This window comes from Amycolatopsis viridis, from assembly GCF_011758765.1.
In the GTDB taxonomy this organism is placed as follows: Bacteria; Actinomycetota; Actinomycetes; order Mycobacteriales; family Pseudonocardiaceae; genus Amycolatopsis_E; species Amycolatopsis_E viridis.
The window spans coordinates 2,301,943-2,355,186 of record NZ_JAANOU010000001.1; the positions used below are offsets into that span (position 1 = coordinate 2,301,943).

Here is a 53,244-nt window from a genome sequence, read left to right on the forward strand (position 1 = left end):
GTCGCGCCGGGGGAGTTCATCGCCGAGCCGAGCGTGCGGTACCGCAAGCACGACGCGCAGACCACGGCGGACGACCGGTACTGGGACAAGGCGGAGAGCGCGGCCCGGCTGGAGAACGTGCTGGCACGCGCGGAGGCACTGCGCCGCGCCGGCTGGCGCTGGACGCCGTCCGTCCACAGCGGACGCTAGACGTCGTAGCTCAGCGCGAACTCGTAGGGGTGCGGGCGCAGCCGCAGCGGCGTGATCTCGGTGTCGCGCTTGAAACCGATCCAGGTGTCGATCACGTCCTCGGTGAACACGCCGCCCTCCAGCAGGAAGTCGTGGTCGGCCTCGAGCCGGTCGATCGCCGTCTCCAGCGACGCCGGAACCTGCGCCACGTCGCGTGCTTCCTCCGGCGGCAGCTCGTAGAGGTCCTTGTCGATCGGTGACGGCGGCTCCAGCTTGTTGCGCACCCCGTCCAGCCCGGCCATCAGCATCGCGGAGAACGCCAGGTACGGGTTGCCCGAGGAGTCCGGGCAGCGGAACTCGATGCGCTTGGCCTTCGGCGAGGAACCGGTGACCGGGATCCGCACGCACGCCGACCGGTTGCGCTGGGAGTACACCAGGTTGATCGGCGCCTCGAACCCCGGGACCAGCCGGTGGTAGGAGTTCGCCGTCGGGTTGGTGAACGCGAGCAGGCTCGGCGCGTGGTGCAGGATGCCGCCGACGTAGTGCCGGGCCAGGTCGGACAGCCCGCCGTAGCCGGACTCGTCGTAGAACAACGGCCCGTTCTCGTCCCACAGCGACTGGTGGCAGTGCATGCCCGAACCGTTGTCGTTGAACAGCGGTTTCGGCATGAACGTCACCGTCCTGCCCTGCTCCCACGCGGTGTTCTTCACGACGTACTTGAACAGCTGCAGGTCGTCGGCGGCGTGCAGCAGGGTGTTGAACCGGTAGTTGATCTCGGCCTGGCCGCCGCTGCCGACCTCGTGGTGCGCCTTCTCCACCTCGATGCCCACGGCGGCGAGGTTGCGCGCCATCCGGTCCCGCAGGTCGGCGAAGTGGTCGCGCGGCGACACCGGGAAGTAACCGGCCTTGAACGGGGTCTTGTAGCCGAGGTTGCCGCCGCCTTCCTCGCGGCCGGTGTTCCACCAGCCCTCGACCGAGTCGACCGCGTAGTACGCGGTGTTCTCCACGTTGCGGAACCGCACCGAGTCGAAGATGTAGAACTCCGCCTCCGGTCCGAAGAAGGCTCGGTCGGCGATCGTGGACTCGCTGATGTACTCCTCGGCCTTGCGGGCGATGTTGCGCGGGTCGCGGCTGTAGGACTCCCGGGTGAACGGGTCGTGCACGAAGAAGTTCATCATCAGCGTCTTCTCGGTGCGGAACGGGTCGATCCGCGCCGTGTACGGGTCGGGCAGCAGCAGCATGTCCGACTCGTGGATGGACTGGAACCCGCGCACCGACGACCCGTCGAACGCCACCCCCTCCTCGAACGCCGCGGCGTCGAAGGCCGCGGCCGGCACCGTGAAGTGCTGCATGATGCCGGGCAGGTCGCAGAACCGGACGTCGACGAACTCCACGTTCTCGTCGGCGATGAACCCCAGGACCTCTTCCGCGTTGCCGAACATGGCGGGCTCCTTTGCGCTTCCGGAGGAGTTCCAGGGTCCTCGCGTCGCGAGGGAGGTTCAATGGGTGGATGACATCCACACGGGTCACCGGGTTCGTGCGCGCGCCGCGCGCGGAGGTCTACCGGGCGCTGGTCGACGCCGCCGCCGTCGCGGTGTGGCGCGTGCCGAACGACATGACGAGCCGGGTGCACTCCTTCGAGGCGCGGGAGGGCGGCCGGTTCCGGATCTCCCTCGTCTACGACGACGCCGGCCGGGCGGGCAAGTCCGGCGCCCGCACCGACACCTATTCCGGTCGGTTCGCGGTGCTGGAACCCGGTCGGCGGGTCGTGGAGGTCATCGAGTTCGACAGTCCGGACCCGGCGTCGCGGGGCACGATGACCATGACGACCACCCTGGCCGACGCCGACGGCGGCACCGAGGTCGTGATCGAGCACGACGGCCTGCCGGCCTCGGTCGCCCCCGCCGACAACGAGACCGGGACCCGCATGGCGCTGGCCAAGCTCGCCGCGTTCGTCGAAAACCGGCCCTGACCGGCACCCGCGGGCGCTGACCGGCACCCGCGGGCGCTGACCGGCACTGCCCTCAGATCACGTACTGGGCGAAGGACTTGCGCACCTTGTTGACCTTCGGCAGCGCGACGGCCAGGCAGTAGCCCTGGCCGGGGTTCTTCGCGAAGAAGTCCTGGTGGTACTCCTCGGCCCGGTGGAACTCGCCCAGCGGCTCCAGCGTGGTGACGATCTCGCCGTCCCACCACTCGCTCGCGCGCTTGATCGCGGCCTCGAACTCGGCGCGCTGGGTGTCGTCGGCGTAGAACATCGCCGAGCGGTACTGGGTGCCGACGTCCGCGCCCTGGCGGTTGAGCTGACGGGGGTCGTGCAGCGTGAAGAACACGTCGAGGATGGCCTCGGCCGGGATCACCTCGGGGTCGAACGTGACCGCGACGGCCTCGGCGTGCCCGGTCCGTCCGGTGCAGACCTGCTCGTAGGTGGGCTGGGCCGTGTCACCGCCGGTGTAGCCGGACACCACGTCCTGCACCCCGCGCAGCGTCCGGTAGACCGCGTCCAGGCACCAGAAGCACCCGCCGGCCAGCACGAACGTCCGCATCTCGCATCACCTCTCACCGCGTGGTCCGGATAGCCCGGCCTGCCCTCGGGCCAACCCCGGGTACCGGTCCAGTATTCCGCCGCCCGCACCGGTCAGCCTGCCGCCGCCCGCGGCGTCAGGTCCAGCCCCGGCAGCAGCTCGGCGAGACGCCGGCCGGCGCCGGGCCGGAGGGTGAGGGTGCGGCCGTCCGCGTCGACGTCGACGATGCCCTCTGCGCGCAGCCCGGTCAGGATCGCGTGGCCGAGCGCGCCGCCCAGGTGCGGGCGGCGCAGGGTGCGGTCCAGGCAGCTGGTCGCCGTCTTGCGGCGGCTCGCGGACAGCGCGGCCGGGTCGATCCGCCAGCGCCCGAGCACCTCGGCGGCCCGCGGGCCGAGCTCCAGCTCGTCGGTGTCGTCGCGGCGGCGCAGCGCGTCCGCGGCGAGCAGGTGGTCGAGCACGGCGACGCCGAGGCGCCCGGCGGCGTGGTCGTAGCAAAGCCGTTCCGGTGGCGCGGCCGGGCTGGGCAGGGGCAGCGCTCCGCCGGCGTAGTCGGCCAGCGCGTCGAGCACGACCGTGATCGCGGGGTCGGCCAGCCGGTAGGTGACGTGCCGCCCGCTCTGCTCGGTGGTGACCAGCCCGGCCTGGCGCAGCTTCGCCAGGTGGTTGCCCAGGCGCGCCGGGGTCACGCCGAGCACGTCGGCGAGCTGGGTCATCCCGTGCGGCCCCTCGTGCGCGAGCAGTTGCAGCACGGTCAGCCGGATCGGGTCGGCCAGCTCACGGGCCAGCCCGGTCACCGTCGCCACCACCGGTTGCTCGGCGCTGGTCCATCCGAGGGAGGTCACGGAACCGACTCTACCATCGACTTTCACATTTCACGGATACGTGATAGATGTCAGTGATGGAGATGCTGCGCCGGTACTGCCGCGACCAGATCCCGCCGCCCGGCCCGTTCCGGGTACTGGCCCTCGGCGGGCTCGTCACCACCGCCGGCGGGGGCGCGTGGTACACGACGTGGGCGGTCTACTTCACGACCGTCGCCGGGCTGTCCGCGCCGCTGGTCGGTGCCGGCCTGACGGTCGCCGGTGCCGCGGGCCTGCTGGCGGCGACGCCGGTCGGCGCGCTGGCCGACCGGCTTGGCCCCCGGGAACTGCTGATCGCCCTGATCGCGGTGGACGGCGTGTCGATGGCGGCGTTCGTGTTCGCGCACCACGCCGTCGTGTTCCTGGCGGTGGCGCTGGTCAACACCACCGCCGACCGGGCCATCGCCGGGGTCCGCACCGCCTACGTCGCCGAGCTGGCCGGTGAGCAGACCCGCGTCGCGCACCTGGCCCGGCAGCGGGTCGCCAGCCACCTCGGCTACACGATCGGCGCCGCGGGCGGAGCGGTCTGCCTGACGCTCGGCAGCCCGGCCGCGTTCCACACGCTGATCGTGGTCGACGCCGCGACCTCGCTGGCCTGCGCGGCGCTGCTCACGCGGGTGCCGGCGGTGCGGCCGGCCGTCCGGGAGCACCGGCCGCGGACCCTGGTCGCCGATCCGGCCTTCCTCGCGGTGGTGGCGTCGACCGGGCTGCTGTCGCTGTGCTGGGGACTGGTCTCGACCGCGCTGCCGCTGTGGCTGGTGCGCGGCACCCACCTGCCACCCGGTCTCGCCGGGGTCGTGGTGATCGTCAACTCGCTCGGCGTGGCCCTCCTGCAGGTCGTCGCGAGCCGTGGCTGCACCGGCGTCCGCGGGGGTGCCGTGCGGGCGGCGTGGTCGGGTGCCGCGCTGGCCGCGGCGTGCCTGCTGTTCGCCGCCACGAGCGGTGGCAGCGGGGTTCTCGCCGCCGGTCTGGTGCTGCTCGCCGCGGCCGCGCACCTGGCCGGTGAGCTGTGGTTCATCGCCGCCAAGTGGGCGCTCACGCTCGGTCTCACCCCGCCCGGCGCGACCGGCCGGTACCAGGGGCTCGCCGCCTCCGCCCAGGCCGGGGCGCAGATGATCAGCCCGGCGCTGATGACCTTGCTCGTCGGTGCCTGGGGGCGGCCCGGCTGGTTCGTCCTCGCCGCCCTGTTCCTGGCCGCCGGCGGGGCGACGTTCCCGGCGGCGCGGTGGGCCGCGCGCACCCGGCCGCGCCTCACCGCACCCAGCTGACCGCCCGACCCGGCAAACACGCCGCCGGGACGGGCAAACACGCCGCCCGAACGGGCAAACACGCCGCCGGGACGGGCAAACACGGGCGTGTTTGCCGCTCCGGGCGGCGTGTTTGCTGCTCGGCGCGCGGTGTTTGCTGCTCGGCGCGGCGTGTTGGCCGCCGGAGGGCGCGGCACCGGGTGCGGTCGGCGGGGGCGGTCACGTCGAGCGCCCCGGTGTCCCGGCTTGCGTCCGCGCCCAGATGTGTTACCTTGGGTAACTGTAAATCGAGGTAACAGGCAGAGGTGTCAGGGAGGGTGCCATGACCAGCGTCGGGACGCACGAGCATGCGGACACCGGGCAGCCTGACCGCGAATCGGTCGCGCAGCGGTTGCTCGACTCGTCCGAGACGTTGTCCTACGACCCCGTCAAGGAGGTCGACTGGGACACCCCGCTGGACACGAGCTACCACGGCGCGAGCCCGGAGTGGAGCACCCTCTACGGGACCGCGTACTGGGCCGAGATGACGCCCGAGCAGCAGCGCGAACTGACCCGGCAGGAAGCCGCGTCGGTCGCGAGCACCGGCATCTGGTTCGAGATGATCCTGCAGCAGATGGTGCTGCGGGACTTCTACGCCAAGGACCCCACCGCCCCGGCGTTCCAGTGGGCGCTCACCGAGATCGCCGACGAGTGCCGCCACTCGATCATGTTCGCGCGCGGCGCGGCGAAGCTGCGCGCCCCGGCCTACCGGCCCCGCCGCCTCGCCGTGGAGCTGGGCCGGGTCTTCAAGTCGACCGCCACCGGCGAGGCCGCCTACGCCGCGATCCTGGTCGCCGAGGAGGTCCTCGACGTCATGCAGCGCGACTGGATGCGTGACGAGCGGGTGGTGCCGTTCGTGCGCACGATCAACAACATCCACGTGGTCGAGGAGTCGCGGCACATGAAGTTCGCCCGCGAGGAGACCCGCGAGCGGCTCAAGGGTGCCGGGCCGCTGCGCCGCCAGTACAACGCGCTGGTCGTGTCCATCGCCGCCTACTTCATCGTGAGCAGCATGGTCAACCCGAAGGTGTACGCCAACGCGGGCCTGGACACCCGGCGTGCCCTGCGCGAGGCGAAGGCCAACGAGCACCACAAGGCGATGCTGCGCTCCAGCTGTGCCGGCCTGATGGAGTTCCTGAACTCCGCCGGGCTGCTGACCAGGGCCGCGGCCGTCTTCTACAAGCGCGCGAACCTCCTCTGAGACGTCATGGCCTTCGCGATCACCCAGACCTGCTGCACCGACGCGTCGTGTGTGGCGGTGTGCCCGGTCAACTGCATTCACCCGGCCCCGGACGAGCCGGACTTCGGGACCACCGAGATGCTCTACATCGACCCGCGCAGCTGCATCGACTGCGGCGCCTGCGCCGATGCGTGCCCGGTCGACGCGATCTTCCCGGTGGAGGGCCTCACCGAGTCGTTGCGGCCCTACGCCGGGATCAACGCCGGGTACTTCGACGCGGAACCGGTGGCCGCCGATCCGGCGCCGAACTTCCACGCGTGGGGTCCGCCGGTGTTCGACCGCGCCATCCCCAGCGACTTCCCGGCGCTGGACGTCGCGGTGGTCGGCACCGGGCCGGCCGGCATGTACGCGGTCGAGGACCTGTTGCTGCACACCAGTTCCCGCGTCACGCTGATCGACCGGCTGCCGGTCGCCGGCGGGCTGGTGCGCTACGGGGTGGCGCCCGACCACCCGTCCACCAAGAAGATCGGGGAGACCTTCGCCCGCTACCACCACCATCCCCGGCTGCGCCTGCGGCTCGGGGTCGAGGTGGGCCGTGACGTCACGGTGGACGAGCTGGCGCGCCGGCACGACGCCGTGATCTACGCGGTGGGCGCGTCCGCGGCGCGGCGCCTCGGGGTCGCGGGGGAGGATCTGCCCGGCAGCGTCGCGGCGACCACCGTGGTGGCCTGGTACAACGGGCACCCGGACGCCCCGCCGGATCCGGTCGACCTGTCGGCCGGCCGCGTCGTCGTGGTCGGTACCGGTAACGTCGCGCTGGACGTGGCGCGCATCCTGACCACGGACCCGCGGAAGCTGGCCGGTACGTCGATCTCGCCCGCCGCACTGGAGCGGCTGAGGTCGAGCCGCGTGCGCGAGGTGGTGCTGCTCGGCCGCCGCGGTCCGGAGTCCGCGGCCTACACCACGCCGGAACTGCTCGCGCTCACCCGGCACGAGGACATCGAGCTCGTGGTCGACGCGCACGACCCGCGGGTCACCGAGGCGATCGACACGGCGGAGCGGGCCGCGCTGCTGCGCGACCTCAAGCAGGAGACCGTCGACTGGGCCGCGCCGCCGCCGGAGTCCGGGAAGCGGCGCATCGTGCTGCGCTTCCACTCCGCGCCGGAGGAGATCCTGGGCCCGGACCGGGTGTCCGGGCTGCGGGTGTCCGGTGACGTCGTGATCCCCGCGGGTGCGGTGGTGCGCGCCGTGGGGTACCGGGGTACGCCCCTGCCCGGGCTGCCCTTCGACGAGGACAGCGGGACCGTTCCGCATGACGGCGGACGCGTGGCGCCCGGGACGTACGTGGTGGGCTGGGTCAAGCGGGGACCGTCCGGCGGGATCGGCGCGAACCGGGCGTGCGCGCACGAGACGGTGAGCAGCCTGCTCGACGACGCGATCGCCGGGCGGCTGCCCTCGAGCGGCCGCAAACCCGGGCTGCTGTCCCGTCTGGCGCGCCGCCCGCCGGCGCGCGCCGGGCACGAGCGGCGCTGACGCGGCGGCTCACCGCCGGGTCAGCCCAGTCGTTCCTCGAGCCGGACGTGCACGGTGTCGCCGGTGTCCTTGCCGATCGCCCGGCGCACACCGGCCCGCACCGGTAGTTTGTGCGTGCCGTCGCCGAGCGCCATGAACGAGCTGCGGAACGGGTGCCCGTCGATGGTGCCGCGGACCTTCACCAGCCCGCGGGTGCCGAAGTAGTCGGCGGAGCCCGGCATCACCACGTAGGTCCAGCCGCCCTTGGCGGGACTCTTCCGCAGGGTCGCGTCGAACTCCTTGTCCAGTGCCGGCATGGCGTCCTCCTCGCCCTCGGTTTCCCATTGTCACCGGAGACGTCGAAACCGGCGCCGGTGTTTCGACACCGGAACCCGGCCGGGGCGGGCGCCGTTGTGACGGCAGGGGTGGTGTGGATGGACCCGTACGCGGTGCTCGGCGTCCCCCGCGATGCGACGCCGGCTGAGATCGCCGCGGCCTACCGGCGGCTGGTGCGCGAACTGCACCCGGACGCGGCCGATCCCGACCCCGACCGGCTCGCCGAGGTGCTGGCCGCCTACCGTGCGCTGCGGGAGCGGCCCGTTCCGCCGGCACCGCCGCATCCACCCCGGCCGGTGCGGCGCCGGCCCTCGCCCGGGGAGCCGGACATCCGCGCCGGCCCGGTCCGCTGGGAGCGGTGGTGAATCGACCCTCCCGGTCGGCGGTTGACCGCATCCGGTTGAATGCGTGTGCAGCCGACATACTGGGGATTTATCGTGAAAAGAATTCGCCATCTGTTGATGGTGGTCCTGCTGGCGTGCGGGCTGCTGGCCGTGACCGCGCCCGTCCACGCCGAGGACCTCGCCGACCAGGCGCCGACCCCGTCGCTGGCGTGGGCCGGCTGCGGCGACGGTTTCCAGTGCGCCACCGCCCAGGTCCCGCTGGATTACCAGCACCCCCGTGGACGCACCATCGACCTGGCCCTGATCAAACTCGCCGCCGCCGATCCGGCGCGGCGGATCGGCACGCTGTTCGTCAACTTCGGCGGGCCCGGACCCTCCGGGGTGGAGCGGTTGCGCCTCCGGGCGAAGTGGCCGTGGCTGTTCTCCGACGAGCTGCGGGCCCGCTTCGACCTGGTGGCGTGGGACTCGCGGGGCGTCGGCGCCAGCACGGCCGTCCACTGCTTCGCCACCAAGCGGGAACAGCAGGACTTCTTCGCGGCGTTCCCCGCCATGCCCGGGGACCCCACCGGCGAGCCGGCCTTCTACAGCGCCTCCCGCGATCTCGCCGACCGGTGCCAGGCGCAGGCGGGCGACCTGCTGCCGCACACCTCGTCCGTGGACACCGCGCGTGACCTGGATCTGCTGCGCCGCGCGGTCGGGGACGCGAAGCTGACCTACCACGGCATCTCCTACGGCACCCACATCGGCGCGATCTACGCCAACCTGTTCCCGAACCGGGTGCGCGCCCTGGCGATGGACGGCTCGATGGACTTCCAGGGCAGCGCCGGCGGCCACGGCGACGCCGGCCGCACCCTGCCCGTCGACACCAGGCAGGACGTCGCCACCGGTATCGCCGAAACCTTCGAGCAGTTCCTGGGCCGGTGCGCGGCCGCCGGGCCGCGGTGCGCGTTCTCCTCGGGCGACGTGCACGCCAAGTGGGCCACCCTCGCCGAGCGCGTCCGGCGCGAGCCGGTCACCATCACCGTCGACGGGCAGCAGGTCACCTACGACTACTCCGCGCTGATCTCCGCCGCCTCGGATCTGTCCAAACCGGAGGATTGGCCGGCGCTGGCGCGGACGCTGCAGCAGCTCTACGACACACCGGGAAGCGCTTTCCGCGCGCGGTCGGACACCTACTCGAACAACAGCACGGAGGCGTTCAACGCGATCCAGTGCGCGGACAGCGTGGTCCCGCGGAACGAGGCGGTCTACAGCCGCCTCGCCGTCAGCGAGGACAAGCGGGTGCCGTATTTCGGCCGGATCGGCGTGTTCGACATGATGTCGTGCGCGTACTGGCCCCAGTCGGCGGTGCGCCCGTACACCGGGCCGTGGAACCGGCCGACCGCGAACCCGATCCTGGTGATCAACAGCCGGTTCGACCCGGCGACCCCGCTCGCCGGGGCGATCGACGGCCTGCACGAACTCGCCGACGCTCGGCTGCTGGTGGTCGAGGGCGCCGGGCACAGCACGATGTACGTGCACAGCACCTGTGCGGAAAAGGTCAAGCGCGAGTACCTGATCGCGGGCACGCTCCCGGCGCCGGGCGCGACCTGCGGGATCGACGGGGGGCCGTTCGGCTAGCGGCTCCCGCCTCGCCGGGATGTCGCTAGTATCGCGACATCGGTGTCGATCTCGCATGGGGGAAGCAGGCAGGAATGGCGAAGTCCCGGTTCGAGCAGTTCCCGATGGAAGGCGTCGACCTGGACCACCCGAACGTGGCCCGGGTGTACGACTACTACCTCGGCGGCAAGGCCAATTACGCGGTCGACCGGGTGTTCGCGGAGAAGGCTCTGGCGGCCTTCCCGTTCGTGCGGCCCGCGGCGAAGGCGAACCGGCTGTTCCTGCACCGCGCGGTGCGGTACCTGGTCAAGCAGGGGGTGCGGCAGTTCATCGACGTCGGGTCGGGCGTGCCCACCATGGGCAGCACCCACCAGGTTGCCGACGAGCTGGACGACACCACGCGCGTGGTCTACATCGACAACGAGCCGGTCGCGGTGGCGCATTCGCAGATGTTGCTGGAGAAGGGCGGCGACCCCGGCCGGCACGGTGTGATCCAGGCCGACCTGCGTGACCCGGACCTGCTGTGGCGCAAGGTCGCCGAGACCGGGGTCATAGACCTCACGCAGCCGGTGGCGCTGTTGCTGATCGCGGTCCTGCACGTCACCCAGCCCGGCCCGGACGGCACGGACGTCGGTCCGGCCGCGGTGGCGCGGTACCGGGAACTGCTCTCGCCCGGTTCGTACCTGGTGCTCTCGCACGGCACGGCGGACGGGGTGCCGGAGAGCCGCGCCCGGGAGATGGCCGAGTTCGGCAAGATGTACGACGCCACCGCGACACCGGTGATCTGGCGGCCGCGGGCGGAGATCGAGGCGCTGTTCGGCGATCTGGAGATGGTGGAGCCCGGCGCGACCTGGACGCCGCTGTGGCACCCGGAGGAGAACGGCGAACACGCTCCCGACGTCCAGTTCGCCGAGCCCAACGACTCGGTGGTGTGGGCCGGGGTGGCGCGCAAGCGCTGAGCCAGCACACGGGCCGGCAGCGGCGGCACCGGCTCGCGCGCTTCACCCGCCGCGGAGGACCCGCAGGGTCGCCGCGCCGAGGCGGAGGGCGCCGTCGTCGAGGGGCACGCACCGGACCCCGCCGTGGCCGCGAAGCCCGCGGAAAGCGCCGGGCGCGAGCGCCACGTCCATCCACGCACAGGGATGCGCCGGCCGGTGCGCCTGGAACCGGACCGGTCCGCCGCCGGAGTCGAGGCTGAACACCGCGCCCGCGGCGGTGCGCGTGTGGGCCAGGGCGTCGACCTCCGCCCCGCGCAGCACGATGTTGCGGCGGGTGCGCGCCGGGTCCGGCGCGGCGTCCAGGCGGAGGTCCCGGACGAGCGCGTCGAGTGCTTCGGCGGCGAACACGGTGACCGCGGCCTGCCGGTGCGCCGGACGGTTGAAGTAGCGATCCCCCACCAGGCCCAGACCGGCGCGCACGGCCACCTCGGCGCGCGCGACCGGGGCCGGGTCGGGGCGGGGCGGGGCCCGTCGGCCGGGCGGCTCTCGAAGGCGTGCACCGGGGAGACGACGAGCGCGACGATCTCGACACGCACCTGCGCTCGTACGCGGGGCTGTTCCTGTCCGCCGTGGGCAACGCGAGCCTGCGCGGCCAGATCACCGACGCCTTCCCGGCCTTCACCGGCACCCACGTCGCCATCGCATCGCCCTTCCCGCGCTGGTGTGGCTCCCGCTTGCTCGGCGAAATCTCGGCGTACTCGATACGCGCGGGCCGGGCGCTGGGTGCGCGCACGCGCCGACGCCACGACGAAGGGTGCAGTCGAACCTTCCCGCGGATCGGCGATGAGCGGTGATGCGCATCACGGCACCTGGACTGCGATCGGCTCAGCTTCTAGCTTAGGTAAGCCTTGCTTAAGTAAAGCGTTTGAAGGAGTCTCCCATGCCCCTCCGCCTTTCGCGCACCGGCAACCTCACGACTTACGCGCTCACCGTGTTCCGGCTTGTGGTCGGCCTGCTCTTCGCTTGTCACGGCGCAGCCTCTCTCTTCGGCATTTTCGGAGGCGCGGTTGGCACCAAGGGTGGCGCAGTCGCCATCGGCGTCTGGCCCTCCTGGTACGCGGCAGTGATCCAGCTCGTCTGCGGGGTGCTGGTGATGACCGGTCTGTTCACCCGCCTTGCGGCACTCATCGCGTCCGGATCCATGGCCTACGCGTACTTCGTCGTCCACCAGTCGAACGGCCTGCTGCCGCTGCAGAACAAGGGCGAAACCGCGGCGCTGTTCTGCTGGGTGTTCTTCCTGCTGGTGTTCACGGGTCCCGGCGCGTTCGCGCTCGACACGCTGCTGCGCCGTCGTGGCGCCCGCATCGAGGCAACTGCCGCCACGGCGTGAAGCCGCGCAACCGGTGCATGCGGTACCACATGGTTACCAGCAGCACGGAAAACCCGCGGGGGCCGGCGGGTTTCTGCTGTGCGGGCCGGGTGTGGCGGGACGGTCGTTGCGGTACCAAGACCGACAACCGGTCGGCCACGACCACGGTCGGCGCCCGCCCGCGGAGGGCGTCGACCGTGGCCCGGTGCTCCGGTGCAGCGGACCACCGGCTGGCCGGCAAGGAATTGGTGCGGGTCGACAACATCGCCGGCGAGCCGCTGCCGCGCGTGCCCGGAGAGCCGGAGTGGGAGCCGTTCTGACGACCGTCCCGCTGGAGGACGTCGAGCCGAGTCACGTCGTGGCCACCCGCGCCGGGGATCGCAGCCGGCTGGTGGCCGCGTTCCGGCGGATCGCCGAAGCGCTGCTCACCGGCTGACTCCGGCTGCTCTGCCCGGCTACGCCGGCTGCCGGCCGAGTTCGGGTCCGAGCTTGGTGGCGATGTTGGTGAGGGCCTGCACGTAGTCGTCGTGCTCGAAGGTGAACGGCAGCGCGAACGCGACCTCGTCGACCTCCAGGTCGGGTGCGAACAGCAGGCGCCGCGGGCCCTGTGGCGCCGCCGTAGGACGATCGCGGCGTCGACCAGGGCGCGTGGCGATGGGGCGTTGCCGAAGGGGACCGGCAGGAACGCCCCCGGCCGGTCCGAGGTGTGTGGCAGTCATGTCATCCCTTGAAGTAGTGGCCGTCTTCGAGGTCCGCGATCAGTCCCGGGTGCACGGGTTCCCAGCCCAGGTCACGCCGCGTGCGCTCGCTCGAGGCCGGCACATCCATCGCGAACACGGCGCCGACGAACCCGATCTGCTCGGACAGTTCGGCGGGCGTCGCGGCGGTCACCGGCACGCCGAGGTGCCGCCCGATCACCTCCGCGACGGCCCGCACCGGCACGGCCTCCTCGCCGATGCCGTGCAGGCGGGCTCCCGCCGCTGCCTTCTCCAGCGCCAGCCGGAACAGCCGGGCCGCGTCGAACCGGTGCACCGCCGGCCACCGCCCGGCCCCCGGGTGCCGGGAGACGCCCGCCCGGCGGGCGGCGGCGATCAGCTGCGGCACGAAACCCCGGTCGCCCTCGCCGTGCACGGACGGCGGCAGCCGCACCACCGACGCCCGCACCCCGCGCCCGGCGAACGCCAGCGCGACCTCCTCGTTCGGGAATCGGGGCGCGAACGTGCCCGGCGCCGGCACGGTCTCCTCGGTGACCAGCTCGCCCGGGGCCAGCCCGGCCGTGCCCGAGGCGATCACGAGCGGACGGCCGCTGCCGGCCAGCGCCTCGCCCAGGGCCCCGATCGCGCGCCGGTCGGTGTCCACCGCCGCGGTGAAGGCGGTGAAATCGTGGACGAAGGCGGTGTGGATCACGCCGTCCGCGCCGTCCGCACCGGCCCGCAAGCTGTCCAGGTCGTCGAGCGAGCCCCGGTGAACCGCGGCGCCGGCGGCGGTGAGCTGCGCCGCACTCCGATCCGAGCGAGCCAGTCCCACCACCTGGTGGCCCGCGCCGAGCAGCTCACGGACGACGGCGCTACCGATGAACCCGGTGGCGCCGGTGACGAACACACGCATGCGCACTCCTCGCGAATCCGGCCGGGATCCTTCCCCGGCCGCCGCTTCCACCGTGCTCGCGCACCGAGGGCGCAGTCCAAAGCTTGTTCCGGATCCGACGATACGATCCGGGCATCACCCCAGGTAGACTGTGTTCCATGGCGGAACACGCGGACCTCGACCTGCGGCTGGTCCGGTACTTCGCCGCGGTCGCCGAGCACCGGCACTTCGGCCGGGCCGCCGCCGCGCTGCACATCACCCAGCCGTCCTTGAGCCGGCAGATCCGCGCTCTCGAGCAGCAGCTGGGCGCCCGCCTGCTGGACCGCACCCCGCAGGGCACCCGGCTCACCGGAGCCGGCGAAGTCTTCCTGCCGCTGGCGAAGGACCTGCTGCGCGCGGCCGCCCGCGCCGCGGGGCGCACCCGGGCCGCCGCCAGGCCGGACCGGATCACCCTCGGCTACAGCGCGAACCTGATCATCACCCCGGCGGTGCGCGAGTTGCGCCACCGGCATCCGGGCGCCGAGGTGCGCACCCAGCACCTGGCGTGGAACGACGTGGCCGCCGCGCTGCTCGAGCACCGGGTGGACGCGGCCGTTGGCCGGATGCCGTTCGCCACCGACGGGCTGCACGTGACCGTCCTCCACGACGAGCCCCGGGTGCTCCTGGTGCCGCGGGACCACCGGCTGGCCGGCAAGGAGTCGGTGCGGGTCGACGACATCGCCGGCGAGCCGCTGCCGCGCGTGCCCGGCGAGCCGGAGTGGGAGGCGTTCTGGCGCATCGACCCGCGTCCGGACGGCAGCCGGGCGCCCGACGGCCCGGTGATCACGTCGATGGAGGACAAGCTCGAGCTGATCGCCGGCGGCGAGGCGATCGCGATCGTCCCTGGCGGTCACCGCCTCGAGAGCCTGCGTCCCGATCTGACGACCGTCCCGCTGGAGGACGTCGAGCCGAGCCACGTCGTGCTGGCGACCCGCGCCGGGGATCGCAGCCGGCTGGTGGCCGCGTTCCGGCGGATCGCCGAAGCGCTGCTCACCGGCTGAGTCCGGCTGCTCTGCCCGGCTACGCCGGCTGCCGGCCGAGTTCGGGTCCGAGCTTGGTGGCGATGTCGGTGAGGATCTGCACGTAGTCGTCGTGCTCGAAGGTGAACGGCAGCGCGAACGCGACCTCGTCGACCTCGCGGAAGGCGGGATCGGCGTGCAGCCGGCCGGCGATCTCGGCGGACGTGCCGACCAGGTCGGGTGCGAACAGCAGGCGCCGCGGGCCCTGTGGCGCCGCCGTGCGGGGCGTGCGTTTCGCCGCGTACTCGGTGTACTTCGCGCGCTGGGCGGGGGTGGCGGAATCGGTGGGGATGACGACCAGGCCCTGCGAGACCCGGGCGCGGTCGCCGTCGGGGTGGTGCGCGCGGAACTCCCGGACGAGGGACAGCTGGATGTCGGCGAAACCGGCCGGCTCCTCGGCCTTGACGACGTTGCTGGTGAGGAAGTTCAGGCCGTTCTCACCCGCCCACCGCGCCGAGCGGAGGCTGCCGCCGCCGTACCAGAGGCGGCCGGCCAGCCCGGGGGAGTGCGGCTGCACGCGGTCGGAGTAGACCTCGAAGCCCTCGGTGCCGCGGAAGGTGGTGACGGGTTCGCCGCGCACCGCGTCGAGCAGGCGGCGCACCCGCCGGTAGCCGAAGTCCTCGGCGTCGGCGGTGTCCGGGTAGAGGGCGTGCTTGACGTCCTCCCAGTGGGTGGGCGGGCCGGCGGACAGACCGGGGTTGAGGCGGCCGCCGGAGAGGATGTCGACGGTCGCCAGGTCCTCGGCCAGGCGCAGCGGGTTCTCCCACCCCATCGGGATGACGGCGGTACCCAGCGCGATGCGGCGCGTGCGCTGCGAGGCGGCGGCGAGTACCGCCACCGGCGAGGAGATGCCGTGCTGCAGGTGCCGGTGCCGTACCCAGGCGCTGTCGAACCCGAGCTGCTCGCCCAGCTCGATGACCTCCAGGGTGGACTCGTGGCCCGCGCGCGGGTCGGTCTCGTCGAACAGGCCGATGGTGAGGAAGCCCAGCTTGCGCAGGGGCTGCGAGGGCAGTGGCACGTCGTCCTCCCGGGGTCCGTGCGCCCGATTCTGGCAGCGCGGCCCGCGTGGACGGCGAGCTTCCCACAAGGTGGTCGCCGTGGGCGGCGGGCTCCGCCCACGGCAGCGGGTTCAGCGGGCGCCGACGACGTCCGGCACCGGTGCCGCCGGCGCGGGTGCCGGCGGCAGCTCGGCATCGAAGCGGGTGAACTCGAACCGGACGTCGCTGCGGTCCGGGCCGCACGGCGTGGCCGTGATGACGCCCGCCGTCTCGACCGCGGACAGCTGCGCCAGCAGGCGCGCCAGCCGGTCGGGAGCCGCGGGGGCCTCCTGGTCGGTCTGCACCACGGTGCGGTGCAGCGGCCCGTTGTCCATCGGGACCGGCAGCGCCACCGTCAGCAGCCAGCGCCCGGGCTTGCCGGACAGCGAGGGGGTGCGGTGGTTGGCGATCCCGACGACCTGATCGGCCCGGACCAGCCCGTCGCCCAGCGTGCGGATCCAGACGTTCTCCAGAGCCATCCCTCAAGCCTCCAGTTCGGTTTCCGTCGGATCGGTCGGCTCGCCCAGCCGGCGCCGGAGTTCCGCGTTCTCGGCGCGCGTCTCGGCCAGCTGGTCCTCCAGCCGGACGATCCGCTCCGCCGCGGCGAGGGTCATCCCGTCGTCGAACAGCTCGCGGAGCCGCGCGGCCAGCCGCAGCTGGCGGCGCGAGTAGCGGCGGTGGCCGCCGGACGAGCGGTGGGGCTGGACGACGTCGGCGGCATCGAGGCTGCGCAGGAACGCCGGCTGCACGTCCAGCGCGTCCGCCGCCTGCCCCATGGTCCAGGCGGGGTAGTCCTCGTCCTCCAGCTTGTCTATAGCCACGTCTCGATTCTATCTGTTGCACCTGCTTGACTCAATCTATAGTCGAAACTATAGATATTTGCGGGAGGTGAATGCAGGTGTTCCCGGTTCTCGACCCGCAGAGCAAACCGGCGCGGGGCCTGCGCCGGTACGTCGGGCTGATCGAGGAACTGCTCGGACTGAGCGGGCAGGGTTCCTGCGTGCAACTGGACGCGCCGCTGAGCGCGTACCTCGCGATCGACGGGCACGTGCCCGCGTTCCCCGAGCGGGACGTGGCCCTGCTGTGGGACGAGCGGTACGGCTGGGCCGTGGCGGTGGAGGCCCGCTGCGGTGAGGACCTGCTGGTGCTCGGCTACCTGGGCGGCCCGGTGTTACCGGCGCCGCGCGTGGTGGCGCGGTACGTGCGGCGCGTGCTGGACGGCGGCCCGGCGGGCAGCCCGGAGCCGGAGGTGGTCCCGGCGCCGGATCTGCACGACGAGCTGGCGGCGTACGCGCCCGCCGCCGACGTGTTGCTGGCGGTGGGCTGACGCGCGACGCGCACGGCCCGGCGCTTTCACGCCGGTGCGCCCGCCGCTGGACGCGCGTCAATCCGCGTCCTTGAGCGCGTCGTCCAGTGACGGATGGACGTCCAGCAACTCCCGCAGATCGGTGAACGCCGGGGCGCGGCGCACGGCCGGCCCGGCCACCACGCGCAGCCGGGCCGGGGCGGCCTCGCGGTGGGTGGTGGCCAGCAGGCCCAGCCCGCTGGAGCTGACGAACCGCAGTTCCGACAGGTCCAGCACGAGCAGCCGCGGCCGGTCCACCAGCGCGAGCCGGATCAGGCGGCGCAGCTTGGGCAGCGTCGCGAGGTCGAGCTCGCCGGTCGCGGTGAGCACGACGTCCGGACCGCGGTGCTCCGCGGACACGGTCATCGTGCGCGCCGGCGCGGCCAGTCCGGGATCGTCGCTGGGTGGTGCCATCCGCCCATCATGCCCACGGAGCCCGGATTCGGCAGCGGAGTCGTGACACCGCCGGACGACCCCTTGTGGGGCGGGTTTGCCGTGGGGTCACCGGGGTATCGGCGCAGCGGGAGTGTCTTCCTTGCGGGACAACAGGAACAGCGCGGTCACCGCGACCAGGCACACTCCGGCGGCGACGGCGAACGTAGCGAACAGCGCACGCGCACCGCCCGTGCCGATCGCGATTCCGCCCAACGTGGGACCGAAGAACGCGCCCACGAACGAGGTTCCGTTGGACCAGCCGAGTGCCGCGGCCCGGGCGGGCGCCGGGAACACCGTGGATGTCGTGGTGTGCACCAGGTTCATCGTCGAGTGACCGCCGATGCCCATCAGCGCGATGCACAGCGCGGCGGTCACCGCACCGGTGGGCAGCGTGAGCATCCCGGCCAGGCCCGCGATCGTGCACGTGCCGGTCACGACGGCGATCCGCGCGCTGCCGCGGCGGTCGGCGGCCCACGCCGTCCCGAACGAGCCGAGCACGGCCGCGCCGGTCAGCGCGAACGTGAACAGCAGTGCGCCGCGCAGCGAGAACCCGAGGTCGATCATCGCCTGCGCCGCCCACACGTTGAGCCCCTGCCAGGCGATCATGTTCGCGATGACCGCCCCGGCGACCGCGAGCGTGATCCACTTGCCGCGCCCGGCGACCAGGACGGCGAGCTTGCGGCGGCCGCTCCACGCCGGTTCCGCCGCCGCCCGCGCCGGGTCGGCCGGGATCCGCAGCGGTGCGAGGACGGCGAAGATCAGCACGCTGAGCGCGGTACCGACGACGAACATCGCGCGCCAGCCGAACGCGGGCAGCACCGGGATCGCCAGCAGCGCGGCGACGACCCCGCCGAGCGGGATCCCGGCCATGGTGATGGTCACGACCAGCGACGCGCGCCGGGCGGGCGCCTGGTCACGGGCGATGGTCATCGCGGTGGTCAGGGCCGCGCCGACGCCGAGGCCGTTGAGCAGCCGGGCGAACCCCAGCAGCGTGCCGTTCGTCGCGACGGCGAAGGCCAGCGCGCCGAGGCCGAAGACCGCGATGCCGGTGGCGAGGGTGCTCTTGGCGCTGGTGCGGTCGGCGAGCACGGGGGCCAGCAGCGCGCCCAGTACCGCGCCGAGGTAGACGACGCCGCCGATCAGCCCGGTCTGGTCGGCGGTGAGGCCCAGGGAGGGGTCGGCCAGCAGCAGCGGCACCACCGAGCCGTAGACGATGAGGTTGTACCCCTCGATGACGGTGACGATCATGCAGACGGCGACGACGACGTGCCGTGGTGCCGCGGGCGCCCCGGTGCGGGGCGGGTTGGCCAGCTCCATTGGTGTCCCTCCGGCGGGTGGTGGCGGTCTCAGGGTGCGGGGGTGGCCGGTCCCGCAGAACCGGTCCGTCCCGGTTCCCGGGACAGCAGGCACGCCCGGCGCAGGTCCAGGGCCGCGGCCACGTCGATCTCCGCGTTCACCCGCTGCAACCCCCGCACCACGGCCGCGAACTTCGCGGCGAACGCGTGGCTCGGCATCACCACCGCGACCGCCTGCCACGTCCCGCCCGGGCCGGGGCGGGTGGTGGCCACCGCGGAAATCCCCTGATCGTGTTCCTCCAGGTCCACTGCCACGCCGGTCCGGCGCACGGCCACCAGTTCGGTGAGCAGGACGTCCCGGTCGGTGATCGTCGCCGGGGTGAACCGGTCCAGGCGCGGCGGCAGCAGCTCCGTCACCCGCGCGTCCGGCAGCCGGGCCAGCAGCGCCTTGCCGATGCAGCTGGCGTGCAGCGAGAAGCTCTTGCCGACCTGGGTGACGCCACGCAGCCGCGCCGGAGCGGCGATCTGGTCGACCACCACGACCTCGCGCCCGCTGAACACGGCGAGCTCGACCCGCTCGTGCAGCTCGCGGGCGAGCGCGACCAGGTCGGGCCGGGTCGCGGCGAGCAGCCGCAGGTGGCTGTTCATGCCGAACTTCAGCAGCGCCGGCCCGAGCACGTACCCGGACTGGTCCGGCTCGTGCGCGCGCACCACGTACAGCTCGCGTTCCAGGCACTGCAGCACCCGGTGCACCGTGGACCGCGGCAGCCCGGTGCGGACCGCCAGCTCGGTGACGGTCAGCCCGTGCCGGCTTTCCGCGAGGGTGTCCAGCACCAGCGTGACCCGCGCGAGATCGGCCATCTCAGCGGGTCCGGGTCGCGGTCAGCGAGCGGATGCGCCACCCACCCTCGGCGTCGGGCAGCGCGTCTTCGCCCAGGGTGGTGAGTCCGGGATCGGGGTGGAGCACCCGGCGAGTGTAGTGAGCCGACCACGGTCCGCGACCGCGCGCCTGCACGATCAGGCTGCCCACGTCGTGCCGGTGCGGCGCCGGGCCGTCGCGCTCACCCGTTCCGGTCCTGCCAGGCACGGACGTACGCGCGCCCGTAGTCGTTGCCGTGCGGGGTGCGCAGCACGGTGTGGATGTGGAACGGTTTGGGCGTGTCGTAGTCGAGGAACACGCCGCAGTGGTGGTCCAGCTCGGCGATCACCACCGGGGACTGGATGCGGTAGTAGAACACGTCCCCCGGCTGGTACCCGCCGATCCAGCAGAACCACATCCGGTCCAGGTGCTCGCGCACCTCGCGCATCCGGGCGGCGCGCGGCCCGGCGGGCAGCAGCGACACGAACGACCCGACGATCGCCAGCGCGGTCTCCCGCGCCGCGGGCGGCATCGCGGCGACCCGGACGCCCTCGGCCGGGATGACCCGGTTGTCCTGGAAGGCGCCGGCGAGGTGCCGCTCGTCGCCCGGGTGCACCCGGCCGGGCGGCATCGCCGGATCCACCATCTGCTCGTACACCACGGCCGCGCGCCGCTGGTCCGCCGGCAGCGCCGCCATCAGCTCGGTGCCCAGGCGGATCCGGTCGGTGCAGGCGGTGGTGCCCGCGTGCGGGCCCTCGTCGATCTCGTTCGGCTCGGCACCGAGGAACACCGGGCTGACCACCATCCGTCCCGCCACGACCAGGCAGTTGACCGCGCAGTGGTGCCCGAACAGCTGCCAGCCCCACGGCCGCACCGGGTGCGGCTCGCCGTAGAGGGCGATGTGGTAGCTGAACTCGTTGAGGATGCTCGCCAGGCCGACGACCTCGCCGAGGAACCCGTTGATCCGCATCACGTCGCGCACCAGCTGGAAGCCTTCGGGTGACAGCGAGGCCCGCACCAGCTCCAGCGCGGCCCGCTGCACCTCCGGCGGCTGGAATTCCAGCCGGACGCCGGTGTCGAACTGCAGGAATTCCGGGTTGGCCCAGGTCTGCCACTCGACCGCGTCCACCGCGTACCGCAGTTTGCCGCGGCCCTCCTCGTCCAGGGCCGACACCAGGGTGCGGGCGGCGGCGATCATCGCCTCGACGGGCGCCTCTTCGCCCGGCGGGGCCGGCTCGAACGCGTGGACCCCGGGGTGCAGGGTGCCGTCCTCGGTGACACCGCGGAACTGCTGTAGTTGCAGCGGCCGCCAGCCGCGGATCAGGCCGCCGGTGAACGGGCCGGTCTTCGCGGCCTCGGCGTAGGCGTAGGCGTCCATGCCCTTGATGCTCGTGATGCGCGGGGAGTCCGGCGGGAACAGGTAGCGGCGGAATTCAGCGGGAGACATCGGCGGCTCCTCAGTCGGTGGTGTGGTGCCGGGCGACGGCGGCGCGCACGGCCGCCTCGTCGCCGGCGGCGATGGCGTCGACCAGGTCGGCGTGGACCTGCAAGCGGCGGGCGCGGTAGGACCCGTCGGCGGGGCCGGACAGGTTCGGTTCGGTGGTGGACAGGTGCCCGAGCGTGCCCAGGTAGACCGCGCGGGCCATCGCGTTCGGGCACAGCGCCGCGATCTCCTCGTGCAGCGCCCAGTTCGCCCGCACGAACTCGCCCCAGGACCCGGCGGCGGCCATCGCGTCCAGCCGGGACCGCAGGCGCGGGACGTCCGCGGCGGTGCGGCAGCGCGCGGCGCCGACGTCGATCAGCTCCTCCAGGTGGTTGCGCAGCTCGATCGCGTCCGCGACCGCGGACGGTTCCTCGCGCACCGCGAGCAGGGTGCGCCGCATCCGCACCACCGGGCCGGCCTCGGCGGCGAACAGACCGCCGCCGCGGCCGGGCTTGATCGCGAGCACACCGCGGTCGCGCAGCAGCCGGATGGCCTCGCTCACGGTCGCCCTGGCCAGCCCGGACTCCCGGCGGATGTCCTCGATGGTGCCGACCGGCTCGCCCGGTGCGAGGGTGCGGATGCGCTCCTCGAGCAGGGCGGCGAGCTGTTCGGCGCGGGTGCGCCCGCCGGTGGACAGGCCCGTCAGCTTCGTCATAGTGCTATTCAAGCATAAAAGTTCTAACCTTTAGGAGCTTTTGGCGCGAAGGAGCAGTGGATGCGGATCGTGGGAGTGGCGGACGGCGGCGGAATCACCGTGGGCAGCCTCGCCGGGGACGGGTCGGTGACCCTGATCGCCGGGCTCGAGGAGTTCTGGGCCGCTCCGGCGGGCTGGCTGGCCCGGCCACCGGCCGGGGAGCGGGTGCCGAAACCGCGGCTGGTGCCGCCGGTGCTGCCCGGGGCGCGGGTGATCTGCATCGGGCTGAACTACCGCGAGCACGCCGAGGAGGGCTCCTACCGCGACGCCGGGCTGCCCGAGCACCCGACGCTGTTCGCGCGCTGGACGCAGTCGCTGACGGTGGGCGGCGCGCCGATCCCGGTGCCGCGCGACGAGGAGGGCCTGGACTGGGAGGGCGAGATCGTGGCGTGGGTGGGCCGCTCGCTGGCCGACGCCGACCCGGAGACCGCGCTCGCCGCCGTGGTCGGGTACTCGACGTTCAACGACGTCACCGCCCGCCGCGCGCAGAAGCTGACCTCGCAGTGGATCCTCGGCAAGAACGCCGACTCCTCCGGTCCGCTCGGCCCGATGGTCCCCGCCGCCGAGGTCGGCGACCTGCGCGACGGCCTGCGGGTCCGCACCCGCGTCAACGGCGAGATCGTGCAGGACGGCAACACCACCGACATGGTCTACCCCGTCGGCGAGACGCTGGCGCACATCTCGCGCACGTTCACCCTCCGGCCCGGCGACCTGCTCGCCACCGGCACGCCCGCCGGGGTCGGGTACGCCCGCACCCCGCAGTGGCTGCTCCAGCCGGGTGACGTGGTCGAGGTCGAGGTGGACCGGCTCGGTGTCCTGCGCAACCCGATCGTGGGGCCCGGGCACCGGCTGCTGTCCCGGGAACCGGGACAGCAGGGGGCCGCCTGACCGCTGCCCGCGCCTATCTTCCCCCGGTCAGGCAAACCAGGACCGGGAGGTCGTCGTGGACTTCGACGTCGCAGTCGTCGGGTACGGGCCGGTGGGCAAGCTCCTGGCGATCCAGCTGGGCCGGCGCGGGCACCGGGTGGTGGTCCTCGACCGCAACGAGGCCGACTACCCGTTGCCCCGCGCCGTGACCCACTGCTCGGACGTCGCCCGCATCCTGCAGTCGGTGGGGCTGCCCCCGTCGGCGATCCCGGACATCACCGAGCCCTACGACGACCTGTACGTGTGGCGCAACGGCGACGGCGAGACGCTGGTCGAGGTGGACTGGAGCGGGCGCGGCGAATCCGGCTGGTACAACACGTACTTCTTCAGCCAGCCCGCGCTGGAGGCGCGGCTCGACGCGATCGCCCGCGGCCTGCCGTCGGTGCGGGTGCTGCGCGGGTGGGAGGCGACCGGCCTCGACGCCGCGGCGGGGACGGTGACGGCCCGGCGGGGCTCCGAGCGGACGACCCTGGCCGCGTCCTGGATCGTCGGCGCCGACGGCGCGAACAGCCGCGTCCGGCAGTGGGCCGGTGCCGGCTGGCACGACGAGGGCTACTTCCACGACTGGCTGGTGGTCGACGTCAAACCCGGGCCGGAACTGGTCTTCCCGCACATCGCCGGCCAGTCCTGCGACGTGCAGCGGCCCGCCACCATGGTGCCGGGCGGTCCGGGACGGCGGCGCTGGGAATTCATGCGGCTGCCGCACGAGTCCACGGCGGACCTCGACCGTACGGCGAAGGCCTGGGAGCTGCTCGCGCCGCACGGCGTCACCCCGGACAACGCCGAACTGGAACGGCATTCCACGTACACGTTCCAGGCGGGCTGGGCGCGGCAGTGGCGCGCAGGCCGGGTGCTGCTCGCGGGCGACGCCGCGCACCTGATGCCGCCGTTCGCCGGGCAGGGGCTCGGCGCGGGCGTGCGGGACGTGATGAACCTGAGCTGGAAACTGGATCTGGTGCTGCGCGGGCTCGCCCGGCCGGAGCTGCTGGACACCTACGGCAGTGAACGGTCGCACCACGTGCAGGCGTTCGTGCGGTTCTCGGTGGAGCTGGGCAAGGTCATCTGCATCACCGACCCGGCCGAGGCCGCGGAACGGGACCGCAGGCTGATCGCCGAGCGGGCCGCGGGCGGGAAGCCGCCGGCGCCGCCGCGACCGGGGCTCGGCCCGGGCGTGCACGCCGGTGCGGCGGGTGGGCGCCTGGCCGTGCAGGGCCGGGTGTCGGCCGGCGGGGTGACCGGCCGGTTCGACGACGTCTTCGGCGGGCCCGGCGCCCTGATCGCCCGCGACTCGCGCGCGCTGGCCGGGCCGGACCTGACGGCGCTGGGCATTTCCCCGGTCGCGCTGGACGAGGTGGCCGATGTGGACGGCACCTACACCCGCTGGCTGTCCGAACTGGACGCTCCCGCGGTCCTGGTGCGGCCCGACTTCCACGTGTTCGGCGCGGGCGATCCGGCGTGGCTGGCGGCGCAGTTCGTGGCGGCGGTCCAGGGGCAGCGCGACGCCGCGCCGCGCGCGGTGCCGGTGGCCCGGCAGTGAAATGCCCCGCCGCGGGCCGCGGCGGGGCCAGGAAGAGATCGCGGATGTGTCAGGGAAATGTCGTGCGCGGTGTCCCTCCTTTCCTCGATCGCCAGGGTCATCGCGCTCCCGGAGGTGAGCGCTGATGCCGCCACAGCTGCACCCGCGCCCGGCCGCGTGGGCGGCCGGCCGGCGGGGGGAGTGGGCACGGTGGGCGGCGCGGGCGCTCGTCCGCGGGCTCGGCGCCGTCGCCGAAACTGGCGTCGATGATCGCGGCGAACTCCTCGTGCAGCAAGTCCGGGTCCGCGCACACCAGGTCGGCGAACTCGAGCTCGTCCAGCACCGTGTCCGGCATCGCGACTCACTCCCGTGGAAGCTCCGCGTCCACACCGCTGATGTCATATGTGTAGCGCGCACTGTAGATTCAGTCAAGCATCTGATGGAGAAATCGTGAGTTGACCGGTTTCGGCGCGACCACCACCGCAGCCGAGGTCCTGCGGGGCATCGACCTGACCGGCAGGCTGGCGGTCGTCACGGGCGGCTACTCCGGCCTCGGCCTGGAAACCACCCGTGCACTGGCGAACGCGGGGGCGCACGTCGTCGTCCCGGGCCGCCGGCCGGACGCGGCCCGAGCGGCGCTCGGCGGCCTCCGCCGAGGTGGACGAGCTGGACCTCGGGGACCTCGGCAGCGTCCGGGCGTTCGCCGAGCGGTTCCTGTCCTCCGGGCGGCGCATCGACATCCTGATCGGCAGCGCCGCGATCATGGCCTGCCCGGAAACCCGCGTCGGCCCCGGCTGGGAGGCGCAGTTCGCCACCAACCACCTCGGGCACTTCGCGCTGGTGAACCGCCTGTGGCCGGCGATCGCCCCCGGCGCGCGGGTGGTCTCGGTGTCCTCGCGCGGGCACCACTTCTCCGGCATCCGCTGGGACGACCTGTGGTTCGGTCGCGGCTACGACAAGTGGCAGGCCTACGGGCAGGCCAAGACCGCCAACGCGTTGTTCGCGGTGCGCCTGGACGAGCTGGCGGAACCGTCCGGGGTGCAGGCGTTCTCCGTGCACCCGGGCAGCATCCTGACCCCGCTGCAGCGGCACATCCCGCTCGCGGAGCAGATCGCCAACGGCTGGGTCGACGAGCACGGCAACCCGGCCGGTGACGGGTTCATGACACCCGGGCAGGGCGCGGCCACGCAGGTCTGGGCCGCGACGGCCCCGCAGCTCGCCGGGATGGGCGGGGTGTACTGCGAAGACTGCGACATCGCCGAGCCGGCCTCCGGCGAGCCCGTGCCGTCCGGGCCCGGGCGGCCCGGCTTGTTCCAGGGCGTGCGCGACTGGGCCACCGACCCGGAGCAGGCGGAGCGGTTGTGGGCGCTGTCGGCGGAGCTGACCGGGGTGAACGCGTTCTGACGCGCGCCGGCCCGGCCACCCCGGACGGCGGCCGGGCCCGCACCCACGGGTCAGGACAGGTGGTGCACCTCCTGCAGCCCGTACACCGGCGTCGGGATCCCCTCGTAGCGCGCCTTCAATTGCAGCGCCAGGTACAGCGAGTAGTGCCGCGACTGGTGCAGGTTCCCGCCGTGGAACCACAACCCCGGCTGCTGGGTCGGTTTCCACATGTTCCGCTGCTCGCCCTCCCACGGCCCGGGGTCCTTCGTGGTCCCCGAGCCCAGCCCCCAGACCTTGCCGACCCGGTCGGCCATTTCCTGGCCGGCGAGATCGGCGACCCACCCGTTCATCGACCCGTACCCCGTCGCGTACACCACCAGGTCCGCCGTCAGCTCGGTGCCGTCCGCCAGCACCACGGCGTCCCGGGTCAGGTGGTCGACCTGGCCCTGCACCAGCTTGATCTTGCCGTCGGCGACGAGTTCGGAGGCGCCGACGTCGATGTAGTAGCCGGAGCCGCGCCGCAGGTACTTCATGAACAGGCCGGACCCGTCGTCACCCCAGTCGTGCCGGAACCCGGCCCGCTCCAGGCGCTCGTAGAAGTCCGCGTCCCGCTGCTTGATCTTCTCGTACACCGGGATCTGGAACTCGTGCATGATCCGGTAGGGCAGCGACGCGAACACCATGTCCGCCTTGTCGGTGCTCATCCCGGCGGCCACCGCGCGCTCGGAGTACAGGTCGCCCAGACCGATCTCCATCAGCGAATCCGACTTCACCACGTGCGTCGAGGACCGCTGCACCATCGTCACGTCCGCGCCGTGCTCCCACAGTGCCGCGCAGATGTCGTGCGCCGAGTTGTTCGAGCCGATCACCACGGCCTTGCGGCCCGCGTAGGCATCGGGCCCGGGGTGCTGCGAGGAGTGGTGCTGATCGCCTTCGAAGACGTCCATGCCGGGGAACGCGGGGATGTTCGGCTTGCCCGACATGCCCGTGGCGAACACGAGCTGTTCCGGTGTCAGGACCACGGTGTCGCCGTCCCGGTCGACGGTGACGGTCCACCGCCCGGTGTGCTCGTCGTGGGACGCCGAGCGGACCTCCGACCGGGTCCAGTACGGCACGTCCATCACCCGGGTGTACATCTCCAGCCAGTCGGCGATCTTGTCCTTCGGCGCGAACACCGGCCAGTTCTCCGGGAACGGCAGGTACGGCAGGTGGTCGTACCAGACCGGGTCGTGCAGGCACAGGCTCTTGTACCGCTTGCGCCACTGGTCGCCGGGACGGTCGTGGCGGTCCAGCACCAGCGCGGGCACCCCCAGCTGCCGCAGCCGCGCACCGAGCGCGATGCCGCCCTGCCCGCCGCCGATCACCACCACGTACGGCTGGCGTTCGTAGCCGAGTTCCTTCTTCTCCAGCTCGCGTTCCTCGGCCCACGACCGGCGTCCCCGGACAATGCCGTGGCGTACCCCTTTCGAGCGACGTTCGCGCTGCGGTTCCTCGAAGCCCTTGAGCTCGCGCAGGCTGGTCAGGAACGTCCAGGCGCCCTCGTCCGTGAGACGCAGGTGGCCCTTGCCGCGCCCGGTCGCGGTCTCGAACTCCAGCCACGCCTCGGTGACCCCGTCGGCCTCGGTGGGCGTCTCGGTGGTGCGGAAACCCGACGGATCGGCGCTGTCCAGGCAGGCCGACAGCAGGCCGGCGACGCCTTCGCGGCCCTCCACCGTCTTGATGTTCCAGGTGAAGGCCACCAGGTCGCGCCAGAAACTGCTCACCGCGAACATCCCGGCCGCCGCTGCGACGTCGCGTGCCGCCAGCGCGGCCTCGAACCGCGCCAGCCAGGCGTCGACGCGCGCCTGCGGCGAACGGGCCGGCGCCTCCCGGCCGATCGTCTGAGTCATCGCCACTCCTCGTCCTCGCCGTTGGGGATGTAACACCGATCACACCCGCCGCCCGCGCGGGTGGCAACGGTTGCAGCGAATTGCACGCCTTGGCGGCGCGTGCCGGGGCACTTATGCTCGATCGTCGACGCACTGGTGCGGAGGTGGCCCGTGAGCGTGCCCGGCGCAGTCCCGCCCGGCTGCAGCCTGCCCGCCTACGCCCGCGATCTGATCCGCATGCACGACGCGGTCATCGCCGGTGGCCGCCCGCCGCTGCGGCCCCGCGACGTGGTGTTCCGGTCCTGGGAGCGGGTGCTCGGGCTCGGGCTGAAGGCGGACGGGCTCAACGCCCGCGACTGGCTGGGCGAGGACGAGCTGGCCCGGCGGCGGGAGAACTCCCCGTTGCGGGACGCGGTCGGCGATCTCAAGCAGGTGCTCGGCGCGATGCCGCACGTGCTGCTGGTCGTCACCGACGCCGACGGCGTGATCCTGTGGCGCGAGGGCACCCCGGCGGTGCGCCGCCGAGCCGACGACCTCGGGTTCTTCGAGGGCGCCGAATGGACGGAGGAGCGGGTCGGCACGAACGCGATCGGCACCGCCCTGGCCGAGGCGGCGCCGGTCGAACTGCTCGCCGGTGAGCACTTCGAGCAGGACCAGCACCCCTGGTACTGCACGGCTTCCCCGGTGCACGACCCGCGCACCGGCGAGCTGGCCGGTGTGATCGACGTGAGCGGCCCGGCGCTGACGCTGCACCCGGCGATCGGGGCGCTGGTGGAAACCGGGCGCCGGCTCGCCGAGTCGCAGATCCGGCACGGCCACCAGCGGCGGCTGGACCGGCTGCGCCGGCTGGGCGAACCGCTGCTGGCCACCGGTCCCGCGCTGCTGGTCGACGACGACGGCTGGGTGGCGGCCGCCAGCGGCGTCTCCGTGCGCGACCGCATCACCGCCCCCGCCCCGGGCGAGCCGATCGCGGTGCCCGGGCTGGGCGCGTGCCTGCCGGAGCGGCTGGCCGACGGCTGGCTGATCCGGCCCGCCGGCCCGGACCGCCGGGTGTCGCTGGAGCTCGACCTGACCCGCACGCCACTGCTCGTCCTGCAGGGCGGCGACACCGGCTGGCGCCGCACGGTGACCCGCCGCCACGCCGAGATCCTCGCGCTGCTGCACCGCGCCGGACCGGCCGGGCTGTCGGCGGAGGCGCTGAGCCGCGCGCTGTACGGCGACGCCGAGCACGTCGTCACGGTGCGCGCCGAGGTGTCCCGCCTGCGGCGGCTGCTGGGCGCGCTGGTGGACACCCGCCCCTACCGGCTGGCCGACGGCGTGCGGATGACCGTGCGCTGAGCCCGGCGCCGTGCGGGATGTCCTCCGGCCGGCCGCCCGTTCGTCGGCACACCGACACCACTCACGGCAGAGGAGGCCGGCATGGGAACAGTGCACTCGGCGACGTCCGCGGACGGGACGACGATCGCCTACGAACGGGAGGGCAGCGGGCCCCTCGTGGTGTTCCTCGGCGGTGCGTTCAACGACCGGACGGCGTGCGCGCCGGTGGCGGAGGCGTTGCGGGACCGGTACACGGTCGTGTGCGTCGACCGGCGCGGGCGCGGGGACAGCGGGGACGCCCTCCGCGTGGCCGCGGACTACCGGATCGAGCGCGAGGTCGAGGACCTGGACGCGGTGATCGCCGCCGAGGGCGGGCCGGCCGCGGTGTTCGGATTCTCCTCCGGCGGCATCCTCGCCCTGCACGCCGCCGTGAGCGGATCGGCGATCACGCGGATCGCGCTGTACGAGCCACCGTTCGCGCTCGGCGGGCTGGCGGGCTCCGCCAAGGACCTGTCCGGCAAGCTCGCCGCGCTCGTGGACGAGGGCCGGCGCGGGGACGCGGTGGCGACGATGCAGATCGAGGGCATCGGGCTGCCGCGCGAGGTGGTCGAGCAGGTCCGCCGCTCACCGCTGTGGCCGCAGCTGGAGGCGGTCGCGCAGACCGTCGTCTACGACGCGACGCTCACCGCCGCACCCAACCTGCCGACGCCCGCCATGCGCGCCCTGGACCTCGACGTCCTCGTCCTCAGCGGCAGCGACACCTGGCCCGGGCTGCGCGAGGCCGCGCAGGCGCTCCCGGACCACCTCGCCCGGGCCACCTACGCGGAGGTGCCGGGCGGCGCCGGGCACGGCATCCCGGCGGAGGCGACGGCGAAGGCGCTCGACGAGTTCCTCGGCGGAAAATGAGGCGCACCGCATCCCGGCGTCGCGCTACGGTCCGGCCGTGGACGACGGCTACTTCGGCGAGGACGTCGCCGGGACCTACGACGAGTCGACGGCGGCCGAGTTCGCGCCCGGCGTGGTGGAACCGGCCGTCGCGTTCCTGACCCGGCTGGCCGGGGACGGCGCGGCACTGGAACTGGGCATCGGGACCGGCCGGATCGCGCTGCCGCTCGCGGCGCGCGGTGTACCGGTGCACGGCATCGACCTCTCGCGCGCGATGGTCGCGCGGCTGCGCGCCAAACCCGGCGGCGACGGGATCGGCGTGACGATCGGCGACTTCGCGACGACGACGGTGGACGGCACGTTCTCCGTGGTGTACCTGGTGTTCAACACGATCATGAACCTGACCAGCCAGGCCGGGCAGGTCGCGTGCTTCCGCAACGCGGCCGCGCACCTGGTGCCCGGCGGAAGCTTCGTGATCGAGGTGGTGGTCCCCGCGCTGCGGCAGCTGCCGCCCGGCCAGACGGTCGTGCCGTTCCACGTCGGCACCACGAGCTGGGCCTACGACGTGTACGACGTGGCCACGCAGGCGATGAGCTCCAACTACGTGGAGGTGACCGGCGGGCGCGGCCGGTTCCGGTCGATCCCGTTCCGGTACGTGTGGCCCGCCGAGCTCGACCTGATGGCCCAGCTGGCCGGCCTGCGGCTGCAGGAGCGCTGGGCGAGCTGGACGCGCGAGCCGTTCACCGGCGACAGCGGGAAGCACATCTCGGTGTGGCGCAAGCCGGAGCGCTGAGGCCGCGGCCCCGCACGGCCCCGCTATTCGTCACCATGCAGGGAACGCCGGATCTCCGCGAGCTTGTCCTGCGCGGCGCGGTCCCGGTCGGCCAGTTTCTCCTCGAACGAGGCGGCTTCCGGCGTCTCCCCGGCGAGCTCGGTCGAACCGAGGGCCGTCGTGTAGCGGTTCTCGATGCGGTCGCGCACGAAGTCGAAGCTCGGCACGCCCGATTCGGTGTAGTCGCCCTCGGGTACGGACTCGTCGGGCATGGCGGTCTCGTCGGGCACGGCATCCCCTTCCCACGGCTTACCCCACCCATTGTGCGCGCTGGGACCGGAAAGTGTCGGTGGTGCCGGTTAACCTGCGCCCATGCTGGATCACCTGGGAGTTCAAGTGGCCGACGTCGAGGCGTCCGCCGCGCTGTACCAACGTGTGTTCGCGCCGATCGGGCTGACCGAGGCCGTGCGTTTCCCGGTGGGGGAGGGGGTCGTGGTGGGCATGTCCGGTCCGGACGGGCAGGCCGCCTTCTGGTTCGGCCCCGCCCGCGGCGACGAGACCCGGGAGCTGCACGTCGCCTTCCGGGCGCCGGACCGGGCGGCGGTGGACGCCGTGCACGCCGCCGCCGTCGAGGCGGGCGTCGAGGTGCTGCACGAACCGCGCGAGTGGCCCGAGTACCACCCGGGCTACTACGCGGTGTTCCTCCGCGACCCGGACGGCCACAACGTGGAGGCGGTGCACCACGGCGGATGAGTGACACCTGACCACCCCATGGCGTGTTCGCCACTCCGGCCGCCGTGTTTGCCGCTCGGGTCGGCGTGTTTGCCGCTCGGGTCGGCGTGTTTGCCGCTCGGGTCGGCGTGTTTGCCGCGCCGGCCGCGGTGTTTGCGCGGCCGGTTGGCCGGTTCCGGCAACGGGCCGGCCGAGCAGTCCACGCTGCGGTAGCGCAGCCGCCACCGGTCACCGTCCAAGGCAGTGAGCCGGTGCTGCCCGGCGTTGTTCACGACCCGCGTGGCGGCGCCCGCCACCGCGACGGACGCCGGGCCGGTCACGTCCACCGGGGTCGGCCGCGAGCCGCTGACGGTCGGTGGATCGCGCACCGCGGCGTAGCCGGTCGTCGCGCCGTGGCCAGGCAGCGCCGTGGTGAGCGCGGCGCACGCCGCGGCCTGCGCCGGTTACGAGTGCCGCCGAACTCGCGAGGCCAGGTCAGATCCGTTCGATGATGGTGGCGTTGGCCGTGCCGCCGGCCTCGCACATGGTCTGCAGCCCGAAACGGCCGCCGGTGCGTTCGAGGACTCCGAGCAGGGTGGTGGCCAGCCGCGCGCCGCTCGCGCCGAGCGGGTGGCCGATCGCGATCGCGCCGCCGTCCACGTTGACCTTCGCCGGGTCGGCGCCGGTCTCGGCGAGCCAGGCGAGCACGACCGAGGAGAACGCCTCGTTGACCTCGAAGGCGTCGATGTCGGGAATGGACAGTCCGGCGCGGGCGAGGACCTTGGCGGTGGCCGGGATGATCCCGGTCAGCATGTACACCGGGTCGTCGCCGGTCACCGTTGCCGTGTGGATGCGCGCCCGCGGGCGCCAGCCCCGCTGCCGGGCGATCTCGCTGGTGGTGAGCACGAGCGCGGCGGCGCCGTCGTTGACCGGGCTGGAGTTGCCCGCGGTCACCTTCCAGTCGATGTCGACGAACCGCGCGGTCCAGTGGTCGTGCGCGAACGCCGGCCGCAGCCCGGCGAGCACCTCGAGGCTGGTGCCCGGCCGGATCGTCTCGTCCACGTCGAGCTGGCTGACGGAGCCGTCGGCGGCGGTCACCTTCAGCGGCGCCACCTGGCTGGCGAAGTGCCCGTCGCGCCACGCGGCGGCTGCCCGCTGGTGGCTGGTCATCGCGAACTCGTCGAGCTGGGTGCGGGACAGGTTCCACTTCCGCGCGATCAGCTCGGCGCTCACCCCCTGCGGGATGAGCCCGCCGGGGTAGCGAGGGGCCACCGACGGGCCGGTCACGTCGGCGCGAACGCCGCCGACGTCGGCCGAACTGCCGATCGGCACGTGGCTCATCGACTCCACCCCGGAGGCGAGGACGATGTCGTAGGCGCCGGCGACGATGCCCTGCGCGGCGAAGCTCAGCGCCTGCTGGCTGCTGCCGCACTGCCGGTCGACGGTGACGCCGGCGACCGATTCCGGGAACCCGGCGGCGAGCGCTGCGAACCGGGTGGTGTTGCCGCTCTGTTCGCCGACCTGGCCGACGGCGCCGCCGATCACGTCGTCGATCTCGCCGGGGTCGAGGCCCGGCACGCGTTCCACGGCGCTGCGCAGGACGTGGGCGTGCAGCTCGACGGGGTGAACCGTGGCGTAGGCGCCGTTCGGTTTGCCCTTCCCGACGGGGGTGCGGACGGCCTCGACGATGACGGCGTCCCTCATGGGGTGCTCCTCCCGAAACGGACCGATCGGTCCGGACTGATCGGTCCGAGCATGCTCCGCTGATCACCGCGCTGTCAACGGTGCACGGACCGATCGGTCCGTTATGCTCGGCACATGGCACGCACGGCAGCTCCGGACACCCGCGACCGGATCCTCGACGTCGCGGGCGCGCTGTTCTACACCGAGGGGGTGCGCGCGGTCGGGATGAGCCGGATCATCGGCGAGGTCGGCTGCGGCAAGAACCTGCTGTACGCCCACTTCCCGAGCAAGACCGACCTGGTCGCCGCCTATCTCGGCCGGTTCCGGGAGTGGCGGGACCGCGCGGAGGAGCAGGCGCTGCGTGCGGCGGGCAGTGATCCGGCCGAGCGGCTGGTGGCCCTGGTCGCCGAGATCGCGGCCCGGCTGCGGCGGCCGGACTTCCGCGGGTGCCCGTTCCGCAACCTGCTCACGGAGTTCCCCGGCGGTGACGACCCCGCGGTGCGGATCGCGCGAGAGTACCTGGACCGGACGCGGGAGCTGGTCGGACGGCTGGCGGGGGAGACCGGCGTGCCCGATCCGGTGGGCCTGGCGGACCGGATCTGGCTGATCATCGACGGCCTCTACGCGAGCGGCTTCCCCGGCCGGGCGGCCGCCGTCGCGGTCGAGATGACCCGCGAGGCCATCGCCACCGCCCGCGCGGACGCCGCGGGTTAACCGGCCGAGACCAGCTTTGCCAGGCGCTCCAGGGACTCGTCGAGCCGGCGTTCGACGTCGCGTGCCGCGTCGCCGCCGTGGTTGGCCGGCTGGTCGCCGTGGAAGGACAGGTGCAGCGTCGCGTAGCTGGAGCCGCCGTCGGCCGAGGAAACCTGCAGCCAGCCGCTGTAGTCGGAGCTGCCGCGGCGGCCCCACTCGAGCCGGAGCTGCTCCCGGGAGGCGCCCAGCACGCCAGGCGCCTCGTACTCGCCCGCGGGGTCGTGCACGTCGACGTCCACCCCTTGCGGCTCGCCCGGGTGCACGGTGATCACACCCGGCAGCCACTCCCCGAGCCGGTTCACATCGGCGGCCACGGTGAACACCCGTTCCGCCGGGGCGGGCATCGCGCGTTCGCGTTCGAACTCGGTCATGCCCCGCGGGCTACCCGCCGCGGGCCCCGGTACACCCAGCGGCCGTCCACCCTGGTGAACTCGCTGTCCTCGTGCAGCGTTCCGGCTCCCGCGGCGTCGCGGTAGTGGGCGCGGAACTCGACGGTGCCGCTGGTGTGGAACGGGCTGCCGCCGGTCGTGGCGAGTACTTCCAGCCGGGTCCAGCGTTGCCGCGGGTCGAGGCCGATCGCCGCCGGGCGGGTGTCCGGATGCCAGCTGGCCAGCAGGTACGACTCGTCACCGACGGCGAACGCGCTGAACCGGGAGCGCATCAGCCGCTCGGCCGTCGGCGCCGCGGACTCGCCGCGGTGCAGCGGCGCGCAGCAGTTCTCGTACGTCTCACCCAGGCCGCAAGGACACCTCATGACTCCGATTGTCCCGCTCGTCGGTGGGCGCACCCGCGGTGGGCACCGGGGCGCGCAGCGTGACGGTTGCCGGCGCGGCATGGCCACAATGGACGATCACACCCGTGGCCGGACCGGCCGTCCCCCTCGGGGCGGCGGGTAGGATCGTGTCGCGCGCCCCGCGTCGGCGGGGCTGAGGGGTTAGGCTGGCGGCAATGGACATCCGGACGAGGAATGCGGTGACGCTCTCCGGCCGGCCCGGTGGCCAGCCGATGGTGTTCGCCCACGGTTTCGGGTGCGACCAGGCGATGTGGCGGCTGGTCACGCCCGCCTTCGAACCGGACTACCAGCTGGTGCTGTTCGACTACGTCGGCGCGGGCAACTCCGACCTCAACGCCTGGACGCCCGAGCGCTACTCGACGCTGGACGGGTACGCCGATGACGTGCTGGAGCTCTGCGCGGAGCTGGACCTGCGGGACGTCGTGTTCGTCGGCCACTCGGTCAGCTCGATGGTCGGCGCGCTCGCGGCAGCGCGGGAGCCGGAGCGGTTCGCCGAGCTGGTGATGGTCTGCCCGTCGCCGTGCTACCTCGACGACGCCGGCTACACCGGCGGCTTCACCCGGCCGGACATCGAGGAGCTGCTGGAGTCGCTGGACAGCAACTACCTCGGCTGGTCGGCGGCGATGGCCCCGGTGATCATGGGCAACCCGGACCGCCCCGAGCTCGGCGCCGAGCTGACCAACAGCTTCTGCCGGACCGACCCGGTGATCGCCGGCCAGTTCGCGCGGGTCACGTTCCTGTCGGACAACCGGGCGGACCTCGCGCGCGTGGAAGTGCCCACCCTCGTCCTGCAGAGCCGCCACGACGCCATCGCGCCGGTGTCCGTCGGCGAGTACGTGCACGACCGGCTGCCGGACAGCGAGCTGGTGCTGCTGGAGGTCAACGGGCACTGTCCGCAGCTGAGTGACCCGGATCTGACTGCGGCGGCGATCGGAGCGTTCCTGGCCGACCGCGGGACGCGGTGACCCGGCCCGAGGCGCCGGTGCTGACCGGGGCCGACGCCGAGGACCTGTGGGAGAACGCGCCCTGCGGTTACCTCTCGGCCCGGCCCGACGGCACGATCCTGCGGGTCAACGCAACCTTGCTGAACTGGCTCGGCTACCGCGCCGAGGACGTGGTGGGCCGCCGGTTCAGCGACCTGCTCACCGCGGGCGGGCGGATCTACCACGAGACGCACTACGCACCGCTGCTGCGCATGCAGTCCGAGGTGCGGGAGATCGCGCTCGACCTGGTCGCCGCGGACGGCTCGCGATTGCCGGTGCTGGTCAACTCGACGCTGCGCACCGGGCCGGGCGGGGCTGCCGGCATCCGGACCACCGTGTTCGACGCGCGGGCGCGGCGCGCCTACGAACGGGAGCTGCTGCGGGCGCGGCAGGAAGCCGACCGCGAGCGGGAGCGCCTCGCCCGGTTGTCCCGGACCCTGCAGGAGACCCTGTTGCCGCCCGGCCTGCCGGAGGTGCCCGGGTTGCGTGCGGCCGGGTACTACCGGGCGGCGAGGGACCTGGTCGGCGGCGACTTCTACGACCTGTTCCCGGTAAGCGCGGACCGGTGGGCGTTCTTCATCGGCGACGTCTGCGGCAAGGGCGCGGAGGCCGCCGTGCTCACCTCGCTCGCCCGCTACACGCTGCGGGCCGTTGCCGTGCGGGAGTCCGATCCCCGGGCGGTGGTGCGCACGCTCAACGCGGTGCTGCTCCAGGAGTACCGCGCCTCTGATGCTCGCTTTTGCACTGTCCTGTTCGGACTGATCGAACCGGACGGCGACGGCTTCCGGGTCGACCTGGCCGGTGGCGGCCACCCGCCGGCGTTGCGGGTCGCCGACGACGGCGCGGTGCGCGCGCTGGAGACGCCCGGCGGTCAGCTGGTGGGGGTGTTCGCGGACGCGGGTGTGGCGGCCGCGAACACCCGGCTCGGCCCGGGGGAGACGTTGCTGCTGTACACCGACGGCCTGCTCGAGGCGCGCGACGCGCACGGGGCGCTGCTCGGTGAGGGGCAGCTGGCGAGCGTCGCGTCCGGATTCGCGGGCCTGGACGCGGGCACGATCGTCGAGCGCCTGGGACAGTGGCTGTCGGACTTGCGCGAGGGCGTCTCCGACGACACGGCCGCGCTGGTGTTCACCGTGCCGCGCTGAACCACTACGGCGGAGCCACCTCACCGTCCCACTGGCGAGGAGGCGGGCGTGGTGCGTGCCCGGCGCCGGGCCGCCGTGACGAGCTCGCGCACCGCGGGCGCGGTGTCGCCGGCGAAGCGCCGGAGGTGATCCGGTGCACCGGCGGGGAGCAGGAAGCCGCTCACCCCGTGGACCAGCGCCAGCTCGGCGAGCCGCGCCGGCCAGTCGCGGGGGTGGCCGAGCGCCGCAGGGGACAGGTTGTAGAGCCGCCGGACCGCGGCGGGTGGCCGCCCGGCGGCTTCGGCGGCCGCGTCGATGATCCGGTTGGCGGCGGGCAGGTCGCCGGGCGGGATGCGGGTCATGCTGGGCAGCCACCCGTCGGCGTGGGTGCCGGTCAACCGCAGCATCCGCGGCCCGAGCGCGCCCACCCAGATCGCCGGGTTCCCCACCGGGGGGCCGGGGCGGGCGCCGTCGAGGGTGTAGTGCTTGCCCGGCAGGTGCACCGGTCCGCCGGGTGTCCACAGTGCCCGGATCACACCGACCGCTTCGGCAAGCGCTTCCACCGCCACCGCGGGGGAGTGCCACGGCCCGCCGTCGGCGGCGATCGCTTCCCAGTACGCCCCGGCGCCCAGCGCCAGATCGACGCGGCCACCGGTGAGCGCGGCCAGGGCCGCGACGGCGCGCGCCAGCATTGCCGGGGGCCGCAGCGGGAGGTTGGCGACGTTCGGGAACACCCGCACCCGCTCGGTCCGCGCGGCGATCAGAGACAGGGTCGTCCACGCCTCGGTGAACTCGGGCCGGTAGGGGTGGTCCGGCACGCTCACCAGGTCCAGCCCCGCGCGGTCGGCGGTGTGCGCGAGCTCCAGCGCCTGCGGCGCGGCGGGCAGGACCGCACCGAACACCAGGTCGTGACCGTAGTCGGTCATCGGGCCACCGCCCGGCGCTGCACGGCGGCGGGAACCAGCCGGCCCGGCCCGGCCACGGCCACCAGCGCCGCGACGCCCATCGCGATCGCGGACAGCGTGAACGCCGTGGTGTACCCGGACTCCGCGGGGAACCGCGTGCCGGGGACGATGCCGGCCGTGACGATGGTCGAGGCGATCTGCGCCCCGAAGGTGCCGCCGATCGTGCGCATGATCGTGTTGATGCCCGTCGCTTCGCCGGTCTGGGCCGGGTCCACGGCTGCCACCACCAGGTTGGCGAGCGAGGCGAACGCGAACCCGACACCGATGCCGAGGATCCCGTTGCCCAGGTAGAGCGGCCACCGCGTGGTGTGCGCGAGGGCGAACACGACGAACCCGGCCGCACCGAGCACGCACGCCAGCACCAGTGGCAGTTTGAACCCAGCCGCCGCGCCGAGACGCCCGGCGAGCGGGCTGGCGACCAGCATCGTCACCGCCATCGGGATGATGAACAGCCCCGCTTCGGTGACCGACGCGCCGAAACCGTACCCGGCTTGCGGCGGCGTCTCGGCCAGCAGCGGTACCAGCGTGAACGCGCCGTACATGCCGAACCCGATGATCAACGCGGTGATGTTGGACGTCAGCACCGCGGGACGGCCCAGCAGCCGGATGTCGACGAGTGGCTGCGTCAGCCGCGTTTCCACGAGCGCGAACACGATCAGCAGGACCGCGGCGGCGGCGAACAGTCCGATGATCGCGGCCGAGCCCCAGCCCCAGACGCGGCCCTCGCTGATCGCCAGCAGCAACGCGACCAGACCGCCGGTGAGCAGCAGTGCGCCGCTCCAGTCGACCCGGCCTGGCGAGCGCACCGGCGACTCGCCGACGAACGCGGTCACCGCGGCGATACCGGCGACCGTCACCGCGAGCATCAGCCAGAAGATCCACTGCCAGCCGAGTGCGTCGACGACCAGGCCGGGGACGACCAGGCCGGCGCCGAAGCCGATGCCGAACGTCGAGCTGATCCAGCCGATCGCGACCGGCACCCGGTCGCGCGGGAACTCGTCGCGCACGATGCCGAAGGCGAGCGGGAACGTTGCGGCGCCGACACCCTGGATCGCGCGGGCGGTGATCAGCACGCCGATCGACGGGGCCAGCGCGGCGAGCAGGGTGCCGGCTGCGGACACCGCGAGGCAGGCGAGCAGCACGCGGCGCTTGCCGAACATGTCCCCGAGGCGGCCGAGCAGCCCGGTCGCGACGGACGCGGTGAGCAGGAACGCGCTGAGCACCCAGGACACGGTGGTGGTGGACGTGCCGAACTCGGCCTGCAGTGTGGGCAGTGCGGGCACCGGCATGGTCTGCAGCAGCGAGAACGACAGCACCGCGAGGAGGAGCGCGGCGAACGGCGCGGATGTTCGTGTCATGACGTAATCATTACATGAGGACATGATTACGTCCAGAAGGTAGGATCGCGCCATGCATGAGACGCGTCCGCCGACCCTGCTCGAGCTGCCCTCGTACCTCGCCGGGCACGTCGCGCGCATCGGGCACCGGGGGCTGGTGGCCGCACTGGCCGAGCACGGCCTGCGGCTGCCGCACTTCGCCGTGCTGACCGGCCTGTCCGACTTCGGGCCACTGGCGCAGCATGTGCTCGCCGACCGCCTGGGGCTGAACCGCAGCCACCTCGTCGGCTATCTGGACCTGTTGGCGGAGCGCGGTTTCGTGGGGCGCGAGCGCGACCCGCAGGATCGCCGCCGTCAGCGGGCCGCGCTCACCGCCGAGGGGCGCGAGCTGGTGCGGCGGCTGCAGGACCTGGCACGGCGCTCGCAGGAGGAGTCGCTGGGCGTGCTGTCCACATCGGAGCGCCGCACGCTCGTCGAGCTGATGCGCCGTGTCGTCGTAGCGGACGACGCGGCACCGCCACCCGCCTAGCGATCGGGAAGCCAGCCGAAGCTGTCCGATGTGGACCGGGTCGGCACGTATTCCAGACCTACCCAGCCGTCGTAGCCGGTGGCCGCCAGGCGCCGCAGCCACGCGGTGACCCCGAGCGCGCCGGTGCCCGGCTCGTGGCGGCCCGGTGCGTCGGCCACCTGCACGTGCCCGATGCGCTCGACCACCGGCGGGGCGAGCAGCGCGTCCAGGTCGTCGCCGTTGACGCCGAGGTGGTAGACGTCGGCGAGCAGCGAGACGTTGGCCGGCCCGACCTCGCCGGCGAGCGCCAGGGCGTCGGCGGCACGCGACAGCGGGTAGTCCGGTGCGCCGCTGAGCGGTTCCAGCAGCACGGTGCCGGGCAGCCGCCGGGCGGCGTAGGCCAGGTTCTCCAGCAGCACGTCGTGCGACGCACCGGTGCGGTTGCCGGGCAGGACGTTGAACAACCGGCACCCGAGCCGCTCGCCGATGTCGGCCGCGACGTCGACCCCGTCGCGGAACTCCGCGGTGCGGGAGGGGAACGCGGCCAGCCCGCGCTCGCCGGCCGCCAGGTCGCCGTGCGGGACGTTGAGCGACACCAGTGTCGCTCCCGCGCCGGCGATGGCCGTCACGAACCGCTCGACCTCCCGGTCGCCGGGCACGCCCGCGAACGGCCACCACGACTCGACCCCGGTGAACCCGGCCGCGACCGCCGCGGCCGGCCGCCGCTCCGGCTCCAGCTCGGTGAACAGGATCGAGATGTTGACGTCGTACCGCACGACGTCATCCTGGCAGACGCGCGCGCAGCTCCAGCTTAGCGATCTTGCCCGTGGCGCCCTTCGGCAGCTCGTCGACGATCCGCACGCGCCGCGGGTACTTGTAGGCGGCGATCCGTTCCTTCGCCCACGCCACGATCTCCGCCGGTTCCGCGCTCGCACCGGGCTTGAGCGAGACCACCGCGACCACCTCCTCGCCGAGCCGCTCGTCCGGTTCGCCGATCACCGCCGCTTCGGCGATCGCCGGGTGCCGGTACAGCAGCTCCTCCACCTCGCGCGGGTAGACGTTGAACCCGCCGCGGATGATGAGATCCTTCTTGCGGTCCACGATGAACACGAACCCGTCGTCGTCGACGTAGCCGAGATCGCCGGTGTGGAACCAGCCGCCGCGGAACGCCTCCGCGGTCTCCTGCGGCCGCTTGTAGTAGCCCTTGGTGATGTTGTGCCCGCGCAGCACGATCTCGCCCACCTGACCGGCCGGCAGCGGCCGGTCCGCCTCGTCGACGATCCGCAGCTGCACCCCCCAGATCGGGGTGCCGATCGAGCGGACCTTCCGGTTGCCCGCGCCCGGGTTGACGGTGGTGGTCGACGCCGACTCGGACAGCCCGTAGCCCTCCAGCACCGGGATCCGGTACTTCTCCTCGAACCGGCGCAGCACCTCCTCCGGGATCGCGGCGCCGCCGGAGCTGCCGATCCGCAGGCTGCTGGTGTCGTAGCCGGTGGTGTCGGCGTAGGCCAGCGCGTGGTACATGGTCGGCACCCCCGCCATGATCGTCACCCGGTCGCGGTGGATCGCCTCCAGCACCGCGGTCACCTCGAACCGCGGCACCACCGAGATCGTGCGGCCGTGCCGCGCGGCGGCGTTGAGGATGCTCGACAGCCCGTAGACGTGGAAGAACGGCAGGACCGCCAGCGCGACGTCGTCGGGTTCCGCGCCGAAGCGCTCGCTGCCGAGCGTGCAGGTCATGTAGAGCTGGAAGTGCGACAGTTCGGCGCCTTTCGGCCGGCCGGTGGTGCCGCTGGTGTAGAGCAGCACGGCCGTGTCGTCGGCGGCGCCGGGGTGGATGTCACCGTCGTCGGCGGGCTCCAGCAACGCCCGGAACCCGGTGGTGCCCTCCGGCCACGCGCCCGGGTCGAGGTCGCCGACCACGACCGCGGACACGCCGCGCAGCTCCTTGAGCGCGCGGGACACCTCGGCCGCGCCCCCGGCGTGCACGATGATCATCCGTGCGTCGGAGTCATCCAGGTGGTAGGCGATCTCGGCGGCCTTGAGCAGCGGGTTGAGCGGGACCATCGTCAGGCCCGCCTTGAGGATCCCGAAGTAGGCGACAACGAACTCGGGCACGTTGGCGAGCTGCACGGCGACCTTGTCACCGGGGCGCAGGCCCGTCTCCCGCAGGGCCGCGGCGACCCGCCCGGAGCGCTCGTCCACCTCGGCGTAGGTCATCGCCCCCGACGGGAACCGCAGGAAGTCCTTGCCCGGCGTCGCGGTCGCGGACTCCCGCAGCATGATCGCCAGGTTGAAGCTCATCGCCGTGCCCCGCCTTCCGAACCTCGTTCTGCCGGATCGCCCACTATTCGTGAAAAACGCCCGGTTCTGGCCGGGTCGGCAGTCAGGACAACCGAATTGCGTTCGGTTTTGCGGCGACGTCGACCCGCCGGTCAGTCAACCGCGCGGCCAGTACGGCGGTCAAGCCCCCGGCACGTCGTCGAGGTCGCCCGGCCGGATGCGGTAGACCTGCAGCCGCAGGTCGTAGTACTTGGTGGTCTCACCGACCCACTGCATGCCCAGCCGCTTCGCCGTCGCGATGGCCCGGACGTTGTTCGGCCGGGCCACGGCGAACAACTCGTCGGTGTCCTGGGTGAACGCCCACCGGATCAGCGCCCGGCTGCCCTCCGTGGCGTAGCCGTGGCCCCACGCGCCCGGGTGCAGCTGCCAGCTCAGCTCGAGGTCCTCGTCGAACGGGGGCAGCAGCCGGATCCCGAGGCCGCCGACCACCTGCCCGTCCGCGCGGCGTTCCATCGCCCAGCGGCCCCGCGGCGGCGGCAGGTTCGGCTGGGCCTCGCGCCAGGCCTGCAGCACCGCGCGCATCGCGCCGGCGTCGCCGACCCGGTCCATCGCCGGGGTCAGCCAGTGCGTGACCTCTTCCGAGCCGTAGATCGCGAGCGCGGCCTCGGCGTCGTCGACCGTCCAGTCACGGATGACCAGCCGGTCGGTGATCAGGGGCGACTCCATGTGTCAACGCTACGTGAAGGGCGGCCGGTGCGGCAGTCGTCAGCGGCAGATGCGCCCAGAGGGCGGCGGAGCCGCCGTCGCCGCTGCGCCCCCACAGGGCCGCGCAGGTGGTCAGCACGTGCAGGCCGGCGCCGAACCCGGCGTCCGCCGAGGGCAGCTCGACGCCGGGCGCGGTCAGTGAGATCCGCAGCCAGTCCGACCGGCTGCCCTCGCGCACGAGCCGGATCGTGGCCGGCAGGCGGCCCTGGTCGTGGGCTGCGCTGGCCAGCGCGTCGGTGACCAGCAGCGCGTCGGTGATCGTCTCGACCGTGCAGTCGTCGAGGAAGACCGCCGCCGACTCCCGCAGGGCGCGCACGTCCCTGGGGTGGTTCAGCACCCGTTGCAGTGCGGTGTCGATCCAGAAGTCGGTCACGCGGGCTCCTTCCGCTGCCTGCTCAACGGTCGAGTCAGGCTACCCAGGGTGGCATGGGCGAAACCGGACCGCAGGGACGATGATCGCGGCTCAGGCGTTGCGGGCGTGGTGGTCCAGCAGCCGGGTCAGCAGGGTGGTCAGCTGGTCCCGTTCCGCCGCGGTCAGCGGGGCGAGGAGCTCGTCCTGGACCCGGGCGATCCGCTTCTCCAGCCGCTTGAGCTGCCGCCGGCCCGCGGGCGTGATCGTGATGACGTTGCGCCGGCGGTCGGCCGGGTCGGGTTCGCGGCTGACCAGGCCCTGGTCGGCCAGCTCGGTGATGGTCGCCACCAGGTCGGACAGGTGGATGGCGCTGCGCCGGCCGAGCGCCGCCTGGCTCGCCGGGCCGGACTCCTCGAGCGCGGTCAGCAGCCGGTAGTGGTAGCCGCGCGCGCCGACCTCGGACAGGCCCTCGCTGACGAGCCGGTGTGCGTACTGCGCGGTCTGGCTGAGCATCCAGCTGGGCAGGGTGCGCAATCGTCCGGAACCGGTGTCCATGGCGGGAGTGTACCGGTGCCGTTCGGGCACCAAATCATTTGACCGACTAACGTTTGTCCGTCTAATGTTTTGGGCATGACCGCGAAACCGTTCCGCATCGACATCTCCCAGTCCGCACTCGACGACCTCGCCGCCCGCCTGGACCGCGTCCGCTGGCCGGACGAACTGCCCGGCGCGGGCTGGGACTACGGCATCCCGCTGGCGCGGGTCCGCGAACTCGCCGAGCGCTGGCGCGACGCCTACGACTGGCGTGCCCACGAGGCGGAGTTGAACGCCTTCCCGCAGTTCACCGACGAGATCGACGGCCAGACCGTGCACTACCTGCACGTGCGGTCGCCCCGGGCGGACGCCCTCCCGCTGGTTCTCACGCACGGCTGGCCCGGGTCGGTGGTGGAGTTCCTGGACGTGATCGAACCGCTGTCGCGCGATTTCCACCTGGTGATCCCGTCGATCCCCGGGTTCGGGTTCTCCGGGCCGACCCGGGACCGCGGCTGGGACGTCACCAGGGTGGCCCGCGCCTGGGCCGAGCTGATGCACCGCCTGGGATACCGCCGCTACGGGGCGCAGGGCGGCGACTGGGGAGCGGCGATCTCGACGGCGCTCGCCGCGGCCGACCCGGACCACGTGGCCGGCGTGCACGTGAACTACCTGCCCACGCCACCGCCTCCGGGCGGCATCACCGGACTGTCCGCAGAGGACGAACGGCGCCTGGCGCACACCGCCGCGTACGCGGCGAACCGGCCCGCGTACCAGATCCTGCACCTGACCACGCCGCAGACGATCGCCTACGCGCTGACCGATTCCCCGGCCGGCCAGCTGGCCTGGATCGCCGAACGGTTCGCGAAGTGGACGGACCCGGCGTCGCGGATCCCGGACGACCGGGTGCTGACCGACGTGATGCTGTACTGGCTGACCGGTACCGCGGGATCGGCGGCGCGGCTGGGCAAGGAAAGCGTCTACGGCGCCGGGCGGGAACCGTGCTCCGCACCGGTGGGCGTGGCGGTGTTCGCGCACGACATCACCTTGTCCGTGCGGCCGGTCGCCGAGCGGCTCTTCGACATCCGGCACTGGAGCGAGTTCGACCGCGGCGGTCACTTCGCCGCGATGGAGGTGCCGGAGCTGTTCACCGGGGACGTGCGGACGTTCTTCGGCAGCCTCGCCTGAACGGTCGTGCGTGAACGGTCAGGGCACCACGGTGACGGGCCACAAGCCGGCCCGCACCAGGCGGGTGGCGACCGAACCGACGATGCGGTGCCCCCTGCTCTCCGACGCGCCGACGACGACGAGGTCGGCGTGCAGCTCGACGGCCGCCCGGCGCAGCTCGGTGACGGCGTCGCCGCGACGGACGATGAACGTGACCGGCAGGGCGGCCTCGTCGGCGAGCGTGCGGATCGGCCCGCGCATCTCCTCGATCGCCGCCTGGTACGCCTGTTCCTGCGCGGCGGCGAGCAGCCCGGTCGCCATCCCGGTCCACGCCGTCGGTGCCAGTACGTAGACCAGCACCAGCCGGGACCGCTGCCGCCGCGCGAGGCCGGCCGCGTAGGCGCCGGCCCGCAACGCGGTGGCGGAGCCGTCGATCCCGGCGAGCACCACGTGCGGCCCGTCGGTGCCCCGTTCGAACGGCCCCGGCCGCCACGCCGGGCCGTACTCCTCCACCAGCTGCTCCGCGCCCACGCCCGCATTATCTGGCACCGGCCGCTCCGGGTGCGGGCGGTGGTGGCGGCTTTGGTACGAATGACGTCTGCGCCGACGGGAGGAACGAAGTCGTGGGTAACGGGCCAGACCCGGTTCGGGCGGCCGACGTGGCGATGGCGGCCGCCCGGTTCGCCGGGGTCATCGAGCCGACGCCACTGCACCGCAGCGACCGGCTGTCCCGGCAGCACGGCGTGGACGTGCGGCTCAAGCGCGAGGACCTGTCCGCGGTCCGCTCGTACAAGGGCCGCGGTGCCTACAACCTGGTGAGCCAGCTCTCCCCCGAGGAGCGTGCGCGTGGCGTGGTCTGCGCGAGCGCCGGCAACCACGGGCAGGGAGTGGCCTTCGCCTGCGCGGCACTGGGTGTGCTGGCCCGCGTCTACCTGCCGCGCACCACGCCGCGGCAGAAGCGGGACCGGGTTGCGCGGCTCGGCGGTGAGCACGTGCAGATCGTGATGCACGGCGACACCTACGACGACGCGGCGGCCGCGGCGCAGGCGTACGCGGCGAGCACCGGCACCACGATGATCCCGGCGTTCGACGATCCGCGCACCATCGCCGGGCAGGGCACCGTGATCAAGGAGGCCATCGAGCAGCTGGGCAGGGCACCGGACGTGGTGGTGGTGCCGGTCGGCGGCGGCGGCCTGCTCGCCGGGACGCTGGCCTGGCTGCGCGAGACGCACCCCGGGGTGCGGGTGGTCGGGGCCGAACCGCAGGGCGCGGCCAGCATGGCCCTCGCGCTCGAGCACGGCGGACCGGTCGCGATGGAGACCATCGACCCGTTCGTCGACGGCGCCGCGGTCCGGCTCGTGGGTGAGCACACCTACGCACTGGCCGCCGAGCGCCGCCCCGACATGGTCGCCGTGCCCGAGGGCCGCATCTGCGTCGAGATGCTCGACCTCTACCAGTCCGACGGCATCATCGCCGAACCCGCCGGCGCGCTCTCCCCGGCCGCGCTCGGGCCCGGCCTCGGGCTGGCGCCCGGTGCCACCGTGCTGTGCATCGTCTCCGGTGGCAACAACGACGTCAGCCGCTACGCCGAGGTCGTCGAGCGGGCCCTGGTCTTCGAGGGGCGCAAGCACTACTTCCTGGTCGAGTTCCCGCAGGAACCGGGGGCGCTGCGCCGCTTCCTCGACGACGTGCTCGGGCCGGACGACGACATCACGCTGTTCGAATACGTCAAGCGCAACAACCGCGAAACCGGCCCCGCGCTGGTCGGCATCGAGCTCGGCGCACCGGAGAACCTCGAGCCGATGATGAAGCGCATGGCGGCCGGGCCGCACCGCGTCGAGCGCGTGCCGCCGGACAGCCCGCTGTTCGCCTTCCTGGTCTGACGCGGGTTGCGCCGGCCGTGCCCGGGTCAGGGCTTGGGCGCGACCGCCTGCTCGAAGAAGTCGGCGAGCTGCCGCCCGTAGGCCGCGAGGTCCGGACCCGGGTTGCCGGCGTGGGCGTCGATCGCGCCGTCGATGCTCTGCGCGATCGTGCGGGCCGCGATGTCGGCCGGGAAGTCGCCGAAGGCTCCTTCGGCCTGCCCCTGCTTCAGCAGCCGTTCGATGCGCCCGGTGCGGAACCCGCTCAGCAGCGGCCCGGCCACCGGCCAGCCGTCCGGATCGTCGGCGTGGGCGGCCACCTCGCGCAGCACGCGGACGCATTCGGGGTGGTCGCGCGCGAACTCGATCTCTGTCTCGATCAGAGCCCGCAGCATCGCGGTGCGGTCGGTCGTCCCGGCGGCCCGCTCCTCCAGGTACCGGTCCCGCATGCCCAGCGCCGTGGTCACGACCGCCTGGATGAGACCCGCCTTGGTGCCGAAGTGGTAGCCGATCAGGCGGGTGCTGCTCAGCCCGGCCCGCTCCTTGATCCGTGCGAACGACGTCCGCCGGTACCCCAGCTCCGCGATCGTCGCCAGGGTCGCGGCGATGATCTGCGAACGCCGTGCCTGCTCGGCCGGGCTCAGGCCCAGGTCGGGCTGCACCTCGTCGATTATCTGCATGAGTAAAAACTTACTCATGTGAGTAACGGATGCGCAAGCGCGTTACCTGAGCAGCCGGTCGACCAGTTCCCTCGTCCAGCCCGGATCGGCCGGCTGGCCGACGAAGATCGCCCGGTAGTACAGCGGCCCGAGCAGGGCATCGGCCGCGTGCAGGGTCTCCGGCGCCGTCCCGCCGCGGGCGCGCTCCCGGTCGAGGATCGCGGTCAGCTGGGCGTGCCGGTCGGCGGTGCACGCGCAGCCGCCTTCCGGTCCGGACCCGATCGTGGCCCGGGTGAGCGCGAGCACGTCCGGGTCCGCCAGGTCGGTCGCCACGTCCGCGGCCCACCGGTAGAGGTCCTCCCGCAGCGACCCGGTGTCGGGGACCACGATGTCGCCGCTGAACCTGCTGCTCGCGACGTCGGCCATCAGGTCCGCGACCGACCCCCAGCGGCGGTAGAGGGTGGTCGGGTGGACGCCGGCCCGGCCGGCGATCAGCGGCAGGGTCAGGCCTTCGGCGGGGTTGTCGGCGAGGAACTCGACGACGGCGCGGTGCACGGCGGCGCGCACCCGCGCGGAGCGGCCGCCGGGGCGCGCGGTGGTGGTGGCGGGCATGCGGAAATTATCGCACCGATCGCTGCGTTAGCGCTATCGTGGTGCTAACGCAGAGATCTTTGCATTTCGAGGAGTGCTGATGTCCGTTTCCCCCGCCGTCGCCGCTCCCGCGACCCGTCGCAGAGCCCGGTTGCCGCAGCCGGTGGCGTTCACGGCGGTCGCGGTGATCTTCGTGCTGTTCATGGCCGCCTCCAGTGTCCCGTCCCCGCTCTACGTCGTCTACCAGCAGGAATGGGGCTTCTCGTCGATGACGCTCACCGTGGTCTTCGCGGTGTACGTCCTGGGGTTGATCGCGTCGCTGCTGGTCGTGGGGGCCTTGTCGGACCACGTCGGACGACGGCCGGTGCTGGCCGCCGCCATCGTCGGCGAGGTGGTGTCGCTGGTGCTCTTCCTGGTCGCCGGGGATGTCTCGGCGCTGTTCGCCGCCCGCCTCGTGCAGGGCGTGGCGACGGGTGCGGCGATGTCCGTGCTCGGTGCCACCCTGGTCGACCTGAACCCGGCGCACGCGCCCAGCCGCGCCGGGGTGATCAGCAGCATCGCGCCGACCTCCGGGCTCGCCCTCGGTGCCCTGGGCTGCGGCGCCCTCGTCCAGTTCGCGCCTGCCCCGACCCACCTGGTCTACGTGTTGCTGCTCGCCGGAATGGTCGTCGCGCTCGCGCTGGTCGCCGGCCTGCCGGAGACCTCGGCCCGCCGCCCCGGTGCGCTGGCCTCGCTCGCCCCGCGGCTCGGGGTGCCGGCGCGGTTGCGCCCGGACCTGGTCGCGCTGCTCCCGATCCTGCTCTCCAGCTGGTCGCTCGGCGGCCTGTACCTGTCGCTCGGGCCGTCCGTGGCCGCCGGGATCTTCGGTCTCACCAACCACCTTGTCGGCGGGTTCGTCGTGACCCTGCTGTGCGCGACGGGTGCGCTGACCTCGCTGGTGCTGCGCTCGGCCCCGGTCGGCGCGGTGCTGCAGGCCGGCGCGGCGCTGCTCGCCGTGGGGATGGGAATCACGCTGGCCGGTGTCCTGGCGGACATCGTCGCGCTCGCGGCCGTCGGCACGCTGGTGTCCGGCGTGGGGTTCGGGGCGGCGGCGCTGGCCAGCTTCGGCACCCTGGCCCGGCTGGCCGCCCCCGGTGAGCGCGGGGAGCTGTTCTCGGTGGTCTACGTCATCGCCTACCTCGCGTTCAGCGTGCCCGCGGTGATCGCCGGGTTCGCCGCGACCGCGGCCGGGCTGCGGCCCACCGCGATCGTCTACGGGTTCGCCGTCGGCGGGCTCGCGGTGCTCGCCGTGATCGCCCAATCGGTGCGTGCTGCCCGGCGGTGATTTGCGTGATCCGGCGGACGGGGTTAAAGTCGTTCCGGTGATACCCCCTAGGGGTATGAAAGGAAGGACGGCGAGATGGACCACTCCACGCACGAGCACACCGGGCACAGTGGGCACCTCGGGCACGCCGGGCACGCTGGGCAGACAGCCCACCGGCCCCCGGCCACCTGGGCCGCGGCTGCGCAGGCCACCCTGCACTGCCTCACCGGCTGCGCGATCGGCGAGGTGCTGGGCATGATCATCGGCACCGCCTTCGGCCTGCACGGGGCGATCACCGTGGTGCTCTCCGTCGCGCTGGCCTTCGTGTTCGGCTACGCGCTCACCATGCGCGGTGTGCTGCGGGCCGGCGTGCCGTGGCGGACCGCGCTGAAGGTCGCGCTGGCCGCGGACACCGTCTCGATCGCGGTGATGGAGATCCTGGACAACTTCGTCATGGTGACCGTGCCCGGCGCGATGGACGCGGGCCTCGGCGACGCGCTGTTCTGGGGTTCCCTGGCCGGTTCGCTGGTCGTCGCGTTCGCCGTCACCACGCCGGTCAACAAGTGGATGATCGGGCGCGGCAAGGGGCACGCGGTCGTCCACGCCTACCACCACTGACCGTGGCCGGGCGGCCCACCGGCCGCCCGGCCCGAATAGCATCGGGCACGTGACGGAGACCTCCTTCCGCGCCGACCGGATCGACCCGGCCGGCGTCGAGCGCCTGGCCGCCATCCTGGACGCGCAGGCCGCGACCCCGGGCGTGCAGCGGTTGCGGGCCTGGGCGCACGAGGCGCTCGCCGTCCGGCCGGGGGAGCGGGCCCTGGAGATCGGGTGCGGCACCGGATCCGAGGTCCAGGTGCTCGCGGCCGCCGCGGGCGCGGACGGCGCGGCGATCGGGCTCGACCCCAACGCGGCCATGCTGGCCCTGGCGCGGCAGCGTGCGGCGGATTCGCCCGCCCGGTTCGTCGCCGCTGACGTCGCCGCGCTGCCCTTCGCCGGGGAGACCGTCGACGCTGTGCTGTGCGAGCGCGTCTTCCAGCACCTCACCGACCCGGCGGCCGCCGTCGCCGAGATCGCCCGCGTGCTGCGGCCCGGTGGCCGGGTGGTGCTGGTCGACACCGACTGGGCGACCGGCATCCTGCACCCCGGCGATCCGGACCTCGTCCGGGCGGTGCTGGACGGGATGCTCTCGCAAACCGCCGAACCGGCCGCCGGACGCAAGCTCGCCGGCTGGCTGAGCGGGGCCGGACTGACCGTGCTCGACCGCGGCTCGCAGGCGCTGATGCCCGACCACGAGTCGGTCCGCGACACCCTGCTGCCGATGATGGTCGCCCACGCCGCGGGGCGCGGCGCGATCACCCGCGAGCAGGGTGACCGGCTCCTCGCCGAAGCCGCGGCCGGCGCCGCGCGCGGCGACTTCCACCTGTCCGTGACGATGTTCGGGGTGCTGGCTCGGCGCCGGTGAACCGCCGCCACGAGTCCCAGCCGGCCTGGTCCCCCCGCTCAGGGGGCGCCCACCCGGTGCAGCCGGAGCACCCCGTCGCGCGGCCCGCCGGCGGTCCACGTGCCCGACGCGGCCGTCCAGGTCATGCCGTCGAAGGTGACCCCGTCCAGGCCGAACCGCATCGCGTTGGCGACCAGCCAGCTCGCGTCCGCCCAGCCCTCGGCGGACGGGTGCGGGCCACTGAGCGCCGCGGTCCCCAGCTCGGCCGTGGCGACCGGCACGAGGTCCGCCTCCGGGGCGCCGGGGGAGAGGTCCGAGCAGGTCAGCGCGCTGGGGCGGGCGCCGGTCAGCGCCGCGGCGGTCGCCGCCGCCTGCGACTCCCACTGGGCGTAGGCCTCCGGCAAGGCCGACCGCTGCACCAGCTGCGCGGCCTGCGTCACCGTCAGGTCCGCCCAGCCCGGCTGCTGCTGCAGCCGCTGGTAGAACGTCGTCGCGGCGTACACCGGGTTCGTCACCTCCGCGTAGGTGCCCCACCCCTGGCTCGGCCGCTGCTGGAACAGACCCGCCGAATCGCGGTCGCCGCCGGGCAGGTTCCGCAGCCGCGACTCCTGGATGGCGGTGGCGAGCGCGACCGTCACCGCGTGGCCCGGCACGCCCAGGCGCCGGCCCACCGCGGCGATCGTGGCGGCGTTGCGCGCCTGCTCGACCGTCAGGCGGTAGGTGGAGCCGTCCGCCGCGGTCACCGCGCACCGCGGTCCGGGCACCGGCTTGATCACCAGCACGATCCACGTGACCACCCCCGCGAGCACCACCACGGCGAGGACGAGTGCCAGGAGAGCACCGCGACTCCTGCGCATGCTCCCTCCCTCCTGGCCGCAACGTGTCCCTGTGGTTCCGACGCGCGGCGCCGCCGGGGGTTGGTCCTACCCGCCGCCGTCGGCCGGAAACGATGTCCGCGTTACCCGGACGAGGTGCGCAACCGGGTGCGATACGGTTCGTGCCGACCCGCCACCGCGCACGAAGGATTTGATCATGGGAGACAGCTCCCCGAAGGTCACGGTCGTCGTTCCGACCTACAACGAGCGGGACAACCTGCCCAAGCTGGTCGGACAGCTCACCGGACTCGGGCTGCCCGGCCTGCACGTGCTCGTGGTGGACGACAACTCGCCGGACGGTACCGGCGACGTCGCGGACAAGCTCGCGACCGAGGACCCGGGCCGCATCGGGGTGCTGCACCGGACCGAAAAGGACGGTCTCGGCCGCGCCTACGTCGCCGGCATCACGCGCGCGCTCGACGAGGGCGCCGACATCGTGATCCAGATGGACGCCGACCTGTCCCACCCCGTCGAGGCGGTCCCGCGGATGATCGAGAAGCTGGCGACGTCGGACGCGGCCGTGGTGCTCGGATCCCGCTACGTGGCGGGCGGCTCGCTGGCCGGGGACTGGGGCTGGCACCGCAAGGCGCTGTCGGCGTGGGCGAACTTCTACGTCAACGCGATCCTGCGGCTGCGGGTCAAGGACGCCACCGCCGGGTTCAAGGCCTGGCGCGCGGAGACGCTGCGGCGCATCGACATCGCCACGATCCGCAGCAACGGCTACGCGTTCCAGGTCGAGATGAACTACCGCACGGTCCAGCAGGGCCTGCGGATCGCCGAGATCCCGATCCGGTTCGAGGAGCGCGCGGACGGCGTGTCGAAGATGAGCCTCGCGGTGCAGCTGGAGTCCGCGCTGATGCCGTGGAAGCTGTTGTTCGGCCGCAAACTGGGCTGATCGTCCAGCTCCGCCGGGCACCGTGCTCGCCCGCTGATCGAAAAGGCGGAAAACCGTCGGGGGTCGGTGGTAAGAAGGCGAGGTGACCGACGATCCCTTCGCCGACCTCGACGCCTACGTCCGCCTGCCGCGGTTGTCCGGGCTGGCGCTCTCCCCGGACGGCCGGCGGCTCGTCGTCGGTGTCGCCGCCCCTGATGTCCCGAAGAACCGCTACACCACGGCGTTGTGGGAGGTGGACCCGGCCGGTGAGCGCCCGGCGCGGCGGCTGACCCGCAGTGCCGAGGGCGAGTCCGGTGCCGCCTTCACCCCGTCCGGTGATCTGTTGTTCGTCTCCGCACGCCCGGACACCGGTGCCGAAGGCGAGGACGCGCCGAAGAGCGCGCTGTGGGTGCAGCCGGCCGCGGGCGGGGACGCCCGGGTCGTCGCAGCCCCGGCGGGCGGGGTGCGCGGCGTGGTCGTCGCGGCGGAGGTCGGCACGGTGCTGGCCGGTGCGCCGATGATGCCGTCGGCCACGAGCGCGGAACACGACGCGGAGGTCCGCAAGGCACGCAAGGACGCCGGGGTCTCGGCGATCCTGCACGAGGAGTACCCCATCCGGTACTGGGACCACGATCTCGGCCCGGACCGCACCCGGCTCGTCGTGGCCGACGGCGTGCCGGCGGGGGAGGAGCGGCTCGAGCTGCGCGACCTCACCGGGCACGCCGGGCGGGCACTGGACGACGAGGCGTCCTGGGACGTGTCGCCGGACGGCCGCACCGTCGTCACCACCTGGGTGGTGCCGGAGGCGGGCGGGTCGCAGCGCACGACGGTGGTCGCGATCGACGCGGCCACCGGGGAGCGCCGCGTGCTGGCCGCCGATCCGGACCACGAGTTCGAGGCACCGCGGATCTCGCCCGACGGCACCCGCGTCGCGGTCTCGGTGTACCGCCGCTCGACGCCGGACGCGCCCGGCGACCACTGGCTCGCGCTGGTGCCGCTCGCCGGCGGCGACCCGCGGCCGCTGACCCGGGACTGGGACCGCTGGCCGCACTCGGCGCGGTGGCTGCCGGACGGGTCGGCGCTCGTCGTGGCCGCCGACGACCAGG

The 53,244-nt window shown here is 73.1% G+C and carries 62 protein-coding genes and 2 pseudogenes (2 of these 64 cut by a window edge); 32 read left to right on the forward strand and 32 right to left on the reverse strand.

Going from position 1 to position 53,244, the window contains the following annotated elements:
- A protein-coding gene (locus tag FHX46_RS11335) for a glycosyltransferase (RefSeq protein WP_208400110.1) crosses the window boundary here: on the forward strand, positions 1-189 show its 3' end. It extends 549 nt beyond the left edge of the window; 189 of the gene's 738 nt are visible here — the last part of the coding sequence; its start codon lies off the left edge, out of view; it ends in the stop codon at positions 187-189.
- Here the strand turns inward: FHX46_RS11335 and glnA are convergent.
- Positions 186-1,610: a type I glutamate--ammonia ligase gene (glnA, locus tag FHX46_RS11340; RefSeq protein WP_167113136.1), complete on the reverse strand. Its 1,425-nt coding sequence runs from the start codon at positions 1,608-1,610 to the stop codon at positions 186-188. The two genes, FHX46_RS11335 and glnA, sit on opposite strands and share 4 nt — an antisense overlap.
- Before the next feature lie 68 nt (positions 1,611-1,678).
- Between glnA and FHX46_RS11345 the strand changes: the two genes are divergently transcribed.
- On the forward strand, positions 1,679-2,140 hold the full coding sequence (locus FHX46_RS11345; protein ID WP_167113138.1) for an SRPBCC domain-containing protein: 462 nt from the start codon (positions 1,679-1,681) through the stop codon (positions 2,138-2,140).
- A 52-nt stretch (positions 2,141-2,192) separates the two neighbouring features.
- Here FHX46_RS11345 and msrA read toward each other — a convergent pair whose 3' ends face one another.
- Positions 2,193-2,714 carry a peptide-methionine (S)-S-oxide reductase MsrA gene (gene msrA / locus FHX46_RS11350; RefSeq protein WP_167113140.1) on the reverse strand — a complete coding sequence of 174 codons (522 nt, stop codon included), beginning with the start codon at positions 2,712-2,714 and terminating at the stop codon, positions 2,193-2,195.
- A 92-nt stretch (positions 2,715-2,806) separates the two neighbouring features.
- On the reverse strand, positions 2,807-3,535 hold the full coding sequence (locus FHX46_RS11355; protein WP_167113142.1) for an ArsR/SmtB family transcription factor: 729 nt from the start codon (positions 3,533-3,535) through the stop codon (positions 2,807-2,809).
- A gap of 47 nt (positions 3,536-3,582) precedes the next feature.
- Between FHX46_RS11355 and FHX46_RS11360 the strand changes: the two genes are divergently transcribed.
- The 3 genes from FHX46_RS11360 (at position 3,583) to FHX46_RS11370 (ending at position 7,552) form a co-directional block, all read left to right on the forward strand.
- On the forward strand, positions 3,583-4,821 hold the full coding sequence (locus FHX46_RS11360) for an MFS transporter (protein WP_167113144.1): 1,239 nt from the start codon (positions 3,583-3,585) through the stop codon (positions 4,819-4,821).
- A gap of 301 nt (positions 4,822-5,122) precedes the next feature.
- Positions 5,123-6,040 (forward strand): AurF N-oxygenase family protein, encoded by a 918-nt coding sequence (locus tag FHX46_RS11365; protein WP_167113146.1) that lies wholly within the window; start codon positions 5,123-5,125, stop codon positions 6,038-6,040.
- Positions 6,041-6,046: 6 nt separating this feature from the next.
- On the forward strand, positions 6,047-7,552 hold the full coding sequence (locus FHX46_RS11370; RefSeq protein WP_167113148.1) for an FAD-dependent oxidoreductase: 1,506 nt from the start codon (positions 6,047-6,049) through the stop codon (positions 7,550-7,552).
- 20 nt (positions 7,553-7,572) lie between these two features.
- Here the strand turns inward: FHX46_RS11370 and FHX46_RS11375 are convergent, their stop codons facing one another.
- Positions 7,573-7,848 (reverse strand): DUF1905 domain-containing protein, encoded by a 276-nt coding sequence (locus tag FHX46_RS11375; protein WP_167113150.1) that lies wholly within the window; start codon positions 7,846-7,848, stop codon positions 7,573-7,575.
- 117 nt (positions 7,849-7,965) lie between these two features.
- Here FHX46_RS11375 and FHX46_RS28800 point away from each other — a divergent pair, with 117 nt between their 5' ends.
- From FHX46_RS28800 to FHX46_RS11390, 3 genes are all read left to right on the forward strand, one after another.
- Positions 7,966-8,232, forward strand: a complete 267-nt coding sequence (locus FHX46_RS28800) for a J domain-containing protein (RefSeq protein ID WP_208400111.1) — start codon at positions 7,966-7,968, stop codon at positions 8,230-8,232.
- A gap of 96 nt (positions 8,233-8,328) precedes the next feature.
- Positions 8,329-9,831, forward strand: a complete 1,503-nt coding sequence (locus FHX46_RS11385) for an alpha/beta hydrolase (protein ID WP_167113152.1) — start codon at positions 8,329-8,331, stop codon at positions 9,829-9,831.
- A 74-nt stretch (positions 9,832-9,905) separates the two neighbouring features.
- The gene (locus FHX46_RS11390) at positions 9,906-10,769 is read left to right on the forward strand and encodes an SAM-dependent methyltransferase (RefSeq protein WP_167113154.1); all 864 of its coding nucleotides are present in this window, start codon (positions 9,906-9,908) and stop codon (positions 10,767-10,769) included.
- Between the two features lie 42 nt (positions 10,770-10,811).
- Here the strand turns inward: FHX46_RS11390 and FHX46_RS11395 are convergent, their stop codons facing one another.
- Complete coding sequence (locus tag FHX46_RS11395; protein WP_243871257.1) at positions 10,812-11,228, reverse strand: MOSC domain-containing protein; 417 nt, start codon at positions 11,226-11,228, stop codon at positions 10,812-10,814.
- A 74-nt stretch (positions 11,229-11,302) separates the two neighbouring features.
- On the opposite strand from FHX46_RS11395, the gene FHX46_RS11400 reads away from it, so the two are divergent.
- The 4 genes from FHX46_RS11400 to FHX46_RS28805 all read left to right on the forward strand — a co-directional run bounded on the left by FHX46_RS11400 (position 11,303) and on the right by FHX46_RS28805 (position 12,553).
- Entirely contained in the window at positions 11,303-11,602 is a 300-nt protein-coding gene (locus tag FHX46_RS11400) for a hypothetical protein (RefSeq protein WP_167109607.1), read from the forward strand.
- Positions 11,603-11,688: 86 nt separating this feature from the next.
- Complete coding sequence (locus FHX46_RS11405; protein WP_167113156.1) at positions 11,689-12,138, forward strand: DoxX family protein; 450 nt, start codon at positions 11,689-11,691, stop codon at positions 12,136-12,138.
- Between the two features lie 29 nt (positions 12,139-12,167).
- A complete protein-coding gene (locus FHX46_RS11410) occupies positions 12,168-12,437 on the forward strand; it encodes a hypothetical protein (protein WP_167113158.1) in 270 nt (89 codons plus the stop codon).
- Entirely contained in the window at positions 12,422-12,553 is a 132-nt protein-coding gene (locus FHX46_RS28805; protein ID WP_279589447.1) for a hypothetical protein, read from the forward strand. The genes FHX46_RS11410 and FHX46_RS28805 overlap by 16 nt, the downstream gene beginning before the upstream one ends.
- 19 nt (positions 12,554-12,572) lie before the next feature.
- Here FHX46_RS28805 and FHX46_RS11420 read toward each other — a convergent pair.
- Positions 12,573-12,737 (reverse strand): annotated as a pseudogene (locus FHX46_RS11420) (LLM class flavin-dependent oxidoreductase); the annotation flags it as partial.
- A 100-nt stretch (positions 12,738-12,837) separates the two neighbouring features.
- On the reverse strand, positions 12,838-13,725 hold the full coding sequence (locus FHX46_RS11425) for an SDR family oxidoreductase (RefSeq protein WP_167113159.1): 888 nt from the start codon (positions 13,723-13,725) through the stop codon (positions 12,838-12,840).
- 137 nt (positions 13,726-13,862) lie between these two features.
- Between FHX46_RS11425 and FHX46_RS11430 the strand changes: the two genes are divergently transcribed.
- Positions 13,863-14,744 carry a LysR family transcriptional regulator gene (locus tag FHX46_RS11430; protein WP_167113161.1) on the forward strand — a complete coding sequence of 294 codons (882 nt, stop codon included), beginning with the start codon at positions 13,863-13,865 and terminating at the stop codon, positions 14,742-14,744.
- Between the two features lie 19 nt (positions 14,745-14,763).
- Here FHX46_RS11430 and FHX46_RS11435 read toward each other — a convergent pair whose 3' ends face one another.
- From FHX46_RS11435 to FHX46_RS11445, 3 genes are all read right to left on the reverse strand, one after another.
- Positions 14,764-15,780, reverse strand: coding sequence for an LLM class flavin-dependent oxidoreductase (locus FHX46_RS11435; protein ID WP_167113163.1), 1,017 nt, complete (start codon positions 15,778-15,780; stop codon positions 14,764-14,766).
- A gap of 111 nt (positions 15,781-15,891) precedes the next feature.
- Positions 15,892-16,278: a hypothetical protein gene (locus FHX46_RS11440; protein ID WP_167113165.1), complete on the reverse strand. Its 387-nt coding sequence runs from the start codon at positions 16,276-16,278 to the stop codon at positions 15,892-15,894.
- A gap of 3 nt (positions 16,279-16,281) precedes the next feature.
- The gene (locus FHX46_RS11445) at positions 16,282-16,575 is read right to left on the reverse strand and encodes a helix-turn-helix domain-containing protein (protein WP_167121395.1); all 294 of its coding nucleotides are present in this window, start codon (positions 16,573-16,575) and stop codon (positions 16,282-16,284) included.
- A 122-nt stretch (positions 16,576-16,697) separates the two neighbouring features.
- Between FHX46_RS11445 and FHX46_RS11450 the strand changes: the two genes are divergently transcribed.
- Positions 16,698-17,126 (forward strand): DUF6292 family protein, encoded by a 429-nt coding sequence (locus tag FHX46_RS11450; protein WP_313886095.1) that lies wholly within the window; start codon positions 16,698-16,700, stop codon positions 17,124-17,126.
- 57 nt (positions 17,127-17,183) lie between these two features.
- Here FHX46_RS11450 and FHX46_RS11455 read toward each other — a convergent pair whose 3' ends face one another.
- The 5 genes from FHX46_RS11455 to FHX46_RS11475 form a co-directional block, all read right to left on the reverse strand.
- Positions 17,184-17,558, reverse strand: coding sequence for an STAS domain-containing protein (locus FHX46_RS11455; protein WP_243871258.1), 375 nt, complete (start codon positions 17,556-17,558; stop codon positions 17,184-17,186).
- An 87-nt stretch (positions 17,559-17,645) separates the two neighbouring features.
- Positions 17,646-18,896 (reverse strand): MFS transporter, encoded by a 1,251-nt coding sequence (locus FHX46_RS11460; RefSeq protein ID WP_208400112.1) that lies wholly within the window; start codon positions 18,894-18,896, stop codon positions 17,646-17,648.
- 29 nt (positions 18,897-18,925) lie between these two features.
- Positions 18,926-19,735 carry an IclR family transcriptional regulator gene (locus tag FHX46_RS11465; RefSeq protein ID WP_167113169.1) on the reverse strand — a complete coding sequence of 270 codons (810 nt, stop codon included), beginning with the start codon at positions 19,733-19,735 and terminating at the stop codon, positions 18,926-18,928.
- Between the two features lie 200 nt (positions 19,736-19,935).
- The gene (locus FHX46_RS11470; RefSeq protein WP_167113171.1) at positions 19,936-21,180 is read right to left on the reverse strand and encodes a DUF3500 domain-containing protein; all 1,245 of its coding nucleotides are present in this window, start codon (positions 21,178-21,180) and stop codon (positions 19,936-19,938) included.
- A gap of 10 nt (positions 21,181-21,190) precedes the next feature.
- Positions 21,191-21,871 (reverse strand): FadR/GntR family transcriptional regulator, encoded by a 681-nt coding sequence (locus tag FHX46_RS11475; protein ID WP_167113173.1) that lies wholly within the window; start codon positions 21,869-21,871, stop codon positions 21,191-21,193.
- Between the two features lie 60 nt (positions 21,872-21,931).
- On the opposite strand from FHX46_RS11475, the gene FHX46_RS11480 reads away from it, so the two are divergent.
- Both FHX46_RS11480 and mhpA read left to right on the forward strand, forming a co-directional pair.
- Positions 21,932-22,798, forward strand: a complete 867-nt coding sequence (locus tag FHX46_RS11480) for a fumarylacetoacetate hydrolase family protein (protein WP_167113175.1) — start codon at positions 21,932-21,934, stop codon at positions 22,796-22,798.
- A 55-nt stretch (positions 22,799-22,853) separates the two neighbouring features.
- Entirely contained in the window at positions 22,854-24,374 is a 1,521-nt protein-coding gene (gene mhpA / locus FHX46_RS11485; RefSeq protein WP_167113177.1) for a bifunctional 3-(3-hydroxy-phenyl)propionate/3-hydroxycinnamic acid hydroxylase MhpA, read from the forward strand.
- Between the two features lie 97 nt (positions 24,375-24,471).
- Here the strand turns inward: mhpA and FHX46_RS11490 are convergent, their stop codons facing one another.
- On the reverse strand, positions 24,472-24,708 hold the full coding sequence (locus FHX46_RS11490) for a hypothetical protein (RefSeq protein WP_167113179.1): 237 nt from the start codon (positions 24,706-24,708) through the stop codon (positions 24,472-24,474).
- 100 nt (positions 24,709-24,808) lie between these two features.
- Between FHX46_RS11490 and FHX46_RS11495 the strand changes: the two are divergent.
- Positions 24,809-25,757 (forward strand): annotated as a pseudogene (locus tag FHX46_RS11495) (SDR family NAD(P)-dependent oxidoreductase).
- Positions 25,758-25,807: 50 nt separating this feature from the next.
- On the opposite strand, the gene FHX46_RS11500 reads toward FHX46_RS11495, so the two are convergent.
- Entirely contained in the window at positions 25,808-27,625 is a 1,818-nt protein-coding gene (locus FHX46_RS11500; RefSeq protein ID WP_167113181.1) for a flavin-containing monooxygenase, read from the reverse strand.
- A 150-nt stretch (positions 27,626-27,775) separates the two neighbouring features.
- On the opposite strand from FHX46_RS11500, the gene FHX46_RS11505 reads away from it, so the two are divergent.
- From FHX46_RS11505 to FHX46_RS11515, 3 genes are all read left to right on the forward strand, one after another.
- Positions 27,776-28,942: a helix-turn-helix domain-containing protein gene (locus FHX46_RS11505; protein WP_167113183.1), complete on the forward strand. Its 1,167-nt coding sequence runs from the start codon at positions 27,776-27,778 to the stop codon at positions 28,940-28,942.
- A gap of 81 nt (positions 28,943-29,023) precedes the next feature.
- The gene (locus FHX46_RS11510) at positions 29,024-29,827 is read left to right on the forward strand and encodes an alpha/beta fold hydrolase (protein ID WP_167113185.1); all 804 of its coding nucleotides are present in this window, start codon (positions 29,024-29,026) and stop codon (positions 29,825-29,827) included.
- A 37-nt stretch (positions 29,828-29,864) separates the two neighbouring features.
- The gene (locus FHX46_RS11515; protein WP_167113187.1) at positions 29,865-30,599 is read left to right on the forward strand and encodes a class I SAM-dependent DNA methyltransferase; all 735 of its coding nucleotides are present in this window, start codon (positions 29,865-29,867) and stop codon (positions 30,597-30,599) included.
- A 23-nt stretch (positions 30,600-30,622) separates the two neighbouring features.
- On the opposite strand, the gene FHX46_RS11520 is transcribed toward FHX46_RS11515, so the two are convergent.
- Positions 30,623-30,868, reverse strand: coding sequence for a hypothetical protein (locus FHX46_RS11520; RefSeq protein WP_313886096.1), 246 nt, complete (start codon positions 30,866-30,868; stop codon positions 30,623-30,625).
- 82 nt (positions 30,869-30,950) lie between these two features.
- On the opposite strand from FHX46_RS11520, the gene FHX46_RS11525 reads away from it, so the two are divergent.
- Positions 30,951-31,331, forward strand: coding sequence for a VOC family protein (locus FHX46_RS11525; RefSeq protein ID WP_167113188.1), 381 nt, complete (start codon positions 30,951-30,953; stop codon positions 31,329-31,331).
- 453 nt (positions 31,332-31,784) lie between these two features.
- On the opposite strand, the gene FHX46_RS11530 is transcribed toward FHX46_RS11525, so the two are convergent.
- On the reverse strand, positions 31,785-32,993 hold the full coding sequence (locus tag FHX46_RS11530; protein ID WP_167113190.1) for a thiolase family protein: 1,209 nt from the start codon (positions 32,991-32,993) through the stop codon (positions 31,785-31,787).
- Positions 32,994-33,107: 114 nt separating this feature from the next.
- On the opposite strand from FHX46_RS11530, the gene FHX46_RS11535 reads away from it, so the two are divergent.
- Positions 33,108-33,686: a TetR/AcrR family transcriptional regulator gene (locus tag FHX46_RS11535; RefSeq protein ID WP_167113192.1), complete on the forward strand. Its 579-nt coding sequence runs from the start codon at positions 33,108-33,110 to the stop codon at positions 33,684-33,686.
- Here the strand turns inward: FHX46_RS11535 and FHX46_RS11540 are convergent.
- Positions 33,683-34,096 carry an SRPBCC family protein gene (locus FHX46_RS11540; protein WP_167113194.1) on the reverse strand — a complete coding sequence of 138 codons (414 nt, stop codon included), beginning with the start codon at positions 34,094-34,096 and terminating at the stop codon, positions 33,683-33,685. The genes FHX46_RS11535 and FHX46_RS11540 overlap by 4 nt on opposite strands.
- Complete coding sequence (locus FHX46_RS11545; protein ID WP_167113196.1) at positions 34,093-34,479, reverse strand: YchJ family protein; 387 nt, start codon at positions 34,477-34,479, stop codon at positions 34,093-34,095. The genes FHX46_RS11540 and FHX46_RS11545 overlap by 4 nt, the downstream gene beginning before the upstream one ends.
- 194 nt (positions 34,480-34,673) lie before the next feature.
- Here FHX46_RS11545 and FHX46_RS11550 point away from each other — a divergent pair, with 194 nt between their 5' ends.
- Positions 34,674-35,483, forward strand: a complete 810-nt coding sequence (locus tag FHX46_RS11550) for an alpha/beta fold hydrolase (RefSeq protein WP_167113198.1) — start codon at positions 34,674-34,676, stop codon at positions 35,481-35,483.
- Positions 35,480-36,646 (forward strand): PP2C family protein-serine/threonine phosphatase, encoded by a 1,167-nt coding sequence (locus FHX46_RS11555; protein WP_167113200.1) that lies wholly within the window; start codon positions 35,480-35,482, stop codon positions 36,644-36,646. Before FHX46_RS11550 ends, FHX46_RS11555 begins: the two co-directional genes overlap by 4 nt.
- Positions 36,647-36,666: 20 nt before the next feature.
- Here FHX46_RS11555 and FHX46_RS11560 read toward each other — a convergent pair whose 3' ends face one another.
- Together FHX46_RS11560 and FHX46_RS11565 are read right to left on the reverse strand one after the other, a co-directional pair.
- A complete protein-coding gene (locus FHX46_RS11560; protein ID WP_167113202.1) occupies positions 36,667-37,551 on the reverse strand; it encodes an LLM class flavin-dependent oxidoreductase in 885 nt (294 codons plus the stop codon).
- Complete coding sequence (locus FHX46_RS11565; protein ID WP_167113204.1) at positions 37,548-38,948, reverse strand: MFS transporter; 1,401 nt, start codon at positions 38,946-38,948, stop codon at positions 37,548-37,550. Before FHX46_RS11565 ends, FHX46_RS11560 begins: the two co-directional genes overlap by 4 nt.
- A gap of 52 nt (positions 38,949-39,000) precedes the next feature.
- Here FHX46_RS11565 and FHX46_RS11570 point away from each other — a divergent pair, with 52 nt between their 5' ends.
- Positions 39,001-39,456 (forward strand): MarR family winged helix-turn-helix transcriptional regulator, encoded by a 456-nt coding sequence (locus FHX46_RS11570; RefSeq protein ID WP_167113206.1) that lies wholly within the window; start codon positions 39,001-39,003, stop codon positions 39,454-39,456.
- On the opposite strand, the gene FHX46_RS11575 is transcribed toward FHX46_RS11570, so the two are convergent.
- The 5 genes from FHX46_RS11575 to FHX46_RS11595 all read right to left on the reverse strand — a co-directional run bounded on the left by FHX46_RS11575 (position 39,453) and on the right by FHX46_RS11595 (position 43,390).
- On the reverse strand, positions 39,453-40,211 hold the full coding sequence (locus tag FHX46_RS11575) for a hydroxypyruvate isomerase family protein (RefSeq protein ID WP_167113208.1): 759 nt from the start codon (positions 40,209-40,211) through the stop codon (positions 39,453-39,455). The genes FHX46_RS11570 and FHX46_RS11575 overlap by 4 nt on opposite strands.
- 4 nt (positions 40,212-40,215) lie before the next feature.
- Positions 40,216-41,739 (reverse strand): long-chain-fatty-acid--CoA ligase, encoded by a 1,524-nt coding sequence (locus FHX46_RS11580; RefSeq protein WP_167113210.1) that lies wholly within the window; start codon positions 41,737-41,739, stop codon positions 40,216-40,218.
- A 159-nt stretch (positions 41,740-41,898) separates the two neighbouring features.
- Positions 41,899-42,444, reverse strand: a complete 546-nt coding sequence (locus FHX46_RS11585) for a GNAT family N-acetyltransferase (RefSeq protein ID WP_167113212.1) — start codon at positions 42,442-42,444, stop codon at positions 41,899-41,901.
- Positions 42,404-42,856 (reverse strand): hypothetical protein, encoded by a 453-nt coding sequence (locus tag FHX46_RS11590; RefSeq protein WP_167113214.1) that lies wholly within the window; start codon positions 42,854-42,856, stop codon positions 42,404-42,406. The genes FHX46_RS11585 and FHX46_RS11590 overlap by 41 nt, the downstream gene beginning before the upstream one ends.
- Positions 42,857-42,946: 90 nt before the next feature.
- The gene (locus FHX46_RS11595) at positions 42,947-43,390 is read right to left on the reverse strand and encodes a MarR family winged helix-turn-helix transcriptional regulator (RefSeq protein WP_167113216.1); all 444 of its coding nucleotides are present in this window, start codon (positions 43,388-43,390) and stop codon (positions 42,947-42,949) included.
- 75 nt (positions 43,391-43,465) lie between these two features.
- Here FHX46_RS11595 and FHX46_RS11600 point away from each other — a divergent pair, with 75 nt between their 5' ends.
- Positions 43,466-44,554 (forward strand): epoxide hydrolase family protein, encoded by a 1,089-nt coding sequence (locus FHX46_RS11600; protein ID WP_167113218.1) that lies wholly within the window; start codon positions 43,466-43,468, stop codon positions 44,552-44,554.
- An 18-nt stretch (positions 44,555-44,572) separates the two neighbouring features.
- On the opposite strand, the gene FHX46_RS11605 is transcribed toward FHX46_RS11600, so the two are convergent.
- Positions 44,573-45,046, reverse strand: coding sequence for a universal stress protein (locus tag FHX46_RS11605; protein ID WP_167109489.1), 474 nt, complete (start codon positions 45,044-45,046; stop codon positions 44,573-44,575).
- Positions 45,047-45,156: 110 nt separating this feature from the next.
- On the opposite strand from FHX46_RS11605, the gene ilvA reads away from it, so the two are divergent.
- Positions 45,157-46,416: a threonine ammonia-lyase IlvA gene (ilvA, locus tag FHX46_RS11610; RefSeq protein ID WP_167113220.1), complete on the forward strand. Its 1,260-nt coding sequence runs from the start codon at positions 45,157-45,159 to the stop codon at positions 46,414-46,416.
- Between the two features lie 26 nt (positions 46,417-46,442).
- Here ilvA and FHX46_RS11615 read toward each other — a convergent pair whose 3' ends face one another.
- Positions 46,443-47,072, reverse strand: a complete 630-nt coding sequence (locus FHX46_RS11615; protein WP_167113222.1) for a TetR/AcrR family transcriptional regulator — start codon at positions 47,070-47,072, stop codon at positions 46,443-46,445.
- 42 nt (positions 47,073-47,114) lie between these two features.
- The gene (locus FHX46_RS11620) at positions 47,115-47,663 is read right to left on the reverse strand and encodes a TetR-like C-terminal domain-containing protein (RefSeq protein ID WP_167113224.1); all 549 of its coding nucleotides are present in this window, start codon (positions 47,661-47,663) and stop codon (positions 47,115-47,117) included.
- Between the two features lie 79 nt (positions 47,664-47,742).
- On the opposite strand from FHX46_RS11620, the gene FHX46_RS11625 reads away from it, so the two are divergent.
- The 3 genes from FHX46_RS11625 (at position 47,743) to FHX46_RS11635 (ending at position 50,410) form a co-directional block, all read left to right on the forward strand.
- Positions 47,743-48,966: an MFS transporter gene (locus tag FHX46_RS11625; RefSeq protein ID WP_167113226.1), complete on the forward strand. Its 1,224-nt coding sequence runs from the start codon at positions 47,743-47,745 to the stop codon at positions 48,964-48,966.
- Positions 48,967-49,041: 75 nt separating this feature from the next.
- Positions 49,042-49,563, forward strand: a complete 522-nt coding sequence (locus FHX46_RS11630; RefSeq protein WP_167113228.1) for a DUF4396 domain-containing protein — start codon at positions 49,042-49,044, stop codon at positions 49,561-49,563.
- Positions 49,564-49,612: 49 nt separating this feature from the next.
- Positions 49,613-50,410: a methyltransferase domain-containing protein gene (locus FHX46_RS11635; RefSeq protein WP_167113231.1), complete on the forward strand. Its 798-nt coding sequence runs from the start codon at positions 49,613-49,615 to the stop codon at positions 50,408-50,410.
- 38 nt (positions 50,411-50,448) lie between these two features.
- Here FHX46_RS11635 and FHX46_RS11640 read toward each other — a convergent pair whose 3' ends face one another.
- Positions 50,449-51,246: a hypothetical protein gene (locus FHX46_RS11640; RefSeq protein WP_167113233.1), complete on the reverse strand. Its 798-nt coding sequence runs from the start codon at positions 51,244-51,246 to the stop codon at positions 50,449-50,451.
- A 175-nt stretch (positions 51,247-51,421) separates the two neighbouring features.
- On the opposite strand from FHX46_RS11640, the gene FHX46_RS11645 reads away from it, so the two are divergent.
- On the forward strand, positions 51,422-52,159 hold the full coding sequence (locus FHX46_RS11645) for a polyprenol monophosphomannose synthase (protein WP_167113235.1): 738 nt from the start codon (positions 51,422-51,424) through the stop codon (positions 52,157-52,159).
- Positions 52,160-52,241: 82 nt separating this feature from the next.
- Positions 52,242-53,244 carry the start of a S9 family peptidase gene (locus tag FHX46_RS11650; RefSeq protein WP_167113237.1) on the forward strand. Its footprint extends 1,034 nt past the window's final position, so only the first 1,003 of its 2,037 coding nucleotides appear in the window; its start codon is at positions 52,242-52,244; its stop codon lies beyond the right edge, outside the window.

Bases quoted from the DNA above. Each gene is read 5' to 3' on its own strand.
- FHX46_RS11570 (WP_167113206.1), top strand. From the start codon at position 39,001: ATGCATGAGACGCGTCCGCCGACCCTGCTCGAGCTGCCCTCGTACCTC.
- FHX46_RS11640 (WP_167113233.1), bottom strand. From the start codon at position 51,246: ATGCGCAGGAGTCGCGGTGCTCTCCTGGCACTCGTCCTCGCCGTGGTG.
- FHX46_RS11360 (WP_167113144.1), top strand. From the start codon at position 3,583: ATGTCAGTGATGGAGATGCTGCGCCGGTACTGCCGCGACCAGATCCCG.
- FHX46_RS11560 (WP_167113202.1), bottom strand. From the start codon at position 37,551: ATGACCGACTACGGTCACGACCTGGTGTTCGGTGCGGTCCTGCCCGCC.
- FHX46_RS11410 (WP_167113158.1), top strand. From the start codon at position 12,168: ATGGTTACCAGCAGCACGGAAAACCCGCGGGGGCCGGCGGGTTTCTGC.
- FHX46_RS11370 (WP_167113148.1), top strand. From the start codon at position 6,047: ATGGCCTTCGCGATCACCCAGACCTGCTGCACCGACGCGTCGTGTGTG.
- FHX46_RS11530 (WP_167113190.1), bottom strand. From the start codon at position 32,993: ATGAGGGACGCCGTCATCGTCGAGGCCGTCCGCACCCCCGTCGGGAAG.
- FHX46_RS11545 (WP_167113196.1), bottom strand. From the start codon at position 34,479: ATGAGGTGTCCTTGCGGCCTGGGTGAGACGTACGAGAACTGCTGCGCG.
- msrA (WP_167113140.1), bottom strand. From the start codon at position 2,714: ATGCGGACGTTCGTGCTGGCCGGCGGGTGCTTCTGGTGCCTGGACGCG.
- FHX46_RS11425 (WP_167113159.1), bottom strand. From the start codon at position 13,725: ATGCGTGTGTTCGTCACCGGCGCCACCGGGTTCATCGGTAGCGCCGTC.
- FHX46_RS11465 (WP_167113169.1), bottom strand. From the start codon at position 19,735: ATGGCCGATCTCGCGCGGGTCACGCTGGTGCTGGACACCCTCGCGGAA.
- FHX46_RS11440 (WP_167113165.1), bottom strand. From the start codon at position 16,278: ATGGCTCTGGAGAACGTCTGGATCCGCACGCTGGGCGACGGGCTGGTC.
- FHX46_RS11385 (WP_167113152.1), top strand. From the start codon at position 8,329: ATGGTGGTCCTGCTGGCGTGCGGGCTGCTGGCCGTGACCGCGCCCGTC.
- FHX46_RS11595 (WP_167113216.1), bottom strand. From the start codon at position 43,390: ATGGACACCGGTTCCGGACGATTGCGCACCCTGCCCAGCTGGATGCTC.
- FHX46_RS11535 (WP_167113192.1), top strand. From the start codon at position 33,108: ATGGCACGCACGGCAGCTCCGGACACCCGCGACCGGATCCTCGACGTC.
- FHX46_RS11470 (WP_167113171.1), bottom strand. From the start codon at position 21,180: ATGTCTCCCGCTGAATTCCGCCGCTACCTGTTCCCGCCGGACTCCCCG.
- FHX46_RS11480 (WP_167113175.1), top strand. From the start codon at position 21,932: ATGCGGATCGTGGGAGTGGCGGACGGCGGCGGAATCACCGTGGGCAGC.
- FHX46_RS11475 (WP_167113173.1), bottom strand. From the start codon at position 21,871: ATGACGAAGCTGACGGGCCTGTCCACCGGCGGGCGCACCCGCGCCGAA.
- FHX46_RS11510 (WP_167113185.1), top strand. From the start codon at position 29,024: ATGGGAACAGTGCACTCGGCGACGTCCGCGGACGGGACGACGATCGCC.
- FHX46_RS11445 (WP_167121395.1), bottom strand. From the start codon at position 16,575: ATGGGGCAGGCGGCGGACGCGCTGGACGTGCAGCCGGCGTTCCTGCGC.
- FHX46_RS11500 (WP_167113181.1), bottom strand. From the start codon at position 27,625: ATGACTCAGACGATCGGCCGGGAGGCGCCGGCCCGTTCGCCGCAGGCG.
- FHX46_RS11430 (WP_167113161.1), top strand. From the start codon at position 13,863: ATGGCGGAACACGCGGACCTCGACCTGCGGCTGGTCCGGTACTTCGCC.
- FHX46_RS11625 (WP_167113226.1), top strand. From the start codon at position 47,743: ATGTCCGTTTCCCCCGCCGTCGCCGCTCCCGCGACCCGTCGCAGAGCC.
- FHX46_RS11390 (WP_167113154.1), top strand. From the start codon at position 9,906: ATGGCGAAGTCCCGGTTCGAGCAGTTCCCGATGGAAGGCGTCGACCTG.
- FHX46_RS11620 (WP_167113224.1), bottom strand. From the start codon at position 47,663: ATGCCCGCCACCACCACCGCGCGCCCCGGCGGCCGCTCCGCGCGGGTG.
- FHX46_RS11540 (WP_167113194.1), bottom strand. From the start codon at position 34,096: ATGACCGAGTTCGAACGCGAACGCGCGATGCCCGCCCCGGCGGAACGG.
- FHX46_RS11550 (WP_167113198.1), top strand. From the start codon at position 34,674: ATGGACATCCGGACGAGGAATGCGGTGACGCTCTCCGGCCGGCCCGGT.
- FHX46_RS28800 (WP_208400111.1), top strand. From the start codon at position 7,966: ATGGACCCGTACGCGGTGCTCGGCGTCCCCCGCGATGCGACGCCGGCT.
- FHX46_RS11525 (WP_167113188.1), top strand. From the start codon at position 30,951: ATGCTGGATCACCTGGGAGTTCAAGTGGCCGACGTCGAGGCGTCCGCC.
- FHX46_RS11365 (WP_167113146.1), top strand. From the start codon at position 5,123: ATGACCAGCGTCGGGACGCACGAGCATGCGGACACCGGGCAGCCTGAC.
- FHX46_RS11580 (WP_167113210.1), bottom strand. From the start codon at position 41,739: ATGAGCTTCAACCTGGCGATCATGCTGCGGGAGTCCGCGACCGCGACG.
- FHX46_RS11565 (WP_167113204.1), bottom strand. From the start codon at position 38,948: ATGACACGAACATCCGCGCCGTTCGCCGCGCTCCTCCTCGCGGTGCTG.
- FHX46_RS11645 (WP_167113235.1), top strand. From the start codon at position 51,422: ATGGGAGACAGCTCCCCGAAGGTCACGGTCGTCGTTCCGACCTACAAC.
- FHX46_RS11585 (WP_167113212.1), bottom strand. From the start codon at position 42,444: ATGGAGTCGCCCCTGATCACCGACCGGCTGGTCATCCGTGACTGGACG.
- FHX46_RS11460 (WP_208400112.1), bottom strand. From the start codon at position 18,896: ATGGAGCTGGCCAACCCGCCCCGCACCGGGGCGCCCGCGGCACCACGG.
- FHX46_RS11345 (WP_167113138.1), top strand. From the start codon at position 1,679: ATGACATCCACACGGGTCACCGGGTTCGTGCGCGCGCCGCGCGCGGAG.
- FHX46_RS11455 (WP_243871258.1), bottom strand. From the start codon at position 17,558: ATGGCACCACCCAGCGACGATCCCGGACTGGCCGCGCCGGCGCGCACG.
- FHX46_RS11600 (WP_167113218.1), top strand. From the start codon at position 43,466: ATGACCGCGAAACCGTTCCGCATCGACATCTCCCAGTCCGCACTCGAC.
- FHX46_RS11375 (WP_167113150.1), bottom strand. From the start codon at position 7,848: ATGCCGGCACTGGACAAGGAGTTCGACGCGACCCTGCGGAAGAGTCCC.
- FHX46_RS11615 (WP_167113222.1), bottom strand. From the start codon at position 47,072: ATGCAGATAATCGACGAGGTGCAGCCCGACCTGGGCCTGAGCCCGGCC.
- FHX46_RS11490 (WP_167113179.1), bottom strand. From the start codon at position 24,708: ATGCCGGACACGGTGCTGGACGAGCTCGAGTTCGCCGACCTGGTGTGC.
- FHX46_RS11630 (WP_167113228.1), top strand. From the start codon at position 49,042: ATGGACCACTCCACGCACGAGCACACCGGGCACAGTGGGCACCTCGGG.
- FHX46_RS11405 (WP_167113156.1), top strand. From the start codon at position 11,689: ATGCCCCTCCGCCTTTCGCGCACCGGCAACCTCACGACTTACGCGCTC.
- glnA (WP_167113136.1), bottom strand. From the start codon at position 1,610: ATGTTCGGCAACGCGGAAGAGGTCCTGGGGTTCATCGCCGACGAGAAC.